General features: G+C 72.8%; 49 protein-coding genes and 1 pseudogene (2 of these 50 running past the window's edge). 21 read left to right on the top strand and 29 right to left on the bottom strand.

Annotated features, from left to right (window positions below; all coding sequences use genetic code 11):
* A protein-coding gene (locus ACFZDI_RS07770; RefSeq protein ID WP_391248534.1) for an aminotransferase class III-fold pyridoxal phosphate-dependent enzyme crosses the window boundary here: on the bottom strand, nt 1-580 show its 5' portion. It extends 689 nt beyond the left edge of the window; only the first 580 of its 1,269 coding nucleotides appear in the window; the start codon lies at nt 578-580; its stop codon lies beyond the left edge, outside the window.
* A 227-nt stretch (nt 581-807) separates the two neighbouring features.
* Between ACFZDI_RS07770 and ACFZDI_RS07765 the strand changes: the two genes are divergently transcribed.
* The gene (locus ACFZDI_RS07765) at nt 808-2,457 is read left to right on the top strand and encodes a PucR family transcriptional regulator ligand-binding domain-containing protein (protein WP_391248532.1); all 1,650 of its coding nucleotides are present in this window, start codon (nt 808-810) and stop codon (nt 2,455-2,457) included.
* A gap of 26 nt (nt 2,458-2,483) precedes the next feature.
* Here ACFZDI_RS07765 and paaE read toward each other — a convergent pair whose 3' ends face one another.
* Genes paaE through paaA form a run of 5 tightly spaced genes read right to left on the bottom strand, consistent with a single transcriptional unit; the run spans nt 2,484 to nt 6,222 of the window.
* Nucleotides 2,484-3,599 carry a 1,2-phenylacetyl-CoA epoxidase subunit PaaE gene (paaE, locus tag ACFZDI_RS07760; RefSeq protein WP_391248530.1) on the bottom strand — a complete coding sequence of 372 codons (1,116 nt, stop codon included), beginning with the start codon at nt 3,597-3,599 and terminating at the stop codon, nt 2,484-2,486.
* Nucleotides 3,599-4,114, bottom strand: a complete 516-nt coding sequence (gene paaD, locus ACFZDI_RS07755; RefSeq protein WP_234846949.1) for a 1,2-phenylacetyl-CoA epoxidase subunit PaaD — start codon at nt 4,112-4,114, stop codon at nt 3,599-3,601. Before paaD ends, paaE begins: the two co-directional genes overlap by 1 nt.
* Nucleotides 4,108-4,935, bottom strand: coding sequence for a 1,2-phenylacetyl-CoA epoxidase subunit PaaC (paaC, locus tag ACFZDI_RS07750; RefSeq protein WP_391248528.1), 828 nt, complete (start codon nt 4,933-4,935; stop codon nt 4,108-4,110). Before paaC ends, paaD begins: the two co-directional genes overlap by 7 nt.
* Before the next feature lie 10 nt (nt 4,936-4,945).
* Nucleotides 4,946-5,239, bottom strand: coding sequence for a 1,2-phenylacetyl-CoA epoxidase subunit PaaB (gene paaB, locus ACFZDI_RS07745; protein ID WP_030844556.1), 294 nt, complete (start codon nt 5,237-5,239; stop codon nt 4,946-4,948).
* A complete protein-coding gene (gene paaA, locus ACFZDI_RS07740) occupies nt 5,236-6,222 on the bottom strand; it encodes a 1,2-phenylacetyl-CoA epoxidase subunit PaaA (RefSeq protein WP_391248525.1) in 987 nt (328 codons plus the stop codon). The genes paaB and paaA overlap by 4 nt, the downstream gene beginning before the upstream one ends.
* A gap of 198 nt (nt 6,223-6,420) precedes the next feature.
* On the opposite strand from paaA, the gene paaI reads away from it, so the two are divergent.
* Complete coding sequence (gene paaI, locus ACFZDI_RS07735; protein ID WP_391249487.1) at nt 6,421-6,807, top strand: hydroxyphenylacetyl-CoA thioesterase PaaI; 387 nt, start codon at nt 6,421-6,423, stop codon at nt 6,805-6,807.
* Entirely contained in the window at nt 6,808-8,163 is a 1,356-nt protein-coding gene (gene paaK, locus ACFZDI_RS07730; protein ID WP_391248523.1) for a phenylacetate--CoA ligase PaaK, read from the top strand. It begins immediately after the preceding gene.
* A gap of 114 nt (nt 8,164-8,277) precedes the next feature.
* Here paaK and ACFZDI_RS07725 read toward each other — a convergent pair whose 3' ends face one another.
* The 3 genes from ACFZDI_RS07725 to ACFZDI_RS07715 all read right to left on the bottom strand — a co-directional run bounded on the left by ACFZDI_RS07725 (nt 8,278) and on the right by ACFZDI_RS07715 (nt 11,254).
* On the bottom strand, nt 8,278-9,501 hold the full coding sequence (locus ACFZDI_RS07725; RefSeq protein ID WP_391248520.1) for a SpoIIE family protein phosphatase: 1,224 nt from the start codon (nt 9,499-9,501) through the stop codon (nt 8,278-8,280).
* 127 nt (nt 9,502-9,628) lie between these two features.
* Nucleotides 9,629-10,387, bottom strand: a complete 759-nt coding sequence (locus ACFZDI_RS07720; RefSeq protein ID WP_391248518.1) for an IclR family transcriptional regulator C-terminal domain-containing protein — start codon at nt 10,385-10,387, stop codon at nt 9,629-9,631.
* A 171-nt stretch (nt 10,388-10,558) separates the two neighbouring features.
* The gene (locus tag ACFZDI_RS07715; protein ID WP_391248516.1) at nt 10,559-11,254 is read right to left on the bottom strand and encodes a substrate-binding domain-containing protein; all 696 of its coding nucleotides are present in this window, start codon (nt 11,252-11,254) and stop codon (nt 10,559-10,561) included.
* An 8-nt stretch (nt 11,255-11,262) separates the two neighbouring features.
* On the opposite strand from ACFZDI_RS07715, the gene ACFZDI_RS07710 reads away from it, so the two are divergent.
* The 7 genes from ACFZDI_RS07710 to hypE are packed head-to-tail and all read left to right on the top strand — an operon-like array spanning nt 11,263 to nt 19,204.
* Nucleotides 11,263-13,008 carry an enoyl-CoA hydratase-related protein gene (locus ACFZDI_RS07710; protein ID WP_391248513.1) on the top strand — a complete coding sequence of 582 codons (1,746 nt, stop codon included), beginning with the start codon at nt 11,263-11,265 and terminating at the stop codon, nt 13,006-13,008.
* Nucleotides 13,005-13,592, top strand: a complete 588-nt coding sequence (locus ACFZDI_RS07705) for a hydrogenase maturation protease (protein ID WP_391248511.1) — start codon at nt 13,005-13,007, stop codon at nt 13,590-13,592. Before ACFZDI_RS07710 ends, ACFZDI_RS07705 begins: the two co-directional genes overlap by 4 nt.
* A gap of 39 nt (nt 13,593-13,631) precedes the next feature.
* On the top strand, nt 13,632-14,369 hold the full coding sequence (gene hypB / locus ACFZDI_RS07700) for a hydrogenase nickel incorporation protein HypB (protein WP_391248509.1): 738 nt from the start codon (nt 13,632-13,634) through the stop codon (nt 14,367-14,369).
* Nucleotides 14,366-16,678, top strand: a complete 2,313-nt coding sequence (hypF, locus tag ACFZDI_RS07695) for a carbamoyltransferase HypF (protein WP_391248506.1) — start codon at nt 14,366-14,368, stop codon at nt 16,676-16,678. Before hypB ends, hypF begins: the two co-directional genes overlap by 4 nt.
* A gap of 3 nt (nt 16,679-16,681) precedes the next feature.
* The gene (locus ACFZDI_RS07690) at nt 16,682-17,002 is read left to right on the top strand and encodes a HypC/HybG/HupF family hydrogenase formation chaperone (protein ID WP_361115215.1); all 321 of its coding nucleotides are present in this window, start codon (nt 16,682-16,684) and stop codon (nt 17,000-17,002) included.
* Nucleotides 16,999-18,141 (top strand): hydrogenase formation protein HypD, encoded by a 1,143-nt coding sequence (gene hypD / locus ACFZDI_RS07685; protein WP_234846938.1) that lies wholly within the window; start codon nt 16,999-17,001, stop codon nt 18,139-18,141. Before ACFZDI_RS07690 ends, hypD begins: the two co-directional genes overlap by 4 nt.
* The gene (gene hypE, locus ACFZDI_RS07680; protein WP_391248504.1) at nt 18,134-19,204 is read left to right on the top strand and encodes a hydrogenase expression/formation protein HypE; all 1,071 of its coding nucleotides are present in this window, start codon (nt 18,134-18,136) and stop codon (nt 19,202-19,204) included. The genes hypD and hypE overlap by 8 nt, the downstream gene beginning before the upstream one ends.
* Before the next feature lie 54 nt (nt 19,205-19,258).
* On the opposite strand, the gene hypA is transcribed toward hypE, so the two are convergent.
* The 9 genes from hypA to ACFZDI_RS07635 form a co-directional block, all read right to left on the bottom strand.
* Entirely contained in the window at nt 19,259-19,609 is a 351-nt protein-coding gene (hypA, locus tag ACFZDI_RS07675) for a hydrogenase maturation nickel metallochaperone HypA (protein WP_234846937.1), read from the bottom strand.
* 7 nt (nt 19,610-19,616) lie between these two features.
* Nucleotides 19,617-19,808: a hypothetical protein gene (locus ACFZDI_RS07670; RefSeq protein ID WP_234846936.1), complete on the bottom strand. Its 192-nt coding sequence runs from the start codon at nt 19,806-19,808 to the stop codon at nt 19,617-19,619.
* Nucleotides 19,809-19,842: 34 nt separating this feature from the next.
* Nucleotides 19,843-20,049 (bottom strand): hypothetical protein, encoded by a 207-nt coding sequence (locus tag ACFZDI_RS07665; RefSeq protein WP_234846935.1) that lies wholly within the window; start codon nt 20,047-20,049, stop codon nt 19,843-19,845.
* A 40-nt stretch (nt 20,050-20,089) separates the two neighbouring features.
* Complete coding sequence (locus tag ACFZDI_RS07660) at nt 20,090-20,686, bottom strand: DUF5947 family protein (RefSeq protein ID WP_391248501.1); 597 nt, start codon at nt 20,684-20,686, stop codon at nt 20,090-20,092.
* The gene (locus ACFZDI_RS07655) at nt 20,683-21,234 is read right to left on the bottom strand and encodes a NifU family protein (protein WP_391248499.1); all 552 of its coding nucleotides are present in this window, start codon (nt 21,232-21,234) and stop codon (nt 20,683-20,685) included. The genes ACFZDI_RS07660 and ACFZDI_RS07655 overlap by 4 nt, the downstream gene beginning before the upstream one ends.
* Entirely contained in the window at nt 21,227-23,020 is a 1,794-nt protein-coding gene (locus tag ACFZDI_RS07650) for a nickel-dependent hydrogenase large subunit (protein ID WP_391248497.1), read from the bottom strand. Before ACFZDI_RS07650 ends, ACFZDI_RS07655 begins: the two co-directional genes overlap by 8 nt.
* Before the next feature lie 49 nt (nt 23,021-23,069).
* Nucleotides 23,070-24,158 carry a hydrogenase expression protein HypE gene (locus ACFZDI_RS07645; RefSeq protein WP_391248495.1) on the bottom strand — a complete coding sequence of 363 codons (1,089 nt, stop codon included), beginning with the start codon at nt 24,156-24,158 and terminating at the stop codon, nt 23,070-23,072.
* Between the two features lies 1 nt (nt 24,159).
* Nucleotides 24,160-25,710, bottom strand: coding sequence for a hypothetical protein (locus ACFZDI_RS07640; RefSeq protein WP_391248492.1), 1,551 nt, complete (start codon nt 25,708-25,710; stop codon nt 24,160-24,162).
* A 196-nt stretch (nt 25,711-25,906) separates the two neighbouring features.
* Nucleotides 25,907-26,365, bottom strand: a complete 459-nt coding sequence (locus ACFZDI_RS07635; RefSeq protein WP_234846186.1) for a DUF6069 family protein — start codon at nt 26,363-26,365, stop codon at nt 25,907-25,909.
* A gap of 169 nt (nt 26,366-26,534) precedes the next feature.
* On the opposite strand from ACFZDI_RS07635, the gene ACFZDI_RS07630 reads away from it, so the two are divergent.
* On the top strand, nt 26,535-28,211 hold the full coding sequence (locus ACFZDI_RS07630; RefSeq protein WP_391248490.1) for an oxaloacetate-decarboxylating malate dehydrogenase: 1,677 nt from the start codon (nt 26,535-26,537) through the stop codon (nt 28,209-28,211).
* A 194-nt stretch (nt 28,212-28,405) separates the two neighbouring features.
* On the opposite strand, the gene ACFZDI_RS07625 is transcribed toward ACFZDI_RS07630, so the two are convergent.
* The 3 genes from ACFZDI_RS07625 to ACFZDI_RS07615 all read right to left on the bottom strand — a co-directional run bounded on the left by ACFZDI_RS07625 (nt 28,406) and on the right by ACFZDI_RS07615 (nt 36,030).
* Entirely contained in the window at nt 28,406-30,988 is a 2,583-nt protein-coding gene (locus tag ACFZDI_RS07625) for a SpoIIE family protein phosphatase (protein WP_391248487.1), read from the bottom strand.
* A 97-nt stretch (nt 30,989-31,085) separates the two neighbouring features.
* A complete protein-coding gene (locus ACFZDI_RS07620) occupies nt 31,086-35,357 on the bottom strand; it encodes a HAMP domain-containing protein (RefSeq protein WP_391248486.1) in 4,272 nt (1,423 codons plus the stop codon).
* A gap of 268 nt (nt 35,358-35,625) precedes the next feature.
* Entirely contained in the window at nt 35,626-36,030 is a 405-nt protein-coding gene (locus ACFZDI_RS07615) for an STAS domain-containing protein (RefSeq protein ID WP_391248484.1), read from the bottom strand.
* 107 nt (nt 36,031-36,137) lie between these two features.
* Between ACFZDI_RS07615 and ACFZDI_RS07610 the strand changes: the two genes are divergently transcribed.
* The 3 genes and pseudogenes from ACFZDI_RS07610 to ACFZDI_RS07600 form a co-directional block, all read left to right on the top strand.
* Entirely contained in the window at nt 36,138-36,467 is a 330-nt protein-coding gene (locus tag ACFZDI_RS07610; RefSeq protein ID WP_234846190.1) for a helix-turn-helix domain-containing protein, read from the top strand.
* Between the two features lie 477 nt (nt 36,468-36,944).
* A complete protein-coding gene (locus ACFZDI_RS07605; protein ID WP_391248481.1) occupies nt 36,945-37,727 on the top strand; it encodes a tat (twin-arginine translocation) pathway signal sequence in 783 nt (260 codons plus the stop codon).
* A 28-nt stretch (nt 37,728-37,755) separates the two neighbouring features.
* Nucleotides 37,756-38,523: pseudogene (locus ACFZDI_RS07600) on the top strand (SpoIIE family protein phosphatase); the annotation flags it as partial.
* Between the two features lie 129 nt (nt 38,524-38,652).
* On the opposite strand, the gene ACFZDI_RS07595 reads toward ACFZDI_RS07600, so the two are convergent.
* Nucleotides 38,653-40,419 (bottom strand): lysyl oxidase family protein, encoded by a 1,767-nt coding sequence (locus ACFZDI_RS07595; RefSeq protein WP_391248480.1) that lies wholly within the window; start codon nt 40,417-40,419, stop codon nt 38,653-38,655.
* Nucleotides 40,420-40,791: 372 nt separating this feature from the next.
* Between ACFZDI_RS07595 and ACFZDI_RS07590 the strand changes: the two genes are divergently transcribed.
* Nucleotides 40,792-42,180 (top strand): MFS transporter, encoded by a 1,389-nt coding sequence (locus tag ACFZDI_RS07590; RefSeq protein WP_391248478.1) that lies wholly within the window; start codon nt 40,792-40,794, stop codon nt 42,178-42,180.
* A 61-nt stretch (nt 42,181-42,241) separates the two neighbouring features.
* Here ACFZDI_RS07590 and ACFZDI_RS07585 read toward each other — a convergent pair whose 3' ends face one another.
* From ACFZDI_RS07585 to lnt, 4 genes are all read right to left on the bottom strand, one after another.
* Nucleotides 42,242-44,146, bottom strand: a complete 1,905-nt coding sequence (locus ACFZDI_RS07585; protein ID WP_391248476.1) for a GAF domain-containing protein — start codon at nt 44,144-44,146, stop codon at nt 42,242-42,244.
* 76 nt (nt 44,147-44,222) lie between these two features.
* Nucleotides 44,223-45,023 (bottom strand): 3-hydroxybutyrate dehydrogenase, encoded by an 801-nt coding sequence (locus ACFZDI_RS07580; RefSeq protein WP_391248475.1) that lies wholly within the window; start codon nt 45,021-45,023, stop codon nt 44,223-44,225.
* Between the two features lie 54 nt (nt 45,024-45,077).
* On the bottom strand, nt 45,078-45,557 hold the full coding sequence (locus tag ACFZDI_RS07575; RefSeq protein ID WP_391248473.1) for an NUDIX domain-containing protein: 480 nt from the start codon (nt 45,555-45,557) through the stop codon (nt 45,078-45,080).
* A 68-nt stretch (nt 45,558-45,625) separates the two neighbouring features.
* The gene (gene lnt, locus ACFZDI_RS07570) at nt 45,626-47,242 is read right to left on the bottom strand and encodes an apolipoprotein N-acyltransferase (protein WP_391248471.1); all 1,617 of its coding nucleotides are present in this window, start codon (nt 47,240-47,242) and stop codon (nt 45,626-45,628) included.
* A 214-nt stretch (nt 47,243-47,456) separates the two neighbouring features.
* Between lnt and ACFZDI_RS07565 the strand changes: the two genes are divergently transcribed.
* Nucleotides 47,457-48,530: an O-antigen ligase family protein gene (locus ACFZDI_RS07565; RefSeq protein ID WP_391248469.1), complete on the top strand. Its 1,074-nt coding sequence runs from the start codon at nt 47,457-47,459 to the stop codon at nt 48,528-48,530.
* Between the two features lie 136 nt (nt 48,531-48,666).
* On the opposite strand, the gene ACFZDI_RS07560 is transcribed toward ACFZDI_RS07565, so the two are convergent.
* A complete protein-coding gene (locus ACFZDI_RS07560) occupies nt 48,667-49,221 on the bottom strand; it encodes a hypothetical protein (RefSeq protein WP_234850900.1) in 555 nt (184 codons plus the stop codon).
* Nucleotides 49,222-49,337: 116 nt separating this feature from the next.
* The gene (locus tag ACFZDI_RS07555; RefSeq protein ID WP_391248466.1) at nt 49,338-50,123 is read right to left on the bottom strand and encodes an aspartate/glutamate racemase family protein; all 786 of its coding nucleotides are present in this window, start codon (nt 50,121-50,123) and stop codon (nt 49,338-49,340) included.
* Between the two features lie 39 nt (nt 50,124-50,162).
* Between ACFZDI_RS07555 and ACFZDI_RS07550 the strand changes: the two genes are divergently transcribed.
* A complete protein-coding gene (locus ACFZDI_RS07550; RefSeq protein WP_391249485.1) occupies nt 50,163-51,353 on the top strand; it encodes a glycosyltransferase in 1,191 nt (396 codons plus the stop codon).
* Nucleotides 51,354-51,416: 63 nt separating this feature from the next.
* Here the strand turns inward: ACFZDI_RS07550 and ACFZDI_RS07545 are convergent, their stop codons facing one another.
* The gene (locus ACFZDI_RS07545) at nt 51,417-52,712 is read right to left on the bottom strand and encodes a TerD family protein (protein WP_391249484.1); all 1,296 of its coding nucleotides are present in this window, start codon (nt 52,710-52,712) and stop codon (nt 51,417-51,419) included.
* A gap of 297 nt (nt 52,713-53,009) precedes the next feature.
* Here ACFZDI_RS07545 and ACFZDI_RS07540 point away from each other — a divergent pair, with 297 nt between their 5' ends.
* From ACFZDI_RS07540 to ACFZDI_RS07525, 4 genes are all read left to right on the top strand, one after another.
* On the top strand, nt 53,010-53,432 hold the full coding sequence (locus ACFZDI_RS07540) for a DUF6643 family protein (protein ID WP_391248464.1): 423 nt from the start codon (nt 53,010-53,012) through the stop codon (nt 53,430-53,432).
* 45 nt (nt 53,433-53,477) lie between these two features.
* Entirely contained in the window at nt 53,478-54,305 is an 828-nt protein-coding gene (locus tag ACFZDI_RS07535) for an MOSC N-terminal beta barrel domain-containing protein (RefSeq protein ID WP_391248463.1), read from the top strand.
* A 163-nt stretch (nt 54,306-54,468) separates the two neighbouring features.
* Nucleotides 54,469-55,074 carry a hypothetical protein gene (locus tag ACFZDI_RS07530; protein ID WP_391248461.1) on the top strand — a complete coding sequence of 202 codons (606 nt, stop codon included), beginning with the start codon at nt 54,469-54,471 and terminating at the stop codon, nt 55,072-55,074.
* A 231-nt stretch (nt 55,075-55,305) separates the two neighbouring features.
* Nucleotides 55,306-56,408, top strand: partial view of a right-handed parallel beta-helix repeat-containing protein gene (locus ACFZDI_RS07525; protein ID WP_391248460.1) — the start only. It continues 1,333 nt past the right edge of the window; 1,103 of the gene's 2,436 nt are visible here — the first part of the coding sequence; it begins with the start codon at nt 55,306-55,308; the stop codon falls past the right edge of the window.

Below are 56,408 nucleotides of genomic sequence, written 5' to 3'. Positions count from 1 at the left end.
CCGTGTCGGCGGGCGACGAGATCGTCTGGAGGGTGTAGTCGAGCTCCTCGAGCGCGAAGCGGGTGGCGGTCTCCTCGTCCCAGCCGTACCGGAAGGCCGTCGGGAACGGGGTGACGACCACGCCGCTCATCAGCGGCGAGAAGCCGGACCGGAAGCGGATGCCGGAGGTGGTCATGGAGGCGGCGGCGACGGTACGGCCGTGGAAACCGCCGTGGCAGACCAGGACGTTGGGCCGGCCGGTGGCCTGGCGGGCCAGCCGCAGGGCCGCCTCGACGGCCTCGCTGCCGGAGTTGGTGAAGAACAGACTGTCCAGGCCGGACGGCAGCACCTCGCCCAGCTTGTCGACGAGGCGGCGCAGCGGCTGGTGCATGACGGTCGTGTACTGCCCGTGGATGAGGGTGCCCACCTGCTCCTGCGCCGCCGTCACGACCCGGGGGTGGCAGTGCCCGGTACTGGTGACGCCGATGCCGGCGGTGAAGTCGAGGTAGCGGCGGCCGTCCTCACCGTAGAGGTGGACGCCCTCGCCCCGGGCCGCCACGACGGGGGTGGCCTGGCGAAGGTGCGGCGACAGTGCGGTCATGCGGTCTCCCGGCCTTACGTCGCGGTCTGGTTGCTCGGCTCAGCTCCGGTTCCCGAGCATCCGGGCCGTCGCGAAACGGGACAACGCGTGATCTGTCCAGCCGGAACCCGTTGTTCGGACGTTGTGTCAACCACCGAACCTCCGTGGCATCGCAGGCCCCTCGCGTGGACAGCTGTTGCACAGGTCAGCACCGCTTGTCAGAGTGACCGGGCACGCAGGGAGGCACCGTGAACGCTCACCCCCCGGCAGCCGGCCGCGGCCCCGCCCCGGCCGGTCGCGCGCCGACCGTCGCCGACGTCCTCGCCCTGCCGGTCCTGGCCGCCGGGCAGCCCCAAGTCGTCACGGGGCTGGCGCAGTTGGAGCGGCCGGTGCGCTGGGTGCACATCACCGAGCTGACGGACCCCGCCTCGTTCCTCAAGGGCGGGGAGCTGGTTCTGACCACGGGCATGCCCCTGCCCGAGGACGCCGCGGGTGTCCGCCGGTACGTCGAGGAACTCACCGAGGTGGGGGCGGCCGCCCTGGTCATCGAGCTCGTACGGCGCTACCACCGGCCGCCGGACGCCCTCGTGCAGGCCTGCCGGGCCCGGCGGCTGCCCCTGGTCACCCTCGCCCGGGACGTCAACTTCCTGGAGGTCACGCAGGTCGTGCACGCGCTGATCCTCGGCAGCCAGGCGGAGGCGATGCGGCGGACCCAGCGGATCCACGAGGCGTTCACGGCCCTGACGTTGCGCGGGGCGGGTCCGCAGGACGTGCTGCGCGCGGCGGCGGAGATGAGCGGCCGGACGGTCGTGCTGGAGAACCTGGTGCACCAGGCGCTGATCTGCGAGCCCTCGGGGAGCACGGTGGAGGAGGCGCTCGGGGACTGGGAGCGGCGCTCACGGACGGCCGGGCCCGGCGACCGCACCGAGGTGGCCGGTCCGGAGGGCTGGCTCACCGCGCCGGTCTCCTACCAGGGCGAACGCTGGGGGCGGTTGGTCATGCTGCCCGCCGACGGACCGGCCTTCGGGCCGGAGCACGTCACCGTTCTGGAGCGGACGGCGATGGCCCTGACCGTGGCCCGGCTCATCCACCCCACGCCGTGGGAGCACGCGGCCCACCGCAACGCGCTGCGGGAACTGGCGGAGCAGCGCCACCACTCCCCCGAGGACGTCCGCGCCCGCTGTGCCGCGCTGGGTCTTCCCACGGACGCCGGTGTGTTCGTGGCGGTGCTCGTGGACCCGGGGCCGGGCGTGGAGGGCGCGGAGGCGGAGGCCCGGCTGCACCGGGAGCTGCGGTCGGCCGGCGTTCCGGCGCTGGTCGGCGAGCTGTCCCCCGGCCGCCTCGGTGTGCTGCTGGCGCTGCGCCAGGGCCGGCCCTGGCGGCCGGTGGCCGAACGGCTGAGCCGCGCGGCACTGGCCCTGGCGCCGGGGGCGGTCGTCGGCGTCGGATCGGACGTGGCGGACCTGGCCGACACCGCCGGCTCCTTCAGGGAGGCGGCCCGGGTCATGGAGGCCACCCCGCCCGGCCAGCCCTTACCGGCGGACCGGTCCTTCCACGAACTGCCGGACGTCGACCTGCGCCGGCTGCTGTACGCGCTGCGCGAGGACACCAGGATCCAGGACTACACGGAACGCCGGCTGGGCCGGATCGTCGAGCACGACGACCGGCACGGCACCGACCTGCTGACGACCCTGGGCCACTACCTCGACGCCGCAGGCAACAAGACCGCGGCGGCCCGGCGCGGTGGCCTGTCGCGGGAGACCGTGTACCAGCGTCTGCGCACCGTCGAACGCCTCCTCGGCACCGACCTCGAATCCGGCGCGCACCGCACGGAACTCCACGTGGCGCTCACGGCGTTGCGGGTGCTGCGCGCCGGCCCGGGAGGGCATCCCGGGTAACGGTTCGCGCGTCCGGTCCAGGGCGATCAGGTGTCGAAGTCGACCGTCAGCGTCTCGGACACCGGGAACGTCTGGCACGTGAGGACGTAGCCCGCGTCCACCTCGGACGGTTCCAGGGCGAAGTTGCGGCGCATGTCGGCCTTGCCGTCGGTGATCTGGGCCCGGCAGGTGCCGCAGACCCCGCCCTTGCAGGCGAAGGGCAGGTCGGGACGGGTCTGCTGGGCGCCTTCGAGGAGGGTGCGGTCGCGGGGCAGCGGGGCCGTGGTGGAGCGGCCGTCGAGGGTGACGGTGACCTGGCTGACCGGGCCGGAGGGGCCGGTCTCGGCGTGGTGGACCTCGCGGACGGGCTCGTCGTCGGCGTAGAAGAGCTCCTGGTGGACACGGTCGGCGGGGACGCCGAGGCCGGCGAGGACCTGCTGGGCGGCGCGGACCATGCCGTGCGGGCCGCACAGCCACCAGTGGTCGGCCGACTCGACGTCGACCAGCGCGTCCACGAGGGCGGAGAGCCGTTCGGCGTCGAGCCGGCCGGAGAGCACCTCGGCCTCGCGGGGCTCACGGGACAGGACGTGGGCGAGCTGGAACCGCGTCGGGTAGAGGTCCTTCAGGTCGGCGAGTTCGTCGGCGAACATCACCGTGCCGGTGCGGCGGTTGCCGTACAGGAGGGTGACGCGTGAGCGGGAGTCGGCGGCCAGGACGGACTCGGCGATGGAGACCATGGGGGTGATGCCGGAGCCGGCCGCGATCAGGACGTGGTGGCCGGGGGCGGTCAGGTCGGGGGTGAAGACGCCGGTGGGCGCCATGACCTCCACCGTGTCGCCGGGGCGGACCTCCCGCACCAGCCAGGAGGAGAACAGGCCGCCCGGCACCACCCGGACCCCGATGCGCGGCGCCGTGCCGGCCGGGGCGCAGATCGAGTACGAGCGGCGCTCGTCCCGGCCGTCGACGTCTCGGCGCAGGGTGAGCGACTGGCCGGGCGCGAAGGCGAACTCCTCGGCCAGTTCGGCCGGGATGTCGAAGCTCACGGCTGCCGCGTCCTCGCACAGCGGCTGCACGGCGGCGACCCGCAGGGCGTGGAAGACCGGACGTCGGCGGGCACGGGGGTGTGCCGCCGGGGCGGGGGCCGGCTCCATCAGGTCCTCCATCAGATCTCCTTGACGTACTCGAACGGCTCGCGGCAGGCGAGGCAGCGCCACAGGGACTTGCAGGACGTGGCGCCGAAGCGGGAGGTCTCCTCGGTGTCGGGGTGACCGCAGCGCGGGCAGGGCACCGAGCGGCGGGTCGGCGACAGCACGAGCGGGACCGGTCCGGCGGCGCGGGCGGGCGCGGCGCCGGGCGGGGCGATGCCGTGCTCGGCGAGCTTGCGCCGGCCCTCCGCCGTGATCCAGTCGCTGCTCCACGGCGGGTCGAGGACCGTGCGGATCTCCACGCGCGCGTATCCCGCCGCACGCAGCCGCGCGGCGACGCCGGCGCGCATCTCGGCCATCGCGGGGCAGCCCGAGTAGGTCGGGGTCAGGCTCGCGACCACCGTGCCGTCCTCGGCCAGGCTCACGTCGCGCAGCACGCCTAGGTCGGCCAGGGTGAGCATGGGGAGTTCGGGGTCGGGCACCTGCTCGGCGATGCGCCGGGCCCGTCGCTCGTCCAGGAGCGCCGTCACCATGTCGCCTCCGGGTGGGCGCGGGCCACGCCCTGCAACTCGGCGAGCAGCGGGGCCAGATGCTCGGTGTGGTCCCCGGTGCGGCCCGAGCCGGGCAAGGGGCGGTAGACCGGCATGGGCAGCCCCGCCGCCTCGGTGACCTGGCGGAGGACCGCGACCACCTCGTCGCGGACGTCGTAGGCCGTGAACAGTTCGCCGAGGTAGGGCGCCACCTGCTCCTGCGCCTTGCGCATCCGGCGGTGGGACTCCTCGGTGCCGTCGCCGAGGCGCACGGCCCACTCGGCCGCGTACTGGCGGTGGTAGGCCAGTTCCTTCACGCCCTTGGCGGCGATCGCCGCGAGCACCGGGTCGCGGTGGGCGGTGAGCCGCTCGAAGTGCGCCAGCCGCCAGCTGCTGAACACCAGCAGCCGCACGATCGAGAACGCGAAGTCCCCGTTGGGCAGTTCCGCCAGGCGGACGTTGCGGAAGTCGCCGGCGTCACGGAAGTAGGCGTAGGCGTCCTCGTCGCGGCCTGTGCCGTCGGCCTGGCCCGCGCGGGAGTAGAGCAGGCGGGCCTGCCCGAGCAGGTCGAGCCCGATGTTGGCGAGCGCCACCTCCTCCTCCAGCTCGGGGGCGCGGGTGGTCCACTCGGCGAGCCGCTGCGCGGAGACCAGGGCGTCGTCGGCCAGCGTGACGCAGACGGACGCCAGTTCGCCGGCGTCGAGGTCGTCGGGCACGGTCGTGTCGACGCCGTGCAGGGGGTCCTCGAAGCCGGTGCCGTAGGCCCAGCGGGTGTCGTCGTCGTGTCCCTCGGCGAGGGTCAGGTAGACGTGGTCGTCGCTCATGCCCTCTCCTTCAGATGTGCGGGACGTCTTCGGGGATGTCGTAGAAGGTCGGGTGCCGGTAGACCTTGTCGGCGCTGGGCTCGAAGAAGGGGTCCTTCTCGTCGCGGGTGGAGGCGGCGATGTGCTCCGAGCGCACGACCCAGATGGACACGCCCTCGTTGCGGCGGGTGTACAGGTCGCGGGCGTGGGTGAGCGCCATGCGGTCGTCGGCGGCGTGCAGCGATCCCACGTGGACGTGGTTCAGTCCGCGCTTGCCGCGCACGAACACCTCGTACAGCGGCCAGTCCTGCTTGTCGGCGGTCATGCCACCGCTCCCTTCTCCGCGCGGGCGGCCTGTTTGGCGGCGTGGGCGGTGGCCGCCTCGCGCACCCAGGCGCCCTCCTCGTGGGCCGTGCGGCGCCGTTCCATCCGCTGGTCGTTGCACGGGCCGTCGCCCTTGATGACCCGCATCAGCTCGTCCCAGTCGGGCGTGCCGAAGTCGTGGTGTCCCCGCTCCTCGTTCCAGCGCAGCTCCGGGTCGGGGAGGGTCACGCCGAGCTTCTCGGCCTGCGGGACGGTCATGTCGACGAAGCGCCGGCGCAGTTCGTCGTTGCTGTGCCGCTTGATCTTCCAGGCCATGGACTGCGCGGAGTTGGGCGAGGCGTCGTCGGGCGGGCCGAACATCATCAGCGACGGCCACCACCAGCGGTTCACCGCGTCCTGCACCATCTCCCGCTGTTCGGGGGTGCCGCGCATCATCGTCATCAGCAGCTCGTAGCCCTGCCGCTGGTGGAAGGACTCCTCCTTGCAGATGCGGACCATGGCGCGTGCGTACGGCCCGTAGGAGGAGCGGCACAGCGGCACCTGGTTGCAGATCGCGGCGCCGTCCACGAACCAGCCGATCACGCCGACGTCGGCGAAGCTCAGCGTCGGGTAGTTGAAGATCGACGAGTACTTCTGGCGGCCCTCGATGAGGCGCTCGGTCAGGTCCGCGCGGTCGGCGCCCAGCGTCTCCGCCGCCGAGTACAGGTACAGCCCGTGTCCGGCCTCGTCCTGGACCTTGGCGAACAGAATGGCCTTGCGGCGCAGCGAGGGGGCGCGAGTGATCCACTCGCCCTCGGGCTGCATGCCGATGATCTCCGAGTGCGCGTGCTGCGCGATCTGCCGGATCAGCGTCTTGCGGTAGCCCTCCGGCATCCAGTCGCGCGGCTCGATCCGCTGGTCCCGCGCGATCGTCGCGTCGAAGTGCTGCTGGAGATCCGGCCCGGCGCCGTCCGCCCCCGGGGGGCTGGAGTGTGTCGTGTCCATCCGTCCCACTTCCCAACCGACCATTCGTTCGGTACATCGTATGACAAGGCGCCGCGCCTTGGTAAGACCCCGGCCCTTGACAGGCGCGGAGGCGAGTTGATTACTTGGCGGCACCGAAGCTAACCGAATGTTCGGTCGGGCTACAAGGTGGTGCGAGAAGTGAGTCATACCGCTGACGCGACACCCGCGGCGGAGGCGATGTTCGCCGCGGACGAGGCCTCCCGCGGGCTCGGCATCGAGCTGCTGGAGCAGGGCGAGGGGTTCGCCGTCCTGCGCATGACCGTGACGCGCGCGATGGTGAACGGGCACGGCATCGCCCACGGCGGGTACGTCTTCCTGCTCGCCGACACCGCGTTCGCCTGCGCCTGCAACAGCCACGGCCCGGTGACCGTCGCGGCCGGCGCCGACATCACCTTCGTGGCCCCGGCGCACCAGGGCGACGTGCTCGTGGCGCGGGCCGAGGAACGCACCCGGTTCGGACGCAGCGGCCTGTACGACGTGAGCGTCCGGCGGGGCGACGAGGTGATCGCCGAGTTCCGGGGCCGCAGCCGGAGCATCAGGAGCACGAGGCCGGAGGAGTCCTGAATGACCAGCGAGACCACGGCCTCCCGGGCCGGCCGGCCGACGCCGCGGCGACTCGGCGAACCCCTCCCCCACGCCCTCCTCGACGACGGTGAGCGGCTGACCCGCGAGCAGCTGCGCGAGCTCCAGCTCGACCGGCTGCGCAGCAGCCTCCGGCACGCCTACGACAACGTGGAGGCGTACCGGAAGAAGTTCGACGGCGCCGGGGTCTCGCCCGACGACTGCCGCTCGCTGGAGGACCTGTCCCGCTTCCCCTTCACCACGAAGGCCGACCTGCGGGACACCTACCCGTTCGGCATGTTCGCCGTACCCATGGACCGGGTGCGGCGGGTGCACGCCTCCAGCGGCACCACCGGCCGCCCCACGGTGGTCGGCTACACGGAGAACGACCTGTCGACGTGGGCGGACCTCGTGGCCCGCTCGATCCGCGCCGCGGGCGGGCGGCCGGGCCACAAGGTGCACGTCTCCTACGGCTACGGGCTGTTCACCGGCGGCCTCGGCGCGCACTACGGTGCGGAGCGCGCCGGGTGTCTGGTGATCCCGGCCTCCGGGGGCATGACCGCGCGCCAGGTGCAGATCATCCAGGACTTCCGGCCCGAGATCATCATGGTCACCCCGTCCTACATGCTCACGCTGCTCGACGAGTTCGAGCGGCAGGGCCTCGATCCGCGCGCGAGCAGTCTGCGGGTGGGCATCTTCGGAGCCGAGCCGTGGACGGAGGAGATGCGCCGCGAGATCGAGGAGCGGACGGACATCCACGCCGTCGACATATACGGCCTGTCCGAGGTGATCGGCCCGGGCGTCGCCCAGGAGTGCGTGGAGACCAAGGACGGACTGCACGTGTGGGAGGACCACTTCTACCCCGAGGTGGTCGACCCGGTCACCGGTGAGGTGCTGCCCGAGGGCGAGGAGGGCGAACTGGTCTTCACGTCCCTCACCAAAGAGGCCCTGCCGGTCGTCCGCTACCGCACCCGCGATCTGACCCGGCTGCTGCCCGGCACGGCCCGGCCCGCCTTCCGCCGCATCGAGAAGATCACCGGCCGCTGCGACGACATGATCATCCTGCGCGGGGTCAACGTCTTCCCCAGCCAGATCGAGGAGATCGTGCTGCGCACGCCCGGTGTCGCCCCGCACTTCCAGATCCGGCTGACCCGGCGCGGGCGCATGGACCACATGACCGTCCTCGTCGAGACCCGCCCGGGCACCGGACCCGAGCAGCGCGAGACAGCGGCCGCGACGATCGCCGAGGCCGTCAAGGACGGCATCGGGATCACCGCCGAGGTCACCGTCGTCGAACCCGAGACCCTGGAGCGTTCCCTCGGCAAGCTCCGCCGGGTGAAGGACCTGCGCGAGGGCTGAGCCGGGGCGGCCGCCGCGGCAGCACGCCGCCCGGGGCAGCGGGGCGGGAGCGTCGGCGCGGCCTGAGAAACAGCACTTGGCCTCGGGCAGCGGGCCGCGAGCGGCCGGGCGGCCTCAGGAACAGCACCTCGCCTCGGGCAGCGGGGCGTGAGCGTCCGGGCCGGTGCCGCTCGGCCCGGGGGCCTCCGGCTCCGCGCCGGACGGGACCGGTTTGCGGATGAGGAGCAGGGCAGCGTCGTCGTGCAGCCGGCCGCCGACATGGGCCAGCAGTTCTTCGTGGAGCGCGCCGACGGTGTGGGCCGGCTCCTGGGAGACGTGCCGCTGCAGTCCCTCGGCGAGGGGGTAGAAGGCCCGGCCGCCGTCGCGGGCCTCAGTGACCCCGTCGGTGTAGAGCAACAGCTGGTCCCCGTCGGCGAAGGGCAGCGTCTGGAGTCCCGGGGTGTGTCCCGTGAGGTCGCGCAGGCCCAGTGGCGGGGCCGGGACTGCGGGCTCCACGGCGCTGATGCTCCCCGAGGCCCGTGCCAGCAGCGGGGGCGCGTGCCCGCAGTTCACCACCTCCAGCTGCCCCTCCCGCGGGTACCCGGCGACCACGGCGGTGACGAAGTCGTCGCGGCCGAGGTTACGGGTGAGGCTCCGCTCGATGCGGTCGACCACGGCCAGGAGATCGGGCTCGTCGTGGGCTGCCTCCCGGAAGACACCGAGCACCAGCGCGGCGGTCCCCACGGCGGGCAGCCCCTTGCCGCGCACGTCGCCGACGATCAGCCGCACCCCGTGCGGGGTGGGTATCAGGGCGTAGAGGTCGCCGCCGATACGGGCCTCTGCCGCGGCGGCGCTGTAGCGGACGGCCACCTGGAACGGCCCGACGGTCGCCGGCACGGGCACGAGCAGGGCGTGCTGTGCGGTCTCCGCGACGGAGCGCACGGCGGCCAGCACCCGCTCCCGGCGTCCGCGCAGCACACCGGCCAGGCCGCTCGCGAGCGTCACGGCGACCAGGGCCGACAGCACCGCGGCCAGCTCCCGGCCCGGCACTCCGTCGCGGACCCCGAGCGTCGCACCGACCAGCACGGCGAGGACACCGACGCACAGGACCCCGCGCGGTCCGTTGGTCGTGGCCGCGAGGGCGGGTCCGGCCGCGAGCAGGGGCAGCCAGATCATCCCCGCCCCCTCCACGAGGTCGGCGCACACGACGGCGGCGACGACCAGGACGGGCAGGGCAGGTGCGCCGACGGCCAGTCGCGCGGCGACGTGCCTGCGGGCCGAAGCCCCGGGACCGGCCACTCGGTTGTCGGACGGCCGTACCGGCCGGTGGTCGACGCCATGGTTTCGGGCTTGACTCATGTCTGGGTCCGCAGTCCTCACCTGTGCGCGGGGCACGTCTCCGAAATGTCTGCTTATTCCAGGGAACGGGGTGAGCGAGGACACCGGCAAGGAGCGGGTTTTCAGATAGTGAACGACGGGGTCCGCGTCACGTCGTGAGCGAGAGAGTCCTGGTCACACGGCTCGCGGTCGGGAGCAGCCGCTCGCGGACCTCCGGCAGCCGGGAGAGCCGGTGGGAGGGCAGCGAGACGCCGAGCGAGCCGATCACGTCCCCGCTGTACACCGGGACGGCGACACAGACCGTGCCGAGGGCGTACTCCTCCATGTCCGTGATGGCCGGTGCCAGGGGCGGGGCCTCGAGACGGCGCAGGAGCTCCGGGCGGCTGGTGATGGTCCGCGGGGTGAGGTCGGCGAGGTGGTGCCGGGAGAGGTAGTCCTGGCGGGCCTCCTCGTCCAGTTCCCGCAGGACGGACTTGCCCAGTGCGGTGGCGTGCCCCGCGTCCTCGAAACCCACCCAGAGGTCGACCCGGGGCGTCCCCGGACCGTCGACGATCTCGGCGACCCTGATCTCGCCGTCCTCGTAGAAGGTGAGGTAGGCGGCGGCAGCGAGTTCGTCCCGCAGCGCCGCGAGGGTGGGCCGGACCCGGCTGAGCAGGGCCTGCGCACGGCCCATGGACTGCAGCGTCTGCAGTTTGTCGCCGAGGACGAAGCCGCCGTCGTCCAGCTTCCGCACATACCCGTCGTGCACCAGGGTCCGCAGAAGGTGGTAGGTCGTGGCCAGGGGCAGGTCCGTCTCGCGCGCCAGCTGCTTGGCCGGCGCGCCGTTGACGTGCGCGCTCACCACCTCCAGCAGCCGCATGGCCCGCTGGACGGAGTTGATGAGCGTAGGGCCGTCTTGCGCACCCATACGAACAGCGTGCGCCAGGCGTACGCCCCGGGCAAGGGGAGCGCGGGGGCCGGCGGACTCAGGCTGTGGCAGCGAAGCGGTGCGCGGTGCCGGTGGACAGCCATGGACCGGGTGCCGTCCGACCGCACGGCAGCCGCCAAGTCGGCCGCGGCCGACTTGGTGTCCCACGTCTCACGGCCCGGAGGAGCCCGCGCGGGCGGGGTGCCGTCCCGTCCTACGGCACCAAAGTGGTGGGCGCCTTCCCGCGGGCGCCCCGGGGCGGGGTGCAGTGGACGCGCGGACGGACAGGGCGACCGGCGGGTCGTGCGGCGGTGGCAGCTCCGCCTCCGGCTGCTCTACCGCCCGCACCAGCAGCCGGATCCCCTCCTGCGCCTCCGCGTCGAACGGCGGCCGCACCGTGGTCGGCGGCGGGGTGACGTAGGCGGCCACGGGGATGTCGGCGAAGCCCACCACGCTGATGTCGTCCGGCACGCGCAGCCCCGCCTCCGTCAGGGCGCGGACGACGCCGATGGCCATGGCGGCGGCGGCGGCGAACACGGCCGTGCAGTCGCCGAGGGCGGCGAGCTCGCGGCCCGCCGCGTGTACGGACGCGGCGGACCAGTCGCCGTGCGGCGGGGCCGGCTGTGCGCTGCCGCGTGCAGCGAGGGCGGCGCGCGGAACGCACGGGCCCCGCGCTCGTTGCGTTCGGCCCGGTGGATCGCCTCCGCGCGGTCCGCCCGGACGCCTCACCCCGGCGGCCCACCGACCGGAACGGCCGGAGGTCCGGGACTCCGACGCGAGGCGTCGCGTATCCGTTCGGCCGGAAGCGGACGACCACCGCGAAACGCCGCCGTGGTCCTTCACGGCCCTCCCGGGAGGGGCGACCATGCCGGGTCATGGACATCTTGCTCGTCGCCAGCGCGTTCAACAGCCTGTCCCAACGTGTGTTCGCCGAACTGTCGGACGAGGGGCACCACGTGGACGTCGTGCTCGCCTCGCACGGCCCCGACGCCGTCCGGGCCGCCGTACGCGAGACGGGCCCTGAGCTGATCGTCGCCCCGATGCTGAAGTCGGCCCTGCCCGAGGACGTGTGGCGGGAGCACACCTGTCTGATCGTGCACCCCGGGCCACCCGGCGACCGGGGCCCGTCGTCGCTGGACTGGGCGATCGCCGAGGAGGCCTCGGAGTGGGGCGTCACGGTGCTGCAGGCCGAGGCCGCCATGGACGCGGGGGACGTGTGGGCGGACACCACCTTCACGGTGCCGCCGACGGGCAAGAGCGACCTGTACCGCAACGAGGTCGCGGACGCCGCCACGGCCGCCGTGCTGCTGGCCGTGCGGCGCTACGCCGACGGGTCCTACAAGCCGCGCCCACAGAGCGAACCCGGGATCCACGTGGTGTGGCGTGACTTCTTCCGCCAGGAGCAGCGGCGCATCGACTGGGAGAGCGACGACACGGCCACGGTGCTGCGCAAGCTGCGCGGGGCCGACTCGCAGCCCGGCGTCCGGGACGAGATCTGCGGCCGGGAGGTGTTCCTGCACGGCGGGCACCCCGAGGACCGGCTGCGCGGGGAGCCCGGTGAACTGCTCGCGACGCGGGCCGGCGCGCTCTGCCGGGCCACCCGGGACGGCGCGGTGTGGATCCCGGAGCTGCGTCCCCGCAAGAGCTCCGGTGACCCGGCCCCCTTCCGTCGCCCCGCGGCCTCGGTGCTCGCCGGTTTCCCCGCCCCGCCCGGCAGCGGCCCCGGCATGCCGGGCGCGCAGGACCGCCCGTACTGGCTGCCCGAGATCGCCGCCCCGCTCGAACTGCCCCCGGACCGCACCACCTGGACCGACATCCGCTACCGGCAGCGCGGTCCCCTCGGCTTCCTGACCTTCTCGTTCCCCGGCGGGGCGATGAGCACCACCCACTGCCGCAGGCTCCTCGCCGCCTGGCGTTACGCGCTGACCCGCCCCACCTCGGTGCTGGTGCTCGGCGGTGCCCGCGACTTCTTCTCCAACGGCATCCACCTGAGCGTCATCGAGGCGTCGAGCGACCCGGCGGTCGAGTCCTGGGCCAACCTCAACGCCATGAACGACCTGGTCGAGGCGGTGCTGCGGACCACCGACCGGCTGGTGGTGGCGGCCCTCGGCGGCAACGCGGCCGCCGGCGGCGTCATGCTCGCCCTGGCCGCCGACGAGGTCTGGTGCCGCACGGGCAGCGTCCTCAACCCGCACTACCGCAACATGGGCCTGTACGGGTCGGAGTACTGGACGTACTCGCTGCCCCGCCGGGTGGGCGCCGAGACGGCCGAGCGGCTGACGACCGAGGCGTTGCCGGTGAGCGCCGCGACCGCCGGACGGATCGGTCTGGTGGACCGTCTGGTGCCGGCAGCGCCCCAGGAGTTCGCCGCCGAGGTCGAGCGGCTGGCCGCCGACCTGGCCGGCGACCCGGACCTGCCGCGCCGGATCACCGCCAAGGCCACGGCACGTCACGCGGACGAGCTCCAGCGGCCCCTCGCCGAGTACCGGCGGGTCGAACTCGCCCGTATGCGTGCCGTCTTCGACGATCCCGGGGCGCCGTACCACGCGCTGCGGTCCGCGTTCGTCCGCAAGCTCCCGAACGGCTCCGCCCGTCCGCTCGCCACGGGAGGAGCACAGTGAGCGCGCGGCTGCTGGTGGCGGGTGTCGGCAACATCTTCCTCGCGGACGACGCCTTCGGCCCCGAGGTGATCCGCGCCCTGGACCGGAACCCGCTGCCGCCGCAGGTGCGGGTGCGGGATTTCGGCATCCGCGGCATGGACCTGGCGTACGAGCTGCTCGACGGCTACGACACGGCCGTCCTGGTCGACGCGGCCGTCCGGGGCCACGCGCCGGGCACGCTGTCGCTGATCGAGCCGGACCCGCCCCGGGCCTCCACCGCGGGCGCCCCGCCGGAGGCGCACGGCATGGACCCGGCGAAAGTCCTGGCCCTGGCCGCGCACCTGGGCGACGAGCCGCTCCCCCGGGTCCTGGTGCTGGCCTGCGAGCCCGAGCTGCGGGCCCCCGCCGACGAGGACATCGCCCCCGGCATCAGCGCGACGGTGCGGGAGGCGGTGGGGCGGGCCGTGGCGGCGCTGCACACGATGGTGCCCGTGCTGCTCGCGGACCCGGCGGCGACGCCCCCGTTGAGCCGCCCGGACGAATCCGCCGCCCTGTCCCCGGCCGGGCTGCCGGACACGGTGCGCGGCGGCGCGGAGGATCGGTAGCGGCACGATGTCCCCACCGACCCGCGAGGAGCGGCGCCCATGTGCGATTCCGTGGACGAGGTCACCCAGGCCGTCCTGGCCAGGAACGACGGGCTGGCCGCGGGCCTGCGCGAGGAGCTGGCCCGGCGCGGAGTGAGCGTGGTCAACCTGCTGTCCAGCCCGGGCAGCGGCAAGACGGAACTGCTCGGGCGGGTGCTGGCCAGGGCGGTGGAGCGGAGCGTTCCGGTGGCCGCGCTCACCGCCGACCTGGCGACCGAGAACGACGCCGACCGGCTGGCCCGTTCGGGAGCCCCGGTGAAGCAGCTGCTGACGGACGGGCTGTGCCATCTGGAGGCGCGGCAGCTGCGCGGTCATGTGGAGAGCTGGCTGCCCGAGGGGACCTCGCTGCTGTTCGTCGAGAACGTCGGCAACCTCGTGTGCCCCGCGTCCTACGACCTCGGCGAGAGCCTGCGGATCGTGCTCATGGCGGTGACGGAGGGCGAGGACAAGCCCCTCAAGTACCCCACGGCCTTCGGGTCCGCCCACCTGGTGGTGCTGACGAAGACCGATCTGGCCGGGCCGGCCGGGTTCGACGAGGCTGCCTTCGAGACGAACGTCCAGCGGGTCAACCCGGGGGTGGAGGTGGTGCGGTCCTGCGCCCGCACCGGCACCGGCGTCGACGCCCTGCTGGAACGGGTGCTCGCCGCCCGGGACGGAGCCCTCGCGCACCGGCCGCCCCTGTCGCCCCGCCCGCACACCCACAGCCACGAGGGCGCCGAAGCCGGCCTCGCATCGTGACGGCGCCCGCCGCCGGGGCGGTGCGCCGTCGTGTCACCGTGCGGGGCACCGTGCAGGGCGTGGGATTCCGCCCGTTCGTGCACCGCCTCGCCACGGAGCTCGCGCTCGCCGGTTTCGTGGGCAACACGGCGAGCGGGGTTCTCATCGAGGTGGAGGGCCCGCCGGACGGCGTCGCCGACTTCTGCGACCGGCTGGCCGGGCAGCCGCCGCCGCTGGCCACCGTCACCGGCATCGGGTTCGAGGACCTGCCCGCGACGGGCGCCGGGGGCACCTTCGCCATCCGCTCCACCGACCGCTCCCGCGGCAGCACCCTGCTCCCGCCCGACACGGCGACCTGCCCGGACTGCCTGCGGGAGCTGGGCGATCCGTCCGACCGCAGACACCGGCACCCGTTCGTCACCTGCACGCACTGCGGCCCCCGCTTCACCATCGCCACGGGCATGCCCTACGACCGGGCCGTCACGACCATGTCCGGCTTCCCGATGTGCGCCGCGTGCGCCCGGGAGTACGGCGACCCGCTGGACCGTCGCTTCCACGCCCAGCCCGTGGCCTGCCCCGACTGCGGTCCCCGGCTCCGTCTGGTGCCCGCCTCCGGCAGCGGGATCCGTCCGGCCCGGGACGCCCAGGCCCTGGCGGCGGCACGGGCGTTGCTGGCCGCCGGGCGGATCGTCGCCGTCAAGGGCCTCGGGGGCTACCACCTGGCCTGCGACGCCGCCGACGCCCGGGCCGTGGACACCCTGCGCACCCGCAAGGCACGCGGCGGCAAGCCGTTCGCGGTGATGTGCGCGGACCTCGACGAGGTACGGCGCATCGCCCGGCTCTCCTCGTCCGAAGGGGCCGCGCTCACCGGCGCCCGCCGCCCCATCGTCCTGCTGCGCCGGCGTCCGGAGGGGAACGGCCTCGCGCCGGGCGTCTGCCCCGGCAGCCCGCACCTCGGTGTGATGCTGCCCTACACGCCCCTGCACACCCTGCTGTTCGGCCTGCCCGGTGATCCGCCCGGGCCGCGTGTGCTCGTCATGACCAGCGGCAACCGGTCCGGGGAGCCGATCGTCACGGACGACGACGAGGCGCTGGACCGGCTCGCCGGGCTGGCCGACGCCTGGCTCGCCCACGACCGGCCCATCGCCTCTCCCTGCGACGATTCCCTGCTGCGGGTGCGCCCCGACGGCACCGAACAGGTGCTGCGCCGCTCGCGGGGCTTCGTGCCCCGTCCGCTGCGGCTGCCGGTGCCGGTGCGGCCCGCCCTCGCCGTGGGCGGTGACCTGAAGAACGCCCTGTGTCTCGGCGCGGGCGACCAGGCCTGGTTCGGCCCGCACATCGGCGACATGGGCGACCTGGCCACCCTGGAGGCGGCCCGGAGGGCGGACGCGCACCTGCGGGCCCTCACCGGCGTGAGCCCCGAACTGGTCGCCGCCGACCGGCACCCCGGGTACCACTCGACGCGGTGGGCCGTCCGACTGGCCGGGCACGCCCCCGTGCCGGTCCAGCACCACCACGCGCACATCGCCTCCGCGATGGCCGAGCACGGCCTGGACGGCACCACCCCGGTGATCGGTGTCGCCTTCGACGGCACGGGGTACGGCGACGACGGCACTGTCTGGGGCGGCGAGATCCTCCTCGCCGACTACACCGGCTTCCGCCGCTACGCCCACCTGTCCCCCGCCCCGCTGCCCGGCGGCGACGCGGGCGTCGCCAATCCCTGCCGTCTGGCCCTGGCCCGGCTGTGGGCGGCGGGACTGCCGTGGGATCCGGACCTGCCCTGCGTGACCGCCTGCGCGCCCGATGAACTCGCCCTGCTCGAACGGCAGTTGTCCGGCGGTCTGGCCTGTGTGGCGACCTCCAGCATGGGCCGGCTCTTCGACGCCGTGTCCTCGCTGGTGGGTGTGTGCCACCGCGCGGGCTACGAGGCGCAGGCCGCGCTGGAGCTGGAGGCGGCGGCCACTGCGGCGTGGGACGCCGACGGGTCGGCGTACGCCTTCGCCGGGGAGCTCGACCCGGCGCCCGTACTCGGCGCGCTGATCGCCGATCTGCGGCGCGGCACCCCGGCCGCCGTCCTCGCGGCGCGCTTCCACCGCGGCGTGGCGGGGGCGGTGGCGGGGATCTGCCGGCGGGCGCGTCAGGACACCGGCCTGGCCACCGTCGCGCTCAGCGGCGGGGTGTTCGCCAACGCGCTGCTGGAGGAGGAGTGCGCGCGGCTGCTGTCCGAAGACGGCTTCGCGGTGCTCCGGCACGGCGAAGTCCCGCCGAACGACGGCGGGCTGGCCCTCGGCCAGCTGGTGGTCGCGGCGCACCTACGACAGGAGGAGTGACCCATGTGTTTGGCAGTGCCCGGCAAGGTCGTGTCCATCGACGACAGCGCCGACCCGCTCACCGGGCTGATCGACTTCGGTGGTGTGCAGAAACAGGCGTGTCTGGAGTACGTGTCCGACGTGAAGGTCGGTGAGTACGTCATCGTGCACGTCGGTTTCGCGCTCCAGCGCCTGGACGAGGAGTCGGCCCTGGCGTCCCTGAAGCTGTTCGAGGAACTGGGGCTGCTGGAGGAGGAGTTCGGGGACGCCTGGGAACAGGCGGCGAAGGAGGCGGGCACCGCCGCGGTGACGGAGCCCCAGGACAGCGGGAGCGAGGCCCGGTGAAGTACATCGACGAGTTCAACGATCCCCAGCTGGCCCGGCGCCTGCTGGACGAGATCCGTGCCACCGCCACCCGGCCGTGGGCCCTGATGGAGGTGTGCGGTGGGCAGACCCACTCGATCATCCGGCACGGGATCGATCAACTGCTGCCCGAACAGGTCGAGTTGATCCACGGGCCCGGCTGTCCGGTCTGTGTCACGCCGCTGGAGGTCATCGACAAGGCGCTGGAGATCGCCTCGCGGCCCGGGGTGATCTTCTGCTCCTTCGGCGACATGCTGCGGGTGCCGGGCACGGACCGCGACCTGTTCCGGGTCAAGGGCGAGGGCGGCGACGTACGGGTGGTGTACTCGCCGCTCGACGCCCTGGAGCTGGCCCGGCGCAACCCGGACCGGGAGGTGGTGTTCTTCGCGATCGGCTTCGAGACCACCGCCCCCGCCAACGCGATGGCCGTGCACCAGGCGCGCCGCCTGGGCCTGACCAACTTCAGCCTGCTGGTGTCACACGTGCGCGTGCCCCCGGCCGTCGAGGCGATCATGACGGCGCCCGAGTGCCGCGTGCAGGGCTTCCTGGCCGCCGGGCACGTGTGCAGCGTGATGGGGATGGCCGAGTACCCGGAGCTGGCGGAGCGGTTCCGGGTGCCGATGGTGGTGACCGGGTTCGAGCCGCTGGACATCCTGGAGGGCATCCGCCGGGCGGTCCGCCAGCTGGAGCGCGGGGAGCACCGGGTGGAGAACGCCTACCCGCGAGCCGTGCGCGAGGCGGGCAACCCGGCCGCGGTGCGCATGATCGAGGAGGTCTTCGAGGTCACCGACCGTTCCTGGCGGGGCATCGGGCGGATCCCCGCCAGCGGCTGGCGCCTGACCGACGCCTTCCGGGCGTACGACGCGGAGCACCGCTTCGACGTCGGCGGGATCCGCACCGAGGAGCCCGCCGAGTGCCGGGCCGGCGAGGTGCTCCAGGGCCTGATCAAGCCGACCGAGTGCGCCGCCTTCGGCACCACCTGCACGCCGCGCACCCCGCTCGGCGCCACGATGGTCTCCAGCGAGGGCGCCTGCGCGGCGTACTACCTCTACCGGCGGATGAACGCACCGGCCCCGCAAGCCGGCGGGACCGCGCGGCAGGAGGTGACTCCCGTTGCCTGAGCGACTCGCCGATGTGGTCGACCCGGCCGCCTGGACCTGCCCCGCACCACTGCGCGACCAGGGCGTGGTGGTCATGGGGCACGGCGGAGGAGGCGCGCTGTCCGCCGAGCTGATGGAGCGGATCTTCACCCCCGCCTACGGCAACGCCACCCTGAGCGGCCTCGCCGACTCGGCCGTCCTCGAACTGGGCGGGGCGCGGCTGGCCTTTTCCACCGACTCCTACGTGGTCCGGCCGCTGTTCTTCCCCGGCGGCTGCCTCGGCGACCTCGCGGTCAACGGCACCGTCAACGACCTCGCGATGAGCGGCGCCCGGCCCGCGTACCTGTCCGCCGCCTTCGTCCTGGAGGAGGGCGTGGAGCTGGCGGTCGTCGAGCGGATCGCGCGCGCGATGGGGGCGGCCGCCGAGACCGCCGGGGTCACGATCGCCACGGGTGACACCAAGGTGGTGGAGTCCGGGCACGGTGACGGGGTGTACGTCACCACCGCCGGAGTCGGGGTCGTGCCGGACGGGGTGGACATCCGCCCCCAGCGCGCCCGGCCCGGGGACGCGGTGCTCCTCAGCGGGCCGATCGGGCTGCACGGCGTGGCGATCATGAGTGTGCGGGAGGGCCTGGAGTTCGGGGTGGAGGTCGCCAGCGACACCGCGCCGCTGGCGGACCTGGTGGCGGCCATGCTGGCCGTCACGCCGGACGTCCATGTGCTGCGCGACCCCACCAGGGGCGGCCTGGGCGCGTCGCTGAACGAGATCGCCCGCGCCTCCGGGACCGGTGTCCGGCTTCAGGAGCGGGCGGTCCCGGTGCCGGACGCGGTGGCGAACGCCTGCGGTTTCCTCGGGCTCGATCCGCTCTACGTCGCCAACGAGGGGCGGCTGGTCGCCTTCGTGCCCCCGTCGGAGGCGGACGAGGTGCTGGCGGCCATGCGGGCCCATCCGCAGGGTGCGGGGGCGGCACGGATCGGCGAGTGCGTCGCCGAGCATCCCGGGATGGTGGTGGTCGCCACCGGCCTCGGCGGGACGCGGGTGGTGGATCTGCCCCTCGGGGAGCAGCTGCCGCGCATCTGCTGACCACCGGACAGGACGAAGGGCTCCGCCGGCCGGCCGGCGGAGCCCTTCCGCTGTCTATGCCGGGACCGGCTCGATCCCGGCGATCTCCAGCTCACGGCCGCTGCGCAGGTCGCTGGAGGGCTGGTCGCAGCGCGGGCACCAGAAGAACGGGGGCATGCCCACCGCGAACTCCTCGGCGCACGGGCTGCACCAGGCCTGCGCGGGGACCTGCTCGACGACGAGCCGTGCCCCCGCGAGGGACGTGCCGTCACGGGCCACCTCGAAGGCGAAGTCCAAGGCGTCGGGGACGACACCCGCCAGCTCGCCGACCCGGACGGTCACCTTCGAGACGGCGTCCGTCCCGTCCGCCCGGGCCAGCTCGCCGGCCCGCTCGATGATCGCGGTCGCGATCGACAGTTCGTGCACGACCGGCTCACGGGTAGCGGCGGCCGGCGCGGAACCCGCCCGCCATCCGCCAGATCCGCATCTCCCGCCTGAGGCTGGGCAGCTCCCAGCACAGCAGGGCCAGGACCGCACCGCCCACCAGGACGGCCTCGGCCTTCAGCACCCGCTGTCCGCTCGTCCCGCCGCGCCTGCGCGCGACGGTTCTGCCTACTCGTTTCATTGCGGCGACTCCCTGCTCGTTCGCGTCACTGTGTTCATCCCGGCGAGATGTTCGGCATGGTCTCCGCGAGGGCGTCATGCCGCTTCCAGTGGATCCCCGTGGAGCGGCGCGCGTCCGCGGTGCCGTCCACGTGGTGACCCTTCTGCCGCTCGCGCGGTCCCCTGTTGCCCTGGTGCATACCGGCGACATGCCGGGGCGTGTCGGGCTTCGCCTGGGGCCGGCCCACTCTGATGCTGCCCATGGTGCTCTCCTTCCTCGCCTCCGACCTGCGGAGTGCGTGGCTACGGCCGCTCGGTGAGGTCCTCGAAGAACTGCTCGACGGCCGGCCAGATCCGGCCGCCGCCGGACAGGCCGCGCCACTCCCGGCGGACGACGGCGACCATCCGGTAGCAGTCGTCGACCGGCACGATCCAGTGGTGGTCGAGGCCGTGGACGGTGTTCACCAGCAGCGCCTCCACCTCGGGTTCCACGGTCGCGAGCGGTGGACACGTCCGGGCCAGCTCCTGCCAGGCCGCCGCGTCCACCTCCCACCGCATGGCTCCCGCTGGGCTGGGCCCCTCGGCGGTGACGGTGCCGTCGGCCCGGGGCACGAAGAAGACCAGTCCGACCGGTACGCCCAGGGCGGCCGTGTCGACCTCGGGCAGCCGCACCCGGCGGCGGGGCACCAGCCGGTACTGGCCGTCACCCGCCGCCGCGTCGGCGAACAGCACCGAGCAGGGGCCGCAGGCACAGCGCACCTCCTGCCGCCCGGTGTCGTACAGGTGGGCGTGCTCGTCGGCGACCGGCGCGGCGCACAGGTCGCACACTTCCGTCCCGGCCGCCGCCGTACGGTCGGCCGAGGAGCGGATGAGGCGGGCCAGTGCCCCGTCGGTGGTCACGGTGCGCCCCGGTGCGTCAGCGTGGTCAGGGGGACGAAGGCGGGGGCCGTCTCGGTCAGCGGCTCCACCGCCGTCAGTTCGGGCGCCGCGGCGAGCACCGCCGCGCGGACCGCGTCGGTGACGTCGGAGCCGTTGGAGCCGCAGCCGGAACCGCATCCGCCGCCGCCCGTCGTCAGCCGGACCCGGGCGACCTGCCCTTCGACCCCGGCCCACTCCACGTCGCCGCCCCGTTCCCGCACGGCGGGACGCAGCCGTTCGACCGCGCGGGCCGCCCGGCGTTCGGCGGGCTCGGGGTGGATGTCGTGCAGCACCATGAGGTGTCCCAGCAGCTCGTCCTCGGCGAGGCGCTCGGCCAGCGGCCCGTCCGCGAGGTCCAGGACGCGGGCCAGGGCCTCGCCGTAGACCTCGGTCAGCAGGGCCACGGCCTCGGTCGCGGAGCGGGTCGAGGGGCCGGGCGCGGTCTCGAGGCCTTCCAGCAGCTCGTCGAGCCGGCCGAGCCGGGCCTCGACGTCCGGGTCGGCCAGCCGTGCGCCGACGGCCTCAGCCATGGTTCGCCCCGTAGGTCGGCGAGTGCAGGGTGGTCAGCGTCTTGCCCTTGCCGACGTACATGTGCACACCGCACGGCAGACAGGGGTCGAAGCTGCGGACCGTGCGCATGATGTCGACGCCCTTGAAGTCGTCCGGCCCGTTCTCCTCGAAGATGGGCTGCCCCTGGACGGCGTCCTCGTACGGGCCGGGGGTGCCGTACATGTCGCGGGGGCTGGCGTTCCACGGGGTGGGCGGGTACGGGTGGTAGTTGGCGATCTTCTTGTCCTTGATCACCAGGTGGTGGGAGAGAACGCCGCGCACGGCCTCGTGGAAGCCGCAGCCGATCGCCTCGTCGGGCACCTCGAAGTTCTCGAACACCTTGGTCTCGCCTGCACGCACCATGCCCATGGCCTCTTCCAGGAACTGCAGGGCCATGGCGGCCGCGTAGGCGATGAAGTACGGGCGGGCGCGGTCGCGTTCGATGGTGTTGCTCCACTGCGGGATGCGCCACTCCAGGGTGGTCTCCGGCAGCGACTCGCCCTTGGGCAGGGAGATGCGCACGCTGTGGCCGGTGGCCTTGACGTACGGGGTGTCCACCAGACCGCTCAGCGCCGTCGACCACAGACGGGCCAGAGGGCCGCCGCCGGTGTCGAGGGCGAGGTGGTCGCCGGTGCGCTGGTCGAACCAGCGGGGGCTCATCACCCAGCTGTACTTGTCGTCGAAGTCGCGCTTCTGCGGCACCGGCACGGTCGTCTGGTTCCACGGGTGGCGCATGTCGACGGGGTTGCCGAGCGGGTCGTGGGTGACGAACGGCTGCTCGTTGACCCAGTCCTCGTAGTAGGAGCTGCCGAGCATGATGCGCAGGCCGAGGTTGATGTCGACGAGGTTGTTGGTGACGAGTTCGCCGTCGACGACGATGCCCGGGGTGACGTACATCGCCTTGCCCCAGGTGTTCATCGTCTCGTAGCGGTAGTCGACGACCTTGGGGTCCTGGAAGGCGCCCCAGCAGCCCAGCAGGACACGGCGGCGGCCGACCTCCTCGTAGCCGGGCAGTGCCTCGTAGAAGAAGTCGAAGACGTCGTCGTTCATGGCGACGGCCTTCTTCACGAAGTCGATGACCCGCATGAGGCGGCTGAGGTAGTCGGTGAAGACGGTCGGCTGCGGCATCGTGCCGACACCGCCCGGGTACAGCGTGGAGGGGTGGACGTGCCGTCCCTCCATCAGGCAGAACATCTCGCGGGTGACCCGGCTGACCTTCAGGGCCTCCTTGTAGACCTCGCCCTCGAAGGGGTTGAAGGCCTTCATGATGTCGGCGATCGTGCGGTAGCCGTGGATGTCGCCGCGGGGGGCGTCGGTGCGTTCGGCGCGGGCCAGGACACCGGGGTTGGTGGCCTTGACCATGGCCTCGCAGAAGTCCACGAAGACCAGGTTGTCCTGGAAGATCGTGTGGTCGAACATGTACTCGGCGGCCTCGCCGAGGTTGACGATGTGCTCGGCCAGCGGGGGTGGCTTGACGCCGTAGGCCATCTGCTGGGCGTAGTCGGAACAGGTGGTGTGGTTGTCGCCGCAGATGCCGCAGATCCGGGACGTGATGAAGCCCGCGTCGCGCGGGTCCTTGCCCTTCATGAACACCGAGTAGCCGCGGAAGAGCGACGAGGTGCTGTGGCATTCGACGACTTCCCGGTTGGCGAAGTCGATCTTCGTGTAGATGCCCAGGTTCCCGATGATCCGGGTGATCGGGTCCCAGGACATGTCCACGAGCTGTGGTGGCTTGCGGTCCGTGGGCCGGGCCTCGGTGGTGGTCATCTGCGGTACTGCCCCTCGCTGTCGGTGGTGGGTGGGGTCGCGGGTTTCGTCACGGGCGCCAGCGCGGGTCGTAACCGCTGGTCAGCTTGCGCTTGTTGTGGCGCCACCTGGGCTCGTGGTTGACGAGCTCGTTGGTCATGCCGCGCAGTCTGCGGATGACGGCTCCGTACGGCTTGATGGCCAGGGACGACAGGGTGCCGCCGGGGGGCTCGTCCATGAACGGCATGAACGCGTCGGGGAAGCCGGGCATCGTGCAGCCGATGCAGATGCCGCCCACGTTGGGGCAGCCGCCCAGGCCGCCCATCCAGCCGCGCTTGGGCACGTTGCAGTTGACGACCGGACCCCAGCAGCCCGTCTTGACCAGACACTTGGGCGAGTTGTAGTCCGTGGCGAAGTTGGCCTGCTCGTAGTACGAGCCGCGGTCGCAGCCTTCGTGGACGGTCTTCCCGAACAGCCACTGCGGGCGGAGCATGTGGTCCAGCGGCGGCGGGGGTGCGGAGCCGGCCGCGTGGTAGAGGACCCAGATCAGGGTCTCCATGAAGTTCTCGGGCTGGATCGGGCAGCCGGGCACGTTGACGACGGGCAGGCCGGCCTGGGAGGTGTAGTCCCAGCCCAGGTAGTCGGCGAGGCCCATGCACCCCGTGGGGTTGCCGGACATGGCGTGGATGCCGCCGAAGGTGGCGCAGGTGCCGGCGGCGACCACCGCCCAGGCCTTGGGGGCCAGTTGGTCGATCCACCAGTTGAGGGTCTGCGGCTCGCCGGTCTCCGGGTCGTTGCCGAAGGAGGTCCAGTAGCCGTCGCCCTCGATGATGTTCTGGTTCGGGATCGAGCCCTCGATGACCAGGATGAACGGGGCCAGTTCGCCGCGGACGGCCGCCCGGTAGGGCGCGAGGAAGTCCTCGCCGCCCAGGCTGGGCGAGAGCACCTTGTTGACCAGGTTCACCTTCGGCAGGCCCGGGATCAGCCCGAGCACCACGTCCTCGAGGGAGGGCTGGTCGGCGGCGGTGAGCGAGACGGTGTCCCCGTCACAGCTCATGCCCTCGGAGATCCACAGGATGGTGATCTCGTCGATGCCCTTCCGGTCCTCGGACCGTTCGGGTTCCTTGCTGACTTCGGTGGTGCTGCTGTGGGTGGTCATGTCACTCGGCCTCCGCTGCGGGGGTCTCGGAGTCGGTCGTGTGCCGCGCGGGAGCTGCGGCGGGAGCCGGTGCCGACGGCTCGTCCGGGGATCCGGCGGGCCCGAGGGGTTCGAGCTCGTCGGGCCGGAAGTAGTGGAAGCGGCCGTACCAGTTGTTGAGTTCGGCGGCCGGGTCGTCGTCGAGGGTGACGGCGAGGTGCACGCTGCCGTCCACGTCGTGGAAGACGGCGGCGACCTCGGCGGTGCGCCCGGCCAGGAACATGTCCTGGGCGTCGGCGCCGCGTCCCCGGGGGCGGAGCCGGACCCGGCTGCCGCCGCCGAGCCGGACGCCGTCGACGAGCACGGTGTCGGTGGTCGGGGAGAGACCCTCGTCGCCGCCTTCCTGCCACCAGGCGGGGCGGTCGGCGGACGCCGTGGGGGTGACGGGGGTGAGGGGGTGATCGGTCGGCGCCGTGGGGGCGGCCGGCGTCAGGGAGCGGACGGCGCCGTGCAGGCGTTCGAAGACCTCCTGCGGCATGGTGTCGACCCGGTCGAGGATCGCCGCCGCCCGCGGGTCGGTGGCTCGCGCCTCGCGCTTCTCCTCGTCGGTCAGCAGCATCGTGCGCAGCGTGAGGATCTCGTCGATCTCCGCGGCGTCGTGCAGGTCGCCGGGACTTTCGGGGGCGACCCGGGGGTGGTCGGGCAGGATGATCGGCGCGGACAGCAGGACGGGTGCGGTGTCCCCGGTCTCGCCGCCGAGCACCGGGAAGGTGAACTCGTTGCGGCACGCTCGCACGGGTGCGTCCAGGTCCGTCGGCGGGTCGATGAGCGAGACGAACTCCGCCCCGCCGCCGCCGATCAGGGTGTGCGTGGCGATGAGGGCCCGGCGCAGCGCCTCGTCCCGGGGCGTGTGCGGCGGCGGTGCGGGCGCGGTGTTGGTGGTCCGTACGCGGATCCGGCACAGGTCGTCGGAGAGCCGCTCGGCGCTGACGGTGGTCTCGGCCCGGATCTCCTCGCGGCTGCGCACCACCCGCCCGGCGTTCGCGGGCAGCGGCTCGACGTCCGTACCCGCCGCGGCGTTCACCGCGACGACCCGTGCGCCCCGGAGGAGTTCGTCGAGCGGGGCCTCGACCTCGCACTCGCGCGGCAGGGCCTCGTCGAACGTGAGGTGCACCGCGCCGTCGTCGGTGTGCAGCGACTCGACGGGCCGGCCCGCCTCTTCGACCTGCTTGCGCTGCATCTGGAGGTAGCGGACCCGCACCCGGACGCGGGCGTGGTCCGGCTGCCGGACCCGCAGCAGGCACTCGGTCTGCTGATACCAGGAGTCGGCGGAACCGGAGACGCCGGGGGTGACGGGGCCGTCCGCCTCCACCCAGTCCCGGGGGAACAGCACGCCGAACTGCCAGCGGACACGGTTCTTCGTGGAGGAGCGGCGGTAGGGGTAGAGGAGGTAGCCCTCGTAGAGGACGGCGTCGGCGACGGCGCTGAGCTGCTCGAAGACCCCCGGGCAGGGGCCCGTGCCGTCCGTCGTGGCAGCGCCGTGCGTGCCGCCCTCGACCAGTGCCTCCGCCATCGCGTCTCCTCGTCCCTGTGTGCCCGCGTATCCCTTCCACCACCGTCACACCGCTGATCCACGGTCGCCTCCTCCGGCGCAGTGGGATTGGGCCGTTCGGGGTGGTCGTTCAGCCGTCACGGCTGCGCGGGACGGGGAGCACGGCGACGGGCCCGTCGGCACCGAGGCGCCGACGGGCCGTGTCGGAGGTGCGGGGTCAGTGCCGCACGCGGGACAGCCTGCGCGCCACCAGCGGGACGACGACCGCGGCGGCCACGACGTGGGACGCGGCCAGGACGATCCGGGTGGACGTGGCGGTGTGCGGAGCGACGGCCGGGCCGGCGAGCGACAGCGCGGTGAGGGCGACGCTGGTCACGGTGAAGGCGCGGGCGGGCCGCCCGGCCCAGCGGGCGAGGGCGACCGCGAGGACGATGCCGGCGACCGACCAGAACAGCACCCCGCCGAAGAAACCGCCGACCGGGATCTCCGCGGCCTCCGTGGCTCCGGGACTCGCCGCTTCCATCGGGACACCGGCGGCCCGCGCGACGAGCGCGAACGCCTCCGTCACCACGGCTCCGGCGAGGGTGGCCAGAACGCCGACCAGCCACACGGGGCGGGTGGTGAGCAGACCGGCCTCGGTCCGCGGTGCCTGGCTCTGAGGTGTCGTCACGCTCATGTCTCTGTCTCCTGACGGGGGTTGGGTCGCGGTGGGGCGTACGGAGACGTGGACCGGAGGTCGGCGCGGAACTCATCGGTGCCCGGGGACACTTTCCCGGGGCCGGTGGTTCGTCCGGATGGCACACATCACCCGCACGAACCGGCGCGTCACGGGAAGGCGTGACCTCATGGACCAGCCGACGCAGCACCCCCGCCCCACCACCAGCCCCGCCGTCACGACCCTGGCCGACCCGCTGGTCAACCGGGGCACCGCCTTCACCCGCAGCGAGCGCGAGAAGCTCGGGATCGACGGGCTGCTGCCGCCCGCCGTGGAGACCCTGGACGAGCAGGTCGCCCGCGCCTACGAGGCGTTCCACGGTTACGACAAGCCGCTGAACCGGCACATCTATCTGCGGCAGCTCCAGGACACCAACGAGGTGCTCTTCTACCGTCTGGTCACCGCGTACCTGGAGGAGCTGCTACCCGTCGTCTACACGCCGACGGTGGGCGAGGCCTGCCAGAAGTTCAGCGAGATCTACCGGCGGCCACGCGGTCTGTTCCTGACCTGGGAGGACCGGCACCGCTTCCGCGACATCCTGCGCAACCGCCCGCACCGTGACCACGACGTGGACGTCATCGTCGTCACCGACGGCCAGCGCATCCTCGGCCTGGGCGACCAGGGCGTCGGCGGCATGGGCATCCCCATCGGCAAGCTGAGCCTGTACACGGCGATCGGCGGCATCCACCCCGCCCGCACCCTGCCGGTCCTGCTGGACGTGGGCACCGACAACGAGACCCTGCTCGACAACCCCCGCTACCTCGGCCGGCGCGCCCGGAGGCTGACCGGCGCCGAGTACGACGAGATGATCGAGGCGTTCGTCTCGGCGGTCGAGGCGGAACTGCCTGGGACGCTGCTGCAGTGGGAGGACTTCGCCACCGCCCACGCGCACCCGATCCTCGCCCGCTACCGGGACCGGCTGCTCACGTTCAACGACGACATCCAGGGCACCGCGGCCGTCACGCTCGGCGCCCTGTCCACGGCGGCGGACGTGGCCGGCACCCCGCTCACCGAGCAGCGCGTAGTGATCCTCGGCGCGGGGTCGGCCGCCATCGGCGTCGCCGACATGATCCGTACGGCCATGGTCGACGAGGGCCTGTCGGAGGACGAGGCGACGGCGCGGTTCTGGATCGTCGACGTCGACGGGCTACTGGTCTCCTCCCGTTCCGAACTGACCCCGCAGCAGCGGGTGTTCGCGCGCGACGACAGCGAGGTGGCCGACTGGGACGGCACCGGCCTCGCCGAGGTGGTGCGCCGCGCCGAGCCGACCGCGCTCATCGGGCTGTCGACGGCGCACGGCGCGTTCACCGAGGAGATCGTGCGGCAGATGGCCTCGACCTGCGAACGGCCCGTCGTCTTCCCGCTGTCCAACCCCACCTCGCACTCCGAGGCCGACCCCGCCGACCTCACCCGCTGGACCGACGGGCGGGCGCTGATCGCCACCGGCTCGCCCTTCCCGCCGCTGAAGGTCGACGGGCGCGAGGTGCCCGTGGCGCAGTCCAACAACGTCTACGTCTTCCCGGCGATGGGCCTCGCGGTGACCGCGAGCGGGGCCACACGGGTCACGGACCGCATGCTCGTGGCGGCCGCCCGGGCCGTCGCACGCTGCGCGGTGCGCGCGGCGGACGGCGACGACCTGCCCGTGCCCCTGCTGCCGCCGTTGACCGGCATGCGGGAGTCCGCTCGCGAGATCGCGCTGGCCGCGGCCCTCGCCGCCGTCGAGGACGGGGTGGCCCCGCGGGCGACGGAGGACGAACTGCGCGAGGCCGTCGCCCGGGCCCAGTGGACGCCCCGCTACGAGGACTAGCCGCAGAAGGCCGATCCTCCGGGACGTGCTGATGGCACGACGGTGTCGGAGATGCCGCACGGCGGCGTCGGCCACTCCGGCTACGGCGGCGACCTCTCCGGCCTGCTCGACTGCACGCAGGTCGAGCACGTCATGCTGTGACGGCCACCGACACCGCCCCTACGCAGCCCAGGGGCCCGCGGGACGCGGCACCCTCACCCGACCCTGATGCCCACGATGCACGTGTCGTCGTCCGTGTCCGACTTGCTGTAGGTCAGGAGGCGGTCCAGCTGCTGGTCGAGCGTGCTGGGTGCCGACCGGGCGGTGGTCAGGAGGTGGGTCAGGGACTCCTCCACGGGCCGGTCCCGGCGCTCGACCAGACCGTCCGTGTACATCAACAGGGTGTCCCCGGGGGCCAGGCGCAGCTCGGTCTCCTCGTACACGGCCTCGGGGACGGCCCCCAGCAGCAGTCCCTTGACCAGGGGCAGGGGGGCCGCTTCGGTGTCGCGGACGAGGACGGGCGGGAGGTGCCCGGCCCGGGCCCAGCGCAGCGTCCGCGTGTCCGGGTCGTACAGTCCGCACACCGCGGTCGCGGTGACGGAGCCGGTCAGGTGGTGCGCCACGATGTTGAGCCAGGACAGCAGCTGGCCCGGCCCGGCGCCGGTCACGGCCAGGCCGCGCAGCGCGTTGCGCAGGACGACCATGCTGGTGGCGGCCTCGATGCCGTGCCCGGCCACGTCCCCGACGCACAGCAGCACCTTGCGCGACGGCAGGACGACGGCGTCGTACCAGTCGCCGCCCACCAACTGCTCGGTCTCCGCGGGCCGGTAGCGTACGGCCACCTGGAGGCCGGACACCTGCAACGGCGCCTGGGTGGGCGGCATGATCGCGTGCTGCAACTGCAGGGTGAGCCGGGCGCGTTCGGTGGCCTGCTGCTCGGTGTGCGCCAGCTGGTCGCGGGTCGCGGCGAGCGCCACCTCGGTCCAGTGCTGCGCCGAGATGTCCTGGCAGGCGCCGCGCACCAGGAGCAGCCGGTCGTCGGTGTCGAGCACCGGTTCGGCGACGATCCGGATGTGGCGGGTCACCCCCTCCGGCCGCTGCAGCCGGAACGCGGCGGCCGCCGGACGCTGGTGGTGCAGCAGGGTGCGCAGGAAACGGCGGATGGAGACGCCGTCGTCCGGGTGGGCATGGGCCGGAAGCTCCTCCAGCGGCACCGGGGTGCTCGTCCGGGGGCGTCCGTACAGGTCGAAGAGCTGCCCGTTCCAGGTGATCTCACCGGTGAGCACGTTCTCCTCGAACCCGCCGATGCGGCCCAGCCGTTGGGCATGCTGGAGGAGACTCGCCAGCCGGGCCATCTCGTCCTCGATGCGCCAGATGAGGAGGACGGACATGCCGTGGCGGCTGATGCTGATGTCCGCGACGGCCGACAGGGGGACCTGGTCGACGAGGGCGGTGAGGTTCATGCGGCGGGCACGGAAGGGCTCACCGGTGGCGTAGACCCGCTCGACGCGCTGGAACAACTCGCTGTCCCCTGCGGCCATCGGATAGGCCTCCAGGAGCAGCGCCCCGTTCACGACGGCCCGCGGCCGGCCCGCCGGGTCCAGGAAGCGGTTGTTCACGTGCTGGATGCGGAAGTCCACCAGGTGCCCGTCGGCGTCCAGATGCGGCACCAGGACGAGGGCCGGGTCGTACAGCCCGTCGGCCAGGTCCATCAGCTCGGCGGCGTCCGGCAGCACGCGCGGCTCCTGGGCCGCTCCCTGCGGCGGCGTGTACATCTCCAGGGTGTGCGCGCACAGTTCGGCCAGCGCCTCCACCTGCCGGACGATCTGCGGGGGCTGCGGCTCCAGCGGGGCCGGCCAGGCGATCTCCAGCACACCGTGGATACGGCCGCCGGTGCCGGCGGGCAGGGCGGCCCGGCCGCCGTCCGGATGCTGGTGCAGGCCGATGGTGGGCAGTCCGGTCACGCCGAGGGTGGTGATCCACTGCCCCTCGCGCTCGATGAGGCCCCGGCGCGCCACGGTCACCACGTCCGGCGGGACGTAACGCCAGCGCTCCGCCTCGGCCGGCGAGAAGCCGGCGCTGCCCGCCATGGTGAGCGAACCATCGGCGCCGACGGCCCAAATGGCCACGGCCACCGCACCGAGGGGACGCAACGCCTGCTCCAGCAGGGCGTCGGCCACGGCCTGGGCGTCGTCCGCCGCCAGGACGCCGCTCTCGGCCGCGCGCAGGCGCACGGCGGCCGACTCGCTCTCCGCCTCGTCGGCGGCCCGGGTCGCGGCGAGGAAGGCGTCCGTCACCTCGGACATCCGGTCCCGGGCGGCCTGGTTGATGACGTCGACGGCCAGTTCCAGGGGGGTGACCTGGGCCTGCTCCGCCAACTGGGCGAGCTGCCGGGCCGCCTGGGCGGGACCGCACTGCAGCCGCTCGACCAGGACCCCCTTGGCGAGTTCGATCAGGGCGCGCCCCTCGGCCTCCGCCTGGGCGGCACGTACTTCCCGGCTGAGCCGTTCCACGGTGGCGGCGAGACGGCCCACCGGGGACGCGGCCGACGGGTCCTCGCGGCCGGCGCGCGCTTCGTCGCCGAACCCGGGCAGCCCGTCGGAGGTGAACCCGGGCGGCCCGTCGGAGGTGAACCCGCCGGAGACCGCCGCCTCCTCGTCGGACGGCTTGGGGTCCCCGTCGGTGGTACGGGACAGCGGGTCGAAGCTCAGCGGTGACGGCGAGGGCTCAGGACCGGCGGCCGAGCCGCGCTTCGGCTCGCCGTCACCCGGCTCGCGCGACTGCTCGGACATGCTCACGGTGTGGATGCTCCTCGGCTGGAGTGCCCTGGGGCGCGGGACGACAGGCGCTGCGGGGCGTCCGGCCCGCCGGTGTGCGGGTCGGACGCCGGTGTGCTCATGCTGGCAGCCAGCGGCGCACGCAGGCCATGAGGTCGCGCGTATCGACGGGCTTGGTGACGTAGTCGCTGGCACCCGAGGCGAGGCTCTTGTCCCTGTCACCCGGCATCGCCTTCGCCGTGACGGCGATGATGGGCAGCTCGGCGTACTGCGGCATGCGGCGGATCTCGGCCGTCGCGGTGTAGCCGTCCATCTCCGGCATCATCACGTCCATCAGAACGAGGGCGACGTCCGGGTTGTTCACGAGCGTCTCGATGCCTCTGCGTCCGTTCTCGGCGTGCAGGACGCGGAAGCCGTGCAGCTCCAGGATCCCGCTCAGCGCGAAGAGGTTGCGCGCGTCGTCGTCGACGACGAGGACGGTACGGCCGGCCGACGCGTCCTGGACGGCGGGCGGCGTCAGCTGCTGCGGCCCCTCCGTGCGGACGAGGGAGAGCACGTCCCCGGGCTCCTCCGCTGACAGGTGCAGGGCGATGCGCTCCCGCAGTTCGTCGAGGCTGGACAGCAGCTCCAGGGCGCCGCCCTCCGAGCGTGAACGCAGCGTCTCGTCCAGGGGGGCGTCCGTGGGGTGGCTGCTGTGCACCAGCACCGGCACGCTGGTCAGCGCCGAGTCGCCCTCCAGGGCCTGGAGGAAGCGGGACGCCTCGTCGTCAGGCATGCCCAGCTCCAGGACGACGCAGTGGCACGGCTCGGAGGCGAGGGCACCGGCCGCCTCCTGCGCGCCGACGGCGGTGATGATGTCGACGGCGGGCCGCTGGGCACCGTCCGTCCTGCCGTGCGTCAGGTCGGCCACCACGCTCTCCGCGACGAGGGTCAGCAGACCGCGCGACCGCTCCTCCACGACGAGCAGGCGCCGGGGCCGCGGGCCGGGCCCGATCTGGGGCACCGGCACGGAGCCGCCCAGTCCCTCCGGCACGGGCTCCGCCGGGACGCGCTCCAGGGGCCGGCCGGAGTGCAGCAGTTCCTCGAAGTCGGGGCGTGCCACGGGCAGGAACAGCGTGAACGTGCTGCCCTGGCCTGGCGTGCTGTGCACGGAGACGGCACCGCCGAGCAGCTGGGCGATCTCCCGCGTGATGGACAGGCCCAGACCGGTGCCGCCGTACTTCCGGCTGGTCGTGCCGTCCGCCTGCTGGAACGCACCGAAGATCGTCTCCAGGTGCTGCTCCGGAATGCCGATGCCGGTGTCCTTGACGCGGAAGGCGACCACGGGGGCGCCCCGCACGACGCCTTCGGGCACCTCGTCGTCGTCCGCAGGCTCGATGCTCAGCTCCACGCCGCCCTGCTCGGTGAACTTCACGGCGTTCGACAGCAGATTGCGCAGGACCTGGCGGAGCCGGGAGTCGTCCGTGAGCACGTCCGCCGGCGCGCCGGGCGCGGTCGTCACGGTGAACTCCAGGCTCTTCTGCGTCGTCATCGGCCGGAAGGTGGCCTCCACGTACTCGATGAGCTGGCGCAGCGTCACCCGCTCGGGCGTGACGTCCATCTTCCCGGCCTCGACCTTCGACAGGTCGAGGATGTCGTTGATCAGCTGGAGCAGGTCCGACCCGGCGGAGTGGATGATCTGGGCGTACTCGACCTGCTTGGGCGTGAGGTTGCGGGACGGGTTCTGCGCGAGCAACTGGGCGAGGATCAGCAGGCTGTTGAGCGGGGTGCGCAGTTCGTGGCTCATGTTGGCCAGGAACTCCGACTTGTACTTCGAGGCCAGCGACAGCTGCTGGGCGCGGGTCTCCAGCTCCTGGCGGGCCTGCTCGATCTGCAGGTTCTTCGCCTCGATGTCCCGGTTCTGCGCGACCAGCAGTGAGGCCTTCTCCTCCAGTTCGGCGTTGGAGCGCTGCAGTTCCTCCTGCTGGACCTGCAACTCGGTGGACCGGGCCTGGAGTTCGACGGTGAGGCGCTGCGACTCGACGAGCAGCTCGTCGGTGCGGGCGTTGGCCACGATGGTGTTGACGTTGACGCCGATGGTCTCCATCAGCTGCGCCAGGAAGTCCCGGTGGATCTGGGTGAAGGGGGTGACCGACGCCAGCTCGATGACGCCGAGGACCTGGCCCTCCACCACGATGGGCAGCAGCACCAGCGCGGAGGGCACCACCTGGCCGAGTCCCGAGGAGATGGTCACGTAGCCGTCCGGCAGCTCCTCCACCATGATGGTGCGCCGGCTGCGGGCGGCCTGGCCGACCAGGGTACGGCCGAAGGCGATGCGGGAGGGCCGGTTGCTCTCCTCCGGGTAGCCGTAGGAGCCGACGAGCCGCAGTTCGGGCCCGTCCTCGCCGTCCTCGGCGAGGTAGAAGGCGCCGTACTGGGCCGACACCAGCGGGACCAGCTCGTCCATGATCAGCTCGGCGACCACGGGCAGGTCGCGGTGGCCCTGCATCAGGCTCGAGATCCGCGCGAGGTTCGTCTTGAGCCAGTCCTGCTCCTGGTTGGCCCGGGTGGTCTCGCGCAGGGACTCCACCATCGAGTTGATGTTGTCCTTGAGCTCGGCGACCTCGCCGGACGCCTCCACGTTGATCGACCGGGTCAGGTCGCCCTCGGCGACGGCGCTGGTGACCTCGGCGATCGCGCGGACCTGGCGGGTCAGGTTGCCGGCCAGTTCGTTGACGTTCTCCGTGAGGCGCTTCCAGGTGCCGGAGACACCCTCGACCTCGGCCTGTCCGCCGAGGCGTCCCTCGGTACCGACCTCACGGGCGACACGCGTGACCTCGTCGGCGAAGGCCGACAGCTGGTCGACCATGGTGTTGATCGTCGTCTTGAGTTCGAGGATCTCGCCGCGGGCGTCCACGTCGATCTTCTTCGACAGGTCGCCCCGGGCCACCGCGGTCGTCACCAGCGCGATGTTGCGCACCTGGCCGGTGAGGTTGTTGGCCATCGAGTTGACGTTGTCGGTGAGGTCCTTCCAGGTGCCGGCGACGTTCGGCACGTGCGCCTGGCCGCCGAGACGCCCCTCGGTGCCGACCTCACGGGCGACACGCGTGACCTCGTCGGCGAAGGCCGAGAGCGTGTCGACCATCGTGTTGATGACCTCGGCCAGCGCCGCGACCTCGCCGGCCGCCTCGACGGTGATCCGCTGCGACAGGTCGCCGCGCGCCACGGCGGTGGCGACCTGGGCGATGGAGCGGACCTGGCCGGTGAGGTTGGACGCCATGACGTTGACGTTGTCGGTGAGGTCCTTCCAGGTGCCCGACACCCCGCGGACCTGGGCCTGGCCGCCGAGCCGTCCCTCGGTGCCGACCTCACGGGCGACACGGGTGACCTCGTCGGCGAACGCGGAGAGCTGGTCGACCATCGTGTTGATGGTGCTCTTCAGCTCCAGGATCTCCCCGCGCGCATCCACGGTGATCTTCTGCGACAGGTCACCCTTGGCGACGGCCGTGGCCACCAGCGCGATGTTGCGGACCTGGCCGGTGAGGTTGCCGGCCATGAAGTTCACCGAGTCGGTCAGATCGCGCCAGGTGCCCTTGACGCCCTTGACGTCCGCCTGGCCACCTAGGCGTCCCTCGGTGCCGACCTCTCGGGCGACACGGGTGACCTCGTCGGCGAACGCGGAGAGCTGGTCGACCATCGTGTTGATGGTGCTCTTCAGCTCCAGGATCTCGCCCCGCGCATCCACGGTGATCTTCTGCGACAGGTCGCCCTCCGCGACCGCCGTGGTCACCTGGGCGATGGAGCGGACCTGGCTGGTGAGGTTGCCTGCCATGTGGTTCACGGAGTCGGTCAGATCGCGCCAGACTCCGGCCACGCCGGGCACCTGCGCCTGGCCGCCGAGCCGTCCCTCACTGCCGACCTCGCGGGCGACACGGGTGACCTCGTCGGCGAACGCGGACAGCTGGTCGACCATCGTGTTGACGGTCTCCTTCAGCTGGAGGATCTCGCCGCGGGCGGGCACGTCGATCTTCTGCGAGAGGTCACCCTTGGCCACCGCCGTGGCCACCTGGGCGATGTCGCGGACCTGGGTGGTCAGGTTGCCCGCCATCGCGTTCACGGAGTCGGTCAGGTCGGCCCAGGTGCCGGAGACGCCGGGCACCTCCGCCTGGCCGCCGAGGGTGCCCTCGGTACCGACCTCGCGGGCCACGCGCGTGACTTCGGAGGTGAACACGGACAGCTGGTCGACCATGCCGTTGAAGACCGTGGCGATGTCGCCCATGAGGCCGTCCGCGTCGTCCGGCAGGCGGGTACCGAAGTCCCCGTCGCGGACGGCCGTCAGACCGGCCAGCAGCCGACGCAACTCCTGGTCGCCCGGCACCGCGTCGACTACCCCAGTGCTGTCACTGGTCATGCGCACCCTCGTTCCGCTCCCCAAGAGCCCTCAAGCCGAGGACTCGGAACCCCCGGGCCTCGGAGCGGCCCGGTTGTCGTGCATGCGTATTCCACGTTCACGGATGTGTATGCGATGTGGAAATACGCCGCAGGTTAACCCACATTTCCAGACCCGAACAAAGCAGGTGCCGGCGCCCCCGGCCGAACTGCGTCATCGCACCTGGGACCCGTAGGCGACGGTGGCGGGAGGGCCGGCGGACGGCTCCATGAGAGCGGAGCGGGTCCGTTCAGGAGACGGCGGCAGCGTCGATGGAATCCCGCGTCTCCAGGAGGCTGTCGACTCCGGTGATCTCACAGAGACGCTGAAGCTGCAGGGACGGCGCGACCACCCGAAGGACGCCCGTCTGGTGCGTGAGGATCAGCAGATTCAGCAGCGTCGAGTCCGCGAAGGCGATGCCGGAGGCGTCCAGGATCACCTTCGGGTGCTTCCTGACGGCCGCCGCCATCGCGTCCACCAATGGCGTGATCGATTCCATGTCGTAGGAGCCGCGGGCGATGATGACCCAGGCCCCGCGCCACTCGTACTGCACCACCGCGACCCCGTCCGGGGCGTGCGCGTCGGCCTGTTCCCACAGCACCTCGGCGCCGGTGTCGCGCGTGAGTGCCGGCATGCCGGTCTCGTCCCAAGGCACCTTCGGGCTCCTTCTATGGCTCTCCCCCAGGGGAGCACGTCCTGTGTTGCATGAAAAGTATGTCACGTATCTACGTTCGGGCAACGGTGCCCCTTAAAATGCTGCGCATGGTCGCAGTGCCCGAGTCCCACAGCGGATGGACGTTCATCACCAGCCACGCGCGCGTACTGGCAGCCATTGCCGACAACCCGAACGCCCGCATCCGCGACATCGCCGCCCGCTGCCGTCTCACGGAACGCGCCGTCTCGCGGATCATTTCGGATCTGGAGCAGGACGGCTACCTCTCCCACACCCGGGACGGCCGCACGAACACCTACCGGATCGAACCGGGCAAGGTGCTGCGCCACCCGGCCGAGGCCGGACTTTCCGTGGCGTCCCTGCTCTCCCTGCTCGTGCAGGACGAGACCTCCCGCGTCCGGAAGCCCGTAGCCCCGTAGCCGGTCCGCCGGCCACGCGACTCCCGTCCGGACACCGGAGCCCGGACGCAGCACGAAGCCCCTGCGTGACATGCGTCGGGCAGGGGCTTCGCGCGGGCCTCGTGTGCGTCGATCCCGCTTTCCCGCGCACAGCGGGTCTCTTCCTCGGGGCGAGCGGCCCGGCGTGCGAGCGCTGCCCGGTAACAGGGATCCTCCCGGCCGGGCCGGCGGGTCGCCCGGAGTGCGATGACCGGCGCGTCAACGCCCCTTCTCACGGGCCGAGTTCGCGACGGAGAGGTGGGGTCAGCCCCAGCAGGGACTCGGAGGGTGCCCCCACAGACCTCCCGCTCTCGGTCGCGTTAGCTTCTGGGCCGAGGGCTGCAGCTTTCCCCTCCCTCCGTCCGCGCGGATCGGCGTCGCCTCCCAGACCAAGGCCCTTTCATGAACAGCCACTTGTCCCATTCTCGCCTCTCCGCCGCACCAGGGCGACGGATCGGCGTGCTGACCGCGACGAGCGGAGCGCTGCTGGCCGCCTTCTTCGTCGTGCCCCATGCGCTGGCACACGACGGTGTCGACTCCGGAAACGTCGCGGCGTCCTTCCGCCGAGGCCTGATCGCCTACTGGGACTCCGGAAGTCCGGACTTCCCCCGCCAGCTGGACACCACGATCGACTTCTGGTTCCGCTTCCACCTCGTCAAGGCCGCCGTGTCCGCCCTGCTGCTCGCAGCGGTCGTCGTGCTCGGCATCTTCCTGCGTCGGCTGGCCCGGCAGCGGGCGGACGAGCGGCCCGGCCGCCGCGTCCTCGTGCCGGCAGGCGCCCTGGTCGCGCTGCTCGGACCCTTCGCACTGGTCGCACTGGTCGCCAACGTGCAGGGTGCGATGGCCCCGTTCGCGTCCCTGCTCCCCCTGCTGACCGGCGGCGACGCGCGCGCCGACGGGGAACTCGCCGGCACCCTGGCGCAGATGCGGCAGCAGATCTCCGACCACCCCGCCGAAGGGCACTCGCCCGCGCTCACCGCGGTGATCGGCGACTTCGCCCTGTACCACGCGGTCATGGCCGTGATGGCGGCCACGGTCGGACTCGCCCTGGCCGGTCTCGCCGCCGCCCTGTGGAGGCGGCACAGGGCGGTGCCCGACGCCCGGTCGAGACACGCGATGAAAGCCGGCGTCGCGGCTTCCGCCGTCTGCGCCTCCCTCGCCCTCGTCATCGCTGTCGCGAACACCACCAGCGCCGCACACTCGTCCCAGGCTCTCGCCGCCTTCCTCGACGGGGGCTGGTAGGACACCGGCCGTCGGCGGGGGGTGTCACCCGGTCACGAAGGTCGTCACGCTCTGCGCGGGAAGCCGGCCGGTGAAGGAGCCGTTCGACTCGGTGCTCCGGCCCGGGGACGCGAGGGCCCCGCCGGAGTCGGTACCCGTCCAACCGGGACCGCCGCTCGGCATCGGTGGGCTGCCGTTCGAGGCCACCGAGCTCGAACTGCCGGAGGGCAGCCTGCTCGCTCTCTACACCGACGGCCTGGTGCAGAGCCGCGAGCGGGACGTCGACCAGCGGACCGCCGAACTGCAGCAGGCCCTGAACCACTCGACCGCTTCCCCGGAGACCCTGTGCGACACGGTGTTGGAGGCCATGCTTCCGCAACGCCGTACGGACGACGCCGCCCTGCTGCTCGTGCGCACCCACGCGCTGGATCCCCACCACGTCGCCGACTGGGACGTCGATCCCGACCCCGCGCAGGTGCCGCGCGCGAGGAAGCTCGCCGTCGACCAGGTGGACGCCTGGGGCCTGGAGGAGGCGGCGTTCGTCACCGAACTGGTCGTCAGCGAGCTGGTCACCAACGCCATCAGATACGGCGAGCCGCCCATCAGACTGCGGCTGATTCGCGACACCTCCCTGATCTGCGAGGTCTCCGACGCCAGCAACACCGCCCCGCACCTGCGCCGGGCCCGCGCCTTCGACGAGGGCGGCCGTGGCCTGTTGCTCGTCGCCCAGCTCACCCAGGGATGGGGCACCCGGCACACCGCCGACGGCAAGACCATCTGGTGCGCCCAGAGCCTGCCCCAGCCGGAACGGCACTGAGGTCCAGCCCGTTTCCACAGGCCGGCCAGGTAGAGGTCCCCAGGGACGGACCGCCGCTCACCACACCGCCGACGGCCGTGTCCCCGCCCTGGTCTCGGGCGGGGACGCCCTACCGGTCGCGCGGCGGGGTCAGTTGGCGTTCACCAGGTCGTGCGCCGGAACGGTGACCGTCCGCTTGCCCGGCTCGCCGCCGAGCACGATCTTGCGCAGGGCACTGTTGTTGTCGAGGCTGGTTTCCTTCAGCCGCTTCGCGGGGTTCGCCAGCACCTGGATGTAGTAGGTGCCGTTGGGCACGTCGGTGATGTCGAACGACTGGCCCGGCAGATCCTGGGTGTACGTGTCACCGGATCCGACGTCCAGCACCTCGCGGACGGAGATCGAGTTCTCCTCGCCGCAGGCGGTGGCCAGGTCCGTGTTGTACGGGTGCCAGTTGGCGTTCTTCACCGTGTAGTCGATCGCGTCGGTGTTGGCGAGGCAGAACGCTTCCTTGCCGCTGCGCACGGCTTCCTTCTTGTCGGCCTTCAGCAGCCGGTAGCTGGCGAAGTCGGTGAAGTGCCAGTGCACGTGCCCCGGGCGCGGGTCCCACTCCATCGTGCCGGTCGGGGTGTAGCCGACCTGCTTGCCCTTGGCGTCGTAGAAGTACTGGAAGGCGTCCATCTTGGCCTTGCCGGGCTTGCGGAAACCGTCCACCACGAGCTGCGCCGGGCCGGCGTTCCAGACGTTCGCACTGAACGCCAGGTAGTCCTTGCCCGGGACGTCCTTGTCGCCGTCGCTGATCGTGATGCCGTAGGCCGGCAGTGAGCGCAGGTCCGGCTTGGGGACGTCCGGGACGGAGGGCGTGCCGGTCGGCCGCTTCGACCGCGGCTCGAGAGCGGGCGCCTGACGCGAGCCGTCGGTCTGGCCGCCGCCGTCCCGGGCCTGCGGAGACTGGGCGGACTGCTGCTTCTTCTTCAGCGCCCACGGCAGGGCCGGCGGCGCGGCCTTCAGCGGGCCGTGGCCCACGTTGTACGAGGGACCCGCACCGCTCGTCACCGGCGCGGCGGCCTCGGCGGGGGTCGGGGCGTGCCCCGGCCCGTGACCGGCGTGCGCGGTCGGCGCCTGGTGACCGGCACCGTGCCCGGCGTGCGCGGCGTGGCCGTCGGCCTTGGCGGAGCGCGGTACCGCTCCGGTGGAGCCCTCTTCGCCCTCGCCGCTTCGTTCCACCACGGTCACCTTGACCGTGGCCGCCTTGTCGGCGATGCCGAACAGGTCGCGGTACTTCTTGGCGACACCGACCTTGGCGGTGTACGTGCCGGCCGGCAGCTGGACCGGCTCGGTGTAGGAGCCCGCGTAGGTGTTGGACGCCCAGCCCTTCTCGACGCCCCACACCGAGCCGAGGGTGAAGGGGTTGGTGGGGCAGCTCTCCGGATACTTGGAAGTGGAGGGCGCGTCGGGCCGCACCCGGCCGCTGGCGTTGTTCGGGCAGAAGCTCTCACTGCGGGTGAGGACCTTCTTGCCGGCCTTGTCGGTGAGGGTGATCTCCGAGAAGCCGGGCAGCCCGGAGAAGTCCTTCACGGTGCCCGTGGGCAGCTTCTTCGCCTTGGGCTTGCCGCCCTCGTACACCGTCTGAGTGACCGTCACCGGGTCCTTGTAGGACTTCCGGGTCACCTTCAGCTCCAGCGGAGTCCCCTCGGCGATGAGGTAGGTGCCGAGGTCCAGGTACACACCCGGCTCCTCCTTCCAGGAGGTGAGCGTCACCGACGTGGTCGCCGCGACGATGCTCAGCTCGGGGCCCTTCGCGGCCTGCGCGGGCTCCTGCGCTGCGGCCACGATGCCGGCCGTGACGGCCGTCACGGCGACGGCCGTGGTGCCGGCGAGCAGCGTACGCCGCAGCCGGGCGGTGCGTCTTCTGGTCATGGTTGGCTCGTCCTCCGGTGCTGTGAGAAGGAAGCAGGCGGCACCGCGCGTCCGCGGGACACGGGCCGGGGCCGTCAGGTGAGAGGCGCTTTGCTCCGCCCGCGCTGTGAGAGGAGCGGACCGGTTACGCGGTTGTCCGAAGGCGGAAAGGACACGGAGTGTTGGCCGAAATGCCGCCCCCCTGACGAGATCCGGCACGGTCGGACCTCCCCCGCGCACGACCTCAAGACGGCCCCCGAACAACCCACATAGGGGCTACACGCACACCCCGCCCCCGAACTATGTAGTCCCACCACATGTGCCACTGACGTGTGGATTTCTACGGTGTGCCCACACCCACCCGTCCCCACCGCACACGAGGAAGTGGCGCACATGGCCTCAGCAACCACCGCTCCCCCGCCCCCGGGCAACCTCAAGCGCATCGTCGCCGCCAGCCTCATCGGCACCACCATCGAGTGGTACGACTTCTTCCTCTACGGCTCCGCCGCGGCCCTTGTGTTCAACAAGCTGTTCTTCCCGGACTCCGACCCGCTCGTCGGCACCCTGCTGTCGTTCCTGACGTACGCGGTCGGGTTCGCCGCCCGGCCTCTGGGCGCGCTGGTGTTCGGGCACTACGGAGACCGGCTCGGGCGCAAGAAGCTGCTGGTGCTGAGTCTGCTGCTGATGGGCGGGGCGACCTTCGCGATCGGGCTGCTGCCGACACACGCCTCCATCGGGACGGCGGCGCCGGTGCTGCTCACCGTGCTGCGGCTGGTCCAGGGGTTCGCACTCGGCGGCGAGTGGGGCGGTGCCGTCCTGCTGGTGTCGGAGCACGGGGACGCGCGGCGGCGCGGTTTCTGGGCCTCGTGGCCACAGACCGGCGCACCGGCGGGGCAGCTCCTCGCCACCGGTGTGCTGTCCCTGCTCACGGCCCTGCTGTCGGACTCCGCGTTCACCGGCTGGGGCTGGCGGGTGCCGTTCCTGCTCTCCGGGGTGCTGGTGATCGTCGGTTTGTGGATTCGTCTGTCTGTCGATGAATCGCCCGTCTTCCAGCAGGCGTTGGCGCAGGCCGAGGCCCGTAGGGCGGACGTGACGGCGGACGCCGAGAAGCTGCCGCTGGTCTCCGTGCTGCGGCACCACTGGCGTGACGTCCTGGTCGCGATGGGGGCACGGATGGCGGAGAACATCAGCTACTACGTCATCACCGCGTTCATCCTCGTCTACGCCACCACCTCGGCCGGCGTCTCCAAGCAGACCGCGCTGAACGCGGTGCTGATCGCCTCGGCCGTGCACTTCGCCGTCATCCCGGCGTGGGGCGCGCTGTCGGACCGGATCGGCCGGCGGCCCGTGTATCTGGTGGGCGCGGTCGGTGTCGGGCTGTGGATGTTCCCGTTCTTCTCGCTGATCGACACCGGGGGCTTCGGCAACCTGATCCTCGCCGTCACCGTCGGCCTGGTCCTGCACGGGGCGATGTACGCGCCCCAGGCCGCGTTCTTCTCCGAGATGTTCGCGACGCGGATGCGCTACTCCGGGGCCTCGATCGGCGCCCAGTTCGCCTCGGTCGCGGCGGGCGCGCCCGCGCCGCTGATCGCCACCGCGCTGCTGTCCGACTACGGCAGCTCCACGCCGATCGCCCTGTACGTGATCGCCGCCGCCGTGCTCACCGTCATCGCCGTGGCGGCGGCCAAGGAGACCCGCCACCGCGACCTGGCCGACGTCGCCGTCCCCGCGGGGCAGGAGCCGGGCCGGGCCGCGGCCGTGGAGGACGCCCGGACCGTCTGACCCGCCCGGAAACCACGGCCGCGCGACGGCCACCGGCCCCCGTACGTCCCGCGTACGGGGGTCAATGCCGCGTCGGCGCGGACAAGCGGTGCAGGCGCAGCGCGAGTTGGATCTCCAGGGCCCGGGCCGGGCTCTGCCAGTCGTCGCCGAGGAGCCGCCCGACGCGTTCCAGGCGCTGGGCGACCGTGTTCACATGGACGTGCAGTTCGTCCTTGGTGCGCGCGGGGCTCATGCCGCAGGTGAAGTATGCGTCGAGGGTGCGCAGCAGTTCCGTGCCGCGTCGGCGGTCGTAGGCGACGACCTCGCCGATGGTGCGGTCGACGAAGCCGGGGATGTCCCGGTCGCCGGCCAGGATCAGGCCCAGGAACCCGAAGTCCTCGGCGGCCGCCCCGTCTCCGCGGCGGCCCAGGACCCGCAGCGCTTCGAGGCAGCGAGTGGCCTCCGCGTAGGCCGTGGCCACGGCCCCCGGGCGGGTGGCGAGATCCTGGGCAGGTGCGGAGGCACCGACCGTGACCGTCGCGTGGACCGCCGTGCCCAGGTGCCGGGCCGCGCGGCGGGCCAGATCGGTCGCGGTGTCGCCGGGGCCGAGGGGCAGCAGCAGGACCGTGCCACCGTCGCGGGCGGCGGCCAGGCCGTGCCGGGTCGCCGCCAGGTGGGACGCCGCCGCTGCCAGGCGTCTGCGGGCGTCCGCCTCCTGGTCGGCGTCGGTGGGCTCGCCCTCCAGCCGCGCGGCCAGCACCACGTGGAGGGCGTCGAGGTCGGCGTGGAGCCGCGCCGCGCGCTCCCGCAGCAGGCGCGGGTCACGGGCTCGGGCGTCGAGCAGGTCGTCGAGCAGCTCGCCGCGCACCCGCTGCTCGGCCTCGGCGGCGGATCTGCGGGCCAGGAGCAGCAGGGAGGTGACCATGGCGGCACGCTCCAGAGTGCGCTGGTCGACGGGGTCGAGCCCCGGGTGCCCGCGCAGCACCAGTGCGCCGAGCAGTTCGCCGCCGGCGGCGACGGCGGCGATCCAGTCGTCGTCGTGGAGCACCGCGTGCCCCTGCGCGCCGGACTTCTCCAGGGCCGCGGCGGGTGCGGCGGCGGCCTCGGCGAACTCGACGGTGCCGTCGAGGATCTCGGAGACGGCCGCGGCCACGTCATGCACTCCGCCGCCGCGCAGGACGAGCTCGGCGAGCCGGTCGTGCACGTCGGAGGCGCGCTCGATGACGCCGCTGCGGTCCCGGATGATCTCGTTCGCCCGCTCCAGGCCGGCGAGGGCCGACCGGGTCTCGGCGAGCAGGTTGGCGGTGTCGATGGCGGCCGCGGCCAGGGCGGCGAACGATCCGAGCAGAGCGATCTGCTCCCGCTCGAAGACGCGGGCGCGGCGGTCGGCTGCGAACAGCACGCCGATGACGTGGTGCCCGAGCGTCAGCGGCACACCGAGGATGGCCACCAGGCCCTCGTCCCGCACGCCCGCGTCGATGGTGAGGGTGTGCTGGAATCGGTCGTCCTTGAAGTAGTCGTCGGTGACGTAGGGGCGGGCCGTCTGTGCGACGAGACCTCCGAGCCCCTCCCCCATGCCGAGCCGCAGCTGCTGGAACCGGGCCGCGACCGAGCCCTCGGTGACCCGCATGTAGGTGTCGCCGCGCTCGGTGTCGTTCAGGCTGAGGTAGGCGACGTCCGTGCCCAGCAGCGAGCGGGCGCGCTGGACGATCGCCTGCAGTACCGCGTCGAGGTCGCGCAGCCCGGCGAGGTCGTGGGCCGTCTCGAACAGTGCGGACAGCTCGGCCTCGCGCCGGCGTCGTCCCTCCAGCTCGGCGCAGACGCGCAGGGCGAGCGGCTTGGCCCGCCGGAGTGCCGCGATCCACTCCGCCGGGCGCCCTTCGGCCCGCGCGAGCAGTTCCGGCTGCTCGTAGGCGTCGGCCGATGCGCCCCTGGCCAGGAGCTCGAGGAACGGCACTTCGGCGGACTGCACGTGATCGCTGGACATGCTCACAGGATTCACCATGACCGGTCCGCCCCGTCAGCCCTGTGGACAACTCCCGGGGCCGCCGAGGAGCGGCCGCTCAGTGGGCGGTCCAGCCACCGTCGAGCACGAGCGAGGTGCCGGTCACGAAGGAGGCCTGCGGGCTGCAGAGATACGCCACCGCCTCGGCGACCTCCTCCGGTTCGATGAGCCGCTTGACGGCGCTGTCCTGCAGCAGCACCTCGGACAGGACGCGTTCCTCGGGGATGCCGTGCGCCTGCGCCTGGTCGGCGAGCTGCTTCTCCACCAGGGGGGTGCGCACATAGGCGGGGTTCACACAGTTCGAGGTGACACCGTGGGGCGCGCCTTCGAGGGCGGTGGTCTTGGACAGTCCTTCCAGCCCGTGTTTGGCCGCCACATAGGCCGACTTGTAGGCCGAGGCGCGCAGCCCGTGCACGGAGGACACGTTCACCACGCGGCCCCACGCCTGTCCGTACATGTGGGGCAGTGCGCCGCGGATGAGCCGGAAGGGCGCTTCGAGCATCACGGTGAGCACCGTGTGGAAGACCTCGGGCGGGAACTCCTGGATGGGGCGGACCAGTTGGAGCCCGGCGTTGTTGACGAGGACGTCGGTGCCCGCGGCGGCGAGTTCCGCGGCGTCCAGGTCGGTGAGGTCGAGGACGTGCGGCTCCACCGTTCCGGCGAGGCCGTGGCCCTGGCCGGCCAGGGCCTCCAGGCCCGCCGCGTCCCGGTCGACGGCTCTCACCTTGGCCCCGGCGGCCGCGAGCCGCAGCGCGCAGGCACGGCCGATACCGCCGGCGGCGCCGGTGACGAGCGCGGTGCGGCCGCCCAGGTCGAGCGGGCAGGCGTGGGGGGCGGGGTGAGCACGGTACGCGGTCATGGCTCGACCCTAGGCAGCGCCCGTGCCCCACCCCATGTGGTCACGCCCCATAGTTCAGCCGGAGGCAGTGGTGTCGAACCATGTGGGGGCATCCGACAGGGCCAGCTTGATCCGGTGCAGGCCGAACTCCTCCAGCTCGGGCAGTGCGTCGACGTCGAACCAGGCGACGTCGAGCGACTCGTCGTCGTTCACCCGCGCCTCGCCGCCGACGGCCCGGCAGCGGAAGGTGATGTCCATGTACTGGCAGATGTCGCCGTTCTCGTACGTGACGGGCGCCAAGGCCTGGACGAGGACGACCCGTTCGGCGACGCAGCGTACGGCCGTCTCCTCGTAGACCTCCCGCACCGCACAGGCCGCGGGCTGTTCTCCCGGCTCGGGGATGCCGCCGAGCACCGACCACTTGCGGGTGTCGGCCCGCCGGTTGAGCAGCACTCTCCCCTCGTCGTCGAAGACGAGGGCGGTGACTCCGGGGAGCCAGAGCAGCTGCTGACCGGCCGAGGCGCGGAGGGTGCGGATGAAGTCGGGAGTAGCCATGCCGTCGACCCTAACGGGCCGCTCACGGCGCCCCGGCGCGCTTCAAACGGCGTGCGACGGGCGTACGGTCACACGTCACCGGCGCGTCGCCCGCGCAGCCCGGCGCCGACGGCCCAGCCGAGGCCGCCGGCCGCGACGAGGACGAGGGCGAGCTCCGGCAGGGTGCCGAGCCGGGTGGCGGGGGTCTGGGAGGACCGCAGCGGCACCTTCTGCACGAGCGAGTCGGCCACGAACATGCCGGTCTTCTGCGTGATCCTGCCGTCCGGCATGATGATCGCGCTGACACCGCTGGTCACGGGCACGGTCACGGTCCGGCTGTGCTCGACCGCCCGGACCCGGGACATGGCGAGCTGCTGGTAGGTCATCTCGCTGCGGTCGAAGGTGGCGTTGTTGCTGGGCACGGAGATCATCTGGGCGCCGTCGGTGACCTCGGAGCGCACGGTCCAGTCGAAGGCGGCCTCGTAGCAGGTGACGAGTCCGACCTTGGCGCCGTCCATGGTGAACACGCCCGGCTCGGTGCCCCGGCTGAAGTCCTGGCGGACCATCGCCGTCCAGTTCTTGTTGATCGCGCCGATGAGCGAGCGCAGCGGCAGGTACTCCCCGAAGGGTTGGATCTGGCGCTTGTCGTAGGTGTTCACGGGCCCCTTGGCCGGGTCCCAGAGGATCTGCTCGTTGTAGAGCCTGCCGTCCCGCTCGACGACGCCGCCGACCGAGATGGGCACGCCGATGGACTTGGCGGCGGCGTCGATGACGATGCGGGCGTCGCGGTTGGCGAAGGGGTCGATGTCGGAGGAGTTCTCCGGCCAGAGCACGAAGTCGGGTCGCGCGACCCTGCCGGCCCTGACCTCGGCGGCCAGGCGCTCGGTCTCGCGCGCGTGGTAGTCCAGTACGGCGCGCCGCTGGGAGTTGAAGTCGAGGCCGGCGCGCGGCACGTTGCCCTGGATCACGGCGACGGTGGCGGTGCCGTCCTCGGCCGTGTCGCTGACGAGCGGCCGGGCCGCGACGGCGCCCACCACGGGGACGGCCAGGCTCAGCAGGCCCACGGCCGCCGCGCCACGGCGCACCGCACCGGTCCTCCGCCATCGCACGGCCTGCCGGACGATCTCGAAGAGACCGAATCCGCACAGGACGAGCGCGAAGCCCAGCACAGGGGTGCCGCCCACCGCGGCGAGCGGCAGGAACACGCCGTCGGCCTGGCCGAACGCGACCTTCCCCCAGGGGAAGCCGTTGAAGGGCGCACGCGCGCGTGCCGCCTCGCCGGCGATCCACACGGCCGCCGCCCACACCGGCCAGCCGGGCAGCTTCGAGACAGCCGCGATCCCCGCGCCCACCGCGGCTGCGAAGAGGGCCTCGATCGCCACCAGGGCGAGCCAGGGCCCCGGCCCCACCTCCACGCCGGTCCACACCAGCAGCGGCAGCAGGAAGCCGAGGCCGAAGAGGTAGCCGAGACCGAGCGCCGCCTTCCAGCCGCGGCCGCGCAGCACCCAGCCGAAGACGGCGAAGGCCGGCAGGGCCAGCCACCACAGCGTGCGGGGCGGGAAGGAGACGTAGAGGAGCAGGCCGGAGAGCGCGGCTGCGGCGGCCGGGACGAGACGCACGAGCCGCCGGGCCCACGTCCGCGCCCCGGGCGCGATCCGCGGCTCCAGCTGGTCCGACTCGCCGACGGAGGTTGCGGTGACGGTCACTCCCGGAGTCTAAGGCGCGTGACCTGGGAGCCGACAGCGCGGTACGGGCGGCGCACTTCCTGTTCAGTTCGTCACGAGACATCCCCAAACCGCCCACCAGCCGTTACGGTGTGCCAAGCCTCGCTCGTACGGTCCTGGCGGCCGGTGCGACCGGGGTCTTCACGAGTCGGGGGCGACGGGGTGCCGGGGGGCGGGCGGGGTGGGTTCCAGCGGGATGACGTCCGCGTCCGGACCGGACGCGGACGGTGACAGACGAATCGTTTCTGACGCGGCGGGCGTCGTGGTGCTGGGCGCCTGTGCCACCTGGTCCCTGATCACGGCGGCCGCGCACGACGGCAGGCCCGAGGGGGTACTCCTCGCGGTGCTGGCCGTGGCCGCCGGGTACGCGGCCGGGCGGATCAGCGGGGCGTTGCTGCCGGTCGGCGCGCCCTTCGCCGGGGCGCTGGCCGGCATGGCACTGACGGTTGCCGTTCCCCATCTCGCTCCGGGCCCGCAGATCGCGGCGCCCCTGGGGCACGCGGGGGCCACCGCCGCCGTACTGACCCTGTCGGCCGGTGCCGCGTGCTGCGCGGCCTGGGCGTCGCCGGTTCCGGCCGTTCGGTTCACGCTGCGTCTGCTGGCCGCCGGAACCGCGGCACTGGCCGCCGTGCTCGGCTCCACCAGCGGCTCGGTGACCTGCCTCGCGGTGCTGCTGTGCTCGCTGGCCGCCGGCCGTAGCCGTCACCGGGGCGCCGGGATGGCCGCGCTGACCGCGGTCGCCGTCCTGATGACCGGTCTGGTCTGGGCGATCGCCGCGCGGACCGTACCGGCCGGCTTCGTGGCGGCCGTGGAAGGGCGGCTGACGCCGCACCGGGTGCGGCTGTGGCAGGACGCGTGGAATCTGCTGGGGGACGACGCCCTGTCGGGCGCCGGCCCGGGCCGCTTCGGGGAACTGAGCACGGCGTCCGCGCAGTCCCTGCTGTCCGACGACAAGCCGCACTCCGCGCCCCTGCAACAGGCGGCGGAACAGGGGCTGGTCGGGGTGGCCCTGCTCGCGGCGGTGTTCGGCTGGGTCCTGTACGCCCTGTGGCGCGGCCCGCGCCCGACCCCGGTGGCGCTCACCGCGGGCGCGGCCCTGACGGCGCTCGCCGCGATCGCCGCCGTCGGCAACGCGCTGAGCTTCACGGCGGTGTCCGTCGGGGCGGGCCTGCTGGCGGGCATCGCCACGGCGCGCCCTCTCACCGACGAGTCGTCGAGCCGTACGGCGGGAATCCCGGCGCGCGGAGCGGGACGCACACCCGCGCGGTGACGGGTGGATGCTCGCGCGGTGACGGGCGGGCACTCGCGCGGCGACGAGCAGGCACCCGGCGTCCGGCGCCACGGGCCGGCGATCACGGCGCGTGATCAGCAACGGTGATCACAGCCGGTGACACGCGTCCGGCGGCTCAGTGCGCGGGAGCGCCCGGCTTGCTGGGCCGCAGCCGTGCCTCGATCACCCTTACGGCCGCCTCCGCGTCGTCGACGGTGATCGTGAAGGTGTGCCCGTCCCACAGCTCCAGCTCGACGCCCTCACCGCGTCGTACGACCACCGCGGTGCCCTTCTCGGGCCGCCACCGGTAGCCCCAGCCGCCCCAGTGGCGGGGGGTGACGTGGGAGATGTACGTGGCGCCGACCACGCTGGAGAGCGGGATACGGCGACGGGGGACGCCGATGTGGCCGCAGCGCACCTCGAGGTGTTCCTGGTCGACCCGCAGGGCGACGTGCACGAAGGCGAGCGTTCCGAAGAGGACCAGCAGCCCGGCGGCGATGCACCCGACGACGGCCATGACCAGCGGGGCGACGCCGGACGTCCACGCCGAGTCGACGGCCAGCTCGATGCCGAGTGCCATGCAGGCGGCGCCCACGAGCGCCAGCAGCCACTGCACCCGGTTCGTGGCACGGCCGGTCCAGACGTCCGTGTGCGGGTGGGGGGCGTTCTCGCCGTGGCGGTGGTCCCTCATGCCATTGAGGGTACTCAGAATTCATTCCGCTGGTACCTCGTGGCGGAGCGTGACTGCGCCGGGTGGGCATCGCGCCGGACGGGCCGGGAGGTGACCGCCCGTGAACGCCCCTCCGGTCAGCCGGCGGGCGTGACCGCCTGCAGCAGACGCCCTTCCGCGTACGCCAGCGCCGGGGCGGGCAGGGCGCCCTCGCGTCCGCTGAGCAGCACGGTGAGTGTGCCGTGCGGGGATGCTCCGGGTGCGGGGTGCCGGCCGATCCGGCGCAGGGCCTGGGCGGCCACGGCCCCGGCGGAGCCGTGCAGCACGAGGGGCGGGCGGCCGGGGCGCTGGACGGCGGCCCGGATGCGCTCGGCCACCAGTTCGTAGTGGGTGCAGCCGAGGACGACGGTGGTCACCTCGGCCGGGGTGAGGGCGGCGGCCGCGGACACGGCCGCGTCGATCGCCGCCTCGTCCGCGTGCTCCACCGCCTCGGCCAGGCCCCAGCAGGGCACTTCGGTGACGGGCACGCCGCCGGCGAAGTCCTTGATCAGGTTCTGCTGATAGGGACTGCCGGTGGTGGCCGGGGTGGCCCAGATGGCGAGGTGACCGCCGCCGGCCGCGGCCGGCTTGATGGCCGGGACGGTGCCGATGACCGGGAGCTCCGGTTCGAGCCGGGCGCGCAGGGCGGTGAGGGCGTGCACGGTGGCGGTGTTGCAGCCGACGATCAGGGCCTCGGGGCGGCGGGCCGCGGCGGCTTCGGCGACGGCCAGGGCACGCTCGGTCAGGTCCTCCGGCGTGCGCGGTCCCCAGGGCATGCCGTCGGGGTCCAGGGAGAGCACGAGATCGGCGTCGGGGCGCAGCCGCCGTACCGCGGCGGTGGCCGCCAGCAGACCGATTCCGGAGTCCATGAGCGCGATCTTCACCCGATCACGATAGACGATGAGCGACACGCGGCAGGGCCCCTGGGGCAGACTGCGGTCGTGAGCGCCGTTGTGTGGACTGCCGCCGGATCACTCCTCGCCTGGTCGTGGCTGCTGCTCGGCCAGGGCTTCTTCTGGCGCACCGATGTGCGCCTGCCCTCGCGTGCCGAGCCCGACGCGTGGCCGTCGGTGTGCGTCGTCGTGCCCGCCCGCGACGAGGCGGCCGTGCTGCCGGCCGCGCTGCCGTCGTTGCTCGCGCAGGACTATCCGGGTCGGGCGGAGATCTTCCTCGTCGACGACGGCAGCTCGGACGGCACCGGTGCGCTGGCGCGTGAGCTGGCACGCCGGCACGGCGGGCTGCCGCTGACGGTGGGTTCGCCGGGTGAGCCCCCGGCGGGCTGGACCGGCAAGCTGTGGGCGGTGCGCCACGGCATCGGGCTGGCACGCGCGCGTGATCCCGAGTACCTCCTGCTGACGGACGCCGACATCGCGCACGCCCCTGACAGTCTGCGGGAGCTGGTGGCGGCGGCCCGTTCGGGTGGGTTCGACGTCGTCTCGCAGATGGCCCGGCTCCGGGTGGAGAGCGTGTGGGAACGGCTCGTGGTGCCCGCGTTCGTCTATTTCTTCGCGCAGCTCTACCCCTTCCGCCGGATCGCCGCGAGGGGCCGGACCGCGGCCGCCGCCGGGGGCTGCGTGCTGCTGCGGACGGAGACGGCGGAGCGGGCACGGATCCCGGAGGCGATCCGGCACGCCGTGATCGACGACGTCGCGCTCGCGCGGGCCGTCAAGCGCGGCGGCGGCCGGGTGTGGCTGGGGCTCGCCGAACGGGTGGACAGCGTGCGGCCCTATCCGCGGCTGCACGACCTGTGGCGCATGGTCTCGCGCAGCGCGTACGCGCAGCTGCGGCACAACCCGCTGCTGCTCGCCGGGACGGTCGCCGGGCTGGCGCTGGTGTATCTGGTGCCGCCGGTGGCGGTCCTGGCCGGTCTCGTCGGCGGCGGTGCGGCGGCGCTGGTCCTCGGCGGTCTCGCGTGGCTCGTCATGGCGGGGACGTACGTGCCGATGCTCCGCTACTACCGGCAGCCGCTGTGGCTCGCCCCGCTGCTGCCGTTCACCGCGTTCCTCTATCTCCTCATGACCGTCGACTCGGCGGTGCGGCACTACCGGGGACGGGGTGCGGCCTGGAAGGGCCGCACCTACACGCGCCCGGACGCCGTGCCCGAGGAGGGGTGAAGCCCGCCGAAGGGGTCGGCCGCAGGGGGCACTTGCGGCCAGGGGGCACTTACGGCCGGAGGGTCACTTGCGGCCGGGGGTCCAGTTCATGCCCCACCCGTAGGCGTGGTCGACGGTCCGCTGCGGGCTCACCCCGCGCTCGGGCACCAGGTAGCGCGCCTCCCGCTGGACGACCAGGTCGCCGCCGGTGTTGGTGATCAGGGCGAGCGCGCACACGAGTGAGGGGACCGTGCACTCGTCGAGGGAGAACTCGATCGGCGCCCCGTGCTCGGGCCGGAGCGTGACCGAGGCGTGCAGATCGGCGAAGGAGCGGGCGCCTTCGTAGATGGTGACGAAGACGAGGATGCGCCGGAAGGCGTTCTTGTGGTCGAGATTGACGGTGAGGTTCTCCCCCGTCGACACGGCGCCGGTGCGGTCGTCGCCGTCGAGGTGGATGTAGGGGGGCCGGTGCAGCGCTCCGAAGCTGTTGCCGAGGGCCTGTACGACGCCCTTGCTGCCGTCGGAGAGTTCGTAGAGCGCGCACAGGTCGAGGTCGAGGTCGGAGTGCATCGCCGTCGGGCGCCCGAACTTGCTGCTCCAGCCCGAGAACTGCTTGCGCACCTCCCAGTTGAGGTTGACGTGCAGCGCTCCGGAGGTGCCGCCCTGCTTGGTGAGGGAGACGGAGGGGGCCGCTTTGGTGAGCGTCACCTTGGTGAGGCGTACGGGGGCCGGAGGTGTGGCGGGCGGGGGCGGAGCGGTGGGCCGAGCCGTCGGCGGGGGCGGGTACGCGGCGGGCGGCGCGGCCGCGGGAGGCGCCGGCGCCACGGCCGGTGCGGGTGCCGGAGCCGGTGCCGCGTGCTGCGGCTCGTCCACCGTGATGCCGTAGTCCGTGGCGAGCCCTTCGAGTCCGCTGCTGTAGCCCTGACCGACGGCACGGAACTTCCAGGCGCCCTGACGACGGTAGAACTCCCCCAGCACGAAAGCGGTTTCGGTGGTGGCGCCGGGGTTGTCGAAGCGGGCCACCGGGTTGCCCTGGGCGGCGTCCTGGACCTCGATGTACAGGCCGGGGACCTGTCCGAAGGCGCCGCCGTCGGCGGAGGCGGCGAGGACGACGGTCTCGATCGCGGGCTCCACGCGCGCGAGGTCGACGAGGAGCGTGTCCGTCACGCGGCCGTCGGTGGTGCGCTTTCCCTCGTGCCGGATCGCCCCGGAGGCGTGCCGGGGCTGGTTGTAGAAGACGAAGTCCGCGTCCGAGCGGACCTTGCCGCCGGCCAGCAGCAGAGCGGACGCGTCGGCGTCGGGCACGCCCGCTCCGGCCCGCCATCCCAGTTCCACCCGCAGCGCAGCGGTCGGCACCGGAGTATTTGAACCTTTCAGCATGTGCATGTCCGCCCCCATTGCGTGGCACCGCGCCAGGCCCGTCCCGGCCGTCCGTCGAGTTCCGTGCGCACAACCTATTCCTTGCCACGGTGAAGTCCCATGCGCGAGCACCCGGAAGACCGGGGGCCAACCGCTGGTAACCCGCCCGGAACTCGGCCTTTAGACGCTCACGACCCCGCTGTGCGCCCCTTTTTGGCGAGTTCGCTCGCATTGGGGCTCCCGGGTCACCGCGGACACGGAAAACAACCCTCTTATCGGTCTCCCCAACCAGCACATCGTTGGCTTAACTTATGTGCCATGACCTCCCCCCGCTCCACCTATGGCGGCGGCTACTACTCCGCCTCCTTCCCGGACACCCCGATCTACGACAAGCTCGTCGCCGAGCGGGGCACCCCGCAGATCGCGCCGATCCGGGTCCCCGCTCAGTACGACATGCCGGGCAGCAGCCTGCCCGCGCTCCCGTCGGCGCTGCCCGCTCTCCCGGCAGCCCCGTCCCAGTCCGCGTACGGCTATCCGCAGGCGCAGCAGCCCTCCCCGCTGCAGCAGGCGCCCGCGGCGTACATTCCGCAGCAGGCCACCGCTCCGCGCGGCTACGCGGGCCCGCAGCAGCCGCGTCCGGCGGCCCCCGCGGGCTACGAGGCGATGCGCCCCGCGGCTCCCCGGCCGGCCCCGGCTCCCTACCAGGATCCGTACAACAGCCAGCAGTACCGCGGGTACTGAGCCGCCCTCCCTGGGACCGTCGGCGCCGGCTGGCACGATGGCCCCATGGGGAACGCTCACCTGCACTCGATCCACGTCCATCCGGTCAAGGCGGCCCGGGGCCTGGCGCCCCGGGAGGCCGTTGTGGAGCCCTGGGGGCTGGCCGGAGACCGACGCTGGGTGCTGATCGACGACGGGGGAAAGGTCGTCACACAGCGCCGTCATCCGCGACTCACGCGCGCCGCCGCCGAGCTTCTGCCCGGCGGTGGCGTCCGTCTGTCCGCGCCCGGCATGCCGACGCTGTCGGTGCCCGTTCCCCGGCACGCCACCGCGCTGCCGGTGGAGATCTTCCGCGACAAGGTCGAAGCCGTCCCCGCCGAGGACGAGGCCGCGCACGCCTGGTGCAGTTCCTTCCTCGGCGCCGGGGCACGCCTGGTGTACCTGGACGATCCGGCCACCCGCCGGCCCCTCGCCGCGGAGTACGCGCAGGCCGGCGAGACCGTCTCCTTCGCCGACGCCGTGCCGCTGCTGCTCACCACGACCGCCTCGCTCGACGCCCTCAACTCCCTGATCGCCCAGGGCGAGTACGCCGCCGATGGCCCGCTGCCCATGAACCGCTTCCGGCCGAGCGTGGTCGTGACGGGCACCCCCGCGTGGGCCGAGGACGACTGGTCGCGCATCGCCCTCGGGGACGTGGTGTTCCGTGTCGCCGGGCCATGCGGCCGGTGCGTGGTGACCACCACCGACCAGGACACCGGCGAGCGGGGCCACGAGCCCCTGTTCAGTCTGGGACGGCACCGCCGGCTCGACGGCAAGCTGATCTTCGGACAAAACCTGGTGCCGCTGTCGGGCGGCACGATCCGGCTCGGCGACCCGCTCAGGATCCTCGCCTAGCTCTTCGAGCGGAGCGGGAACCGTGCCGCCCGGCCGGGCGTTGAGCCTGTGTGAGAAATTCATGCGAGGCCCTCGGGAGAGGTGATGTCGCTCTCTCTTCGACGGGCCCGTGCGTGGACGGCTCCGCCGGGGAGTATCACGGAGCGGGAAGGGGGTGCAGGCGGTGCGAGCGATCAGCGGACTCTGGCGCTGGCGGCGCAATCCGCTCCGCCGCGCGACCGACCTGGCCGAGGCCTGGGTGGCACTGGCCGCCCTGCTGCTGATGCTGCTGGCAGCGCCGGTCGTCGGCGCACTCGTCGGGGGATCGACCGAGGACGCGCTGCAGCGTTCCGTGCGGGCGCAGCACGAGGCACGGCATCTGGTGACCGCCACCGTGATCCGCAAGCTGGACCGCTCCCCGCTGGACGCCGACCCGGAGACCTCCTCGGGCCGCGATCTGCGCACCCGTGTCCTCGCCGACTGGACCGCGCCGGACGGCACGACGCACCAGGGCCCGGTGCTGTCGAGCCTCAAGGACCCGCGACAGGGCGATGCGTTCCGGATATGGACCGACCGGCACGGCAGGATGGTCCCCCGCCCGCTCGACTCCGCGACCGCCTCCACCCACGCGGTCCTCGCCGGCTTCGGCGCGGCCCTGGCGACGGCCGGTCTCACGGAGGGCGGCAGACGGCTGATCGTCTGGCGCATGGTCCGCCGCCGGTACGCCCATTGGGACCAGGCATGGGAGAAGGCCGGCCCGGACTGGGGCAGGACGGGCGCCGGCAGCTGACGGCCTTCCGGCTCTGGTCAACCCACCAGCCGTGCGCACGCTACGGTGGTCCGGCCGAACCGTTCGGCAACAACCCGCGCGCGAGCGAGCCTCAGGGACGCGCCGGTGTCGATACCGCGTGCGCGCCCGGGCCGCCCAAGGTCCCGGCCCGGTCGCGGTCGCGGCGCCGGCCGGAGCGCCCCGAAGGCGGACGAGCCATCAGTACGACCGAGGTGGGGGCACAGCTACACCATGGCACAGGGCACGGTCCAGGTGACGCACACCGGCACGTCGCGGTGGCGGCGCCGCACGGGTGAGTACGCATCGCTCGCCGCCGCTCTGGAGGCCGCGGCCGACGGAGACGTCCTCACCATCGCGCCCGGCACCTACCGGGAGAACCTCGTGCTGCAGCGCGCGGTGACCCTGCGCGGCCCCGACGGCTCTCCCGGCTCGGTGCGGATCGCGCCGGTGGACGGCGTGCCGCTGACCGTGCGCGCCTCGGCGGTGGTGCAGGACCTGCACGTGGAGGGTCAGGACGCGGCCGCCCCGGCCGTGCTCGTGGAGGAGGGCACCCCGGAGCTGCGGGACGTACGGGTCGTGACGCGGTCGGCGGCCGGCATCGAGGTGCGCGGCAGCGCCCGGCCCACGGTGCGGCGTTGCGCGGTCGACAATCCGGCGGGCATCGGCATCGCCGTACTCGACGGCGCGGGCGGGGTGTTCGAGGAGTGCGAGGTCGTCGCGGCCGGCCAGGCGGGTGTGGCGGTGCGCGGCGGCGCCCACCCGCGGCTGGAGCGCTGCCGGGTGCACCACACCTCGGGGTCGGGCCTGTCGGCGACCGGGGAGAACTCCGCGCTGGAGGCCGTGGGCTGCGAGGTGTACGAAGTCCGGGGCAGCGGTGTGCAGATCACCGGCCGGGCCACCGCGCACCTCACCGACTGCGATGTGCACCGCACGGCGTCCGACGGCGTCACGCTCGACACGGACGCGGTGCTGACGCTCGCCGACTGCCGCATCCACGACATCCCGGAGAACGCGGTCGACCTGCGCTCCCGTTCCGTTCTCACGCTGACCCGCACCACCGTGCGGCAGTTCGGGCGCAACGGCCTGTCGGTGTGGGACCCGGGCACGCGGGTGGACGCCAACCAGTGCGAGATCTTCGACAGCACGGGTGACTACCCGGCGGTGTGGGTCAGCGACGGCGCCACCGCCGTACTGGACTCCTGCCGGGTGCACGACGTGCCGGACGCGCTGTTCGTCCTCGACCGGGGCTCCCGGGCCGACGTCGTCGACACCGACCTCTCGCAGGTGCGCAACACGGCCGTGTCGGTCAGCGACGGGGCGACGGCGCAGCTCGA

The organism is Streptomyces sp. NPDC007907, assembly GCF_042959365.1.
GTDB classification, from domain to species: Bacteria; Actinomycetota; Actinomycetes; order Streptomycetales; family Streptomycetaceae; genus Streptomyces; species Streptomyces indiaensis.
Note: the sequence above shows the minus strand (reverse complement) of the source record. Positions and strands in the feature narration are given on the sequence as shown.

Bases quoted from the DNA above. Each gene is read 5' to 3' on its own strand.
- ACFZDI_RS07640 (WP_391248492.1), bottom strand. From the start codon at position 25,710: ATGGCGGAGGCACTGGTCGAGGGCGGCACGCACGGCGCTGCCACGACG.
- ACFZDI_RS07720 (WP_391248518.1), bottom strand. From the start codon at position 10,387: ATGGGTGCGCAAGACGGCCCTACGCTCATCAACTCCGTCCAGCGGGCC.
- ACFZDI_RS07715 (WP_391248516.1), bottom strand. From the start codon at position 11,254: ATGGTCGCCCCTCCCGGGAGGGCCGTGAAGGACCACGGCGGCGTTTCG.
- paaC (WP_391248528.1), bottom strand. From the start codon at position 4,935: ATGAGCGACGACCACGTCTACCTGACCCTCGCCGAGGGACACGACGAC.
- ACFZDI_RS07560 (WP_234850900.1), bottom strand. From the start codon at position 49,221: ATGAGGGACCACCGCCACGGCGAGAACGCCCCCCACCCGCACACGGAC.
- paaI (WP_391249487.1), top strand. From the start codon at position 6,421: ATGTTCGCCGCGGACGAGGCCTCCCGCGGGCTCGGCATCGAGCTGCTG.
- paaD (WP_234846949.1), bottom strand. From the start codon at position 4,114: ATGGTGACGGCGCTCCTGGACGAGCGACGGGCCCGGCGCATCGCCGAG.
- paaE (WP_391248530.1), bottom strand. From the start codon at position 3,599: ATGGAGGACCTGATGGAGCCGGCCCCCGCCCCGGCGGCACACCCCCGT.
- ACFZDI_RS07725 (WP_391248520.1), bottom strand. From the start codon at position 9,501: ATGAGTCAAGCCCGAAACCATGGCGTCGACCACCGGCCGGTACGGCCG.
- ACFZDI_RS07710 (WP_391248513.1), top strand. From the start codon at position 11,263: ATGGACATCTTGCTCGTCGCCAGCGCGTTCAACAGCCTGTCCCAACGT.
- ACFZDI_RS07620 (WP_391248486.1), bottom strand. From the start codon at position 35,357: ATGACCAGTGACAGCACTGGGGTAGTCGACGCGGTGCCGGGCGACCAG.
- ACFZDI_RS07575 (WP_391248473.1), bottom strand. From the start codon at position 45,557: ATGGCTACTCCCGACTTCATCCGCACCCTCCGCGCCTCGGCCGGTCAG.
- ACFZDI_RS07655 (WP_391248499.1), bottom strand. From the start codon at position 21,234: ATGGCTGAGGCCGTCGGCGCACGGCTGGCCGACCCGGACGTCGAGGCC.
- ACFZDI_RS07565 (WP_391248469.1), top strand. From the start codon at position 47,457: ATGACGTCCGCGTCCGGACCGGACGCGGACGGTGACAGACGAATCGTT.
- ACFZDI_RS07635 (WP_234846186.1), bottom strand. From the start codon at position 26,365: ATGAGCGTGACGACACCTCAGAGCCAGGCACCGCGGACCGAGGCCGGT.
- paaA (WP_391248525.1), bottom strand. From the start codon at position 6,222: ATGGACACGACACACTCCAGCCCCCCGGGGGCGGACGGCGCCGGGCCG.
- ACFZDI_RS07645 (WP_391248495.1), bottom strand. From the start codon at position 24,158: ATGACCACCCACAGCAGCACCACCGAAGTCAGCAAGGAACCCGAACGG.
- ACFZDI_RS07545 (WP_391249484.1), bottom strand. From the start codon at position 52,712: ATGCTGAAAGGTTCAAATACTCCGGTGCCGACCGCTGCGCTGCGGGTG.
- ACFZDI_RS07595 (WP_391248480.1), bottom strand. From the start codon at position 40,419: ATGACCAGAAGACGCACCGCCCGGCTGCGGCGTACGCTGCTCGCCGGC.
- hypB (WP_391248509.1), top strand. From the start codon at position 13,632: ATGTGCGATTCCGTGGACGAGGTCACCCAGGCCGTCCTGGCCAGGAAC.
- ACFZDI_RS07535 (WP_391248463.1), top strand. From the start codon at position 53,478: ATGGGGAACGCTCACCTGCACTCGATCCACGTCCATCCGGTCAAGGCG.
- ACFZDI_RS07540 (WP_391248464.1), top strand. From the start codon at position 53,010: ATGACCTCCCCCCGCTCCACCTATGGCGGCGGCTACTACTCCGCCTCC.
- ACFZDI_RS07590 (WP_391248478.1), top strand. From the start codon at position 40,792: ATGGCCTCAGCAACCACCGCTCCCCCGCCCCCGGGCAACCTCAAGCGC.
- ACFZDI_RS07580 (WP_391248475.1), bottom strand. From the start codon at position 45,023: ATGACCGCGTACCGTGCTCACCCCGCCCCCCACGCCTGCCCGCTCGAC.
- ACFZDI_RS07630 (WP_391248490.1), top strand. From the start codon at position 26,535: ATGGACCAGCCGACGCAGCACCCCCGCCCCACCACCAGCCCCGCCGTC.
- ACFZDI_RS07670 (WP_234846936.1), bottom strand. From the start codon at position 19,808: ATGAAACGAGTAGGCAGAACCGTCGCGCGCAGGCGCGGCGGGACGAGC.
- paaB (WP_030844556.1), bottom strand. From the start codon at position 5,239: ATGACCGCCGACAAGCAGGACTGGCCGCTGTACGAGGTGTTCGTGCGC.
- ACFZDI_RS07650 (WP_391248497.1), bottom strand. From the start codon at position 23,020: ATGACCACCACCGAGGCCCGGCCCACGGACCGCAAGCCACCACAGCTC.
- ACFZDI_RS07585 (WP_391248476.1), bottom strand. From the start codon at position 44,146: ATGTCCAGCGATCACGTGCAGTCCGCCGAAGTGCCGTTCCTCGAGCTC.
- ACFZDI_RS07665 (WP_234846935.1), bottom strand. From the start codon at position 20,049: ATGGGCAGCATCAGAGTGGGCCGGCCCCAGGCGAAGCCCGACACGCCC.
- paaK (WP_391248523.1), top strand. From the start codon at position 6,808: ATGACCAGCGAGACCACGGCCTCCCGGGCCGGCCGGCCGACGCCGCGG.
- ACFZDI_RS07610 (WP_234846190.1), top strand. From the start codon at position 36,138: ATGGTCGCAGTGCCCGAGTCCCACAGCGGATGGACGTTCATCACCAGC.
- ACFZDI_RS07690 (WP_361115215.1), top strand. From the start codon at position 16,682: ATGTGTTTGGCAGTGCCCGGCAAGGTCGTGTCCATCGACGACAGCGCC.